Raw genomic sequence first — 56,723 nt, forward strand, 5'->3', positions numbered from 1 at the left:
ATTGTGACTTTCGAAGACGTGATGGCCAGCGATGCAGCGCTGTTCGGCCGCTTCTTCCACCTGATGCTCGAGGGTGGCGTGTACCTCGCTCCGAGCGCATTCGAAGCCGGTTTCACCTCGATCGCCCACGGCGAAGCGGAGCTGAAACTGACCCTCGATGCTGCCGAGCGCGCGTTCGCCAAACTGAAGTAATGGCTTGATCGCTGACGTTGGCCATTGCCAGCGTCAGCTTTAACCTACATTCCAGCGTTTTCTCCGACGCTTCTGCCAACAATCTCCCGCAAACCGGGTGATCTATGCCCCACACAGCAGAAAATCGAGTAAAGACTTTGTAAGGTGGCCCCTGCTTATTTCATAATGCGCGCTTATTGGATCCCTCGACGGGTCCGCGCGCCCTTCAGAGGTAAGTCGATTCCCATGAACCGCACCGGCCGCACCCTTGCCTTGGGCTGCCTGTTGCTCCTTCAGCCGCTGCTCGCACATGCACAGGCAGGCGGCAACTCGTTGTTGATCCCGGCGATGGGTCGCTGCACCCTCAATACTCAGCCGCAAGATGTCACGCAGGCCCTCGCCGCCTGCCAAAAGGCAGCGGATGAAGGGGATGCGCAAGCGCAATACGAGTTGGGTGAGTTTTACTACGACGGCAAGAATGCGCCGCGCGACCTCAATCAAGCCCTGAGCTATTTCGAAAAGGCCTCGCTGCAAGGCCACGCCCAGGCGCAATTCAAGCTCGGCACCATGTTCTTCCACGGTGAAGGCGTGCAGGCCAACAACATTCAGGCTTACATCGTGCTGAAGATGGCCGCGGTCAACGGCGCCGAAGATGCGCTCGACACTGCTGACGAAGTCTCTGAAAAGATGTCCCGCGAAGATCTCGAGACCGCAACCCAGGTCCTGGGGCAAATTTTCCGTAAATACCTGATGGAACTGCAGAGCGCCGACGGGCGTACGCCGTTCTCGCCCCTGCCTTAACGCCTTTCCCGCCCCGCTTACTTCTCGGGCATCGGTACCGGGAACGGCATCACATTGCCAACACCGCCGCGGGCTTCGCTGATTTTCGGCGTACCGAGACGCTCCACTTCGTCGATGCGCACGATCGAATGCATCGGCACAAAGCTGCGCACCACGCCTTCGAACTGAGCCTTGAGCTTCTCTTCGCTCGGGTCGACGACCACCTGAGTGCGCTCGCCAAAGACGAACTCTTCCACTTCCAGAAAGCCCCACAGATCACTCTGATAAATCTGCTTGGCGTACATTTCGAACACCTGGCCCTGGTTGAGGAAAATCACCTTGTAGATTGGAGCTTCGCGTTTGGTCATGGCGGGCGGACAACACATCGGGGTAAAAATGAGGGCGCGAACTATAGCATAGCCGCCGGACGCGCAACGGTAGGAACCTGGGGACATGTTCCCTATAATGCGCGGTTCTTTGAACCACGTGACGACCCTATTCCATGGCCAAGAAGCTTTATATCGAAACCCACGGTTGCCAGATGAACGAGTACGACAGCTCGCGCATGGTCGATCTGCTGGGCGAACACCAGGCCCTGGAAGTCACCGCGCGCGCCGAAGACGCCGACGTTATTCTGCTCAACACCTGTTCGATCCGCGAACGCGCCCAGGACCGGGTGTATTCCCAGCTCGGCCGCTGGCGCGAACTGAAACTGGCCAACCCGGAGATGGTGATCGCCGTCGGCGGTTGCGTGGCCAGCCAGGAAGGCGCGGCGATCCGTGATCGCGCCCCGTACGTCGACGTGGTGTTCGGCCCGCAGACCCTGCACCGTCTGCCGGAAATGATCGACGCTGCGCGCATCAGCAAGCTGCCGCAAGTCGACGTCTCGTTCCCGGAAATCGAAAAGTTCGACCACCTGCCCGAGCCTCGCATCGACGGCCCGAGCGCCTACGTGTCGGTGATGGAAGGCTGCAGCAAGTACTGCACGTTCTGCGTGGTGCCTTACACCCGCGGCGAAGAAGTCAGCCGGCCATTCGACGACGTGATTGCCGAAATCATCCACCTGGCCGAGAACGGCGTGCGTGAAGTGACCCTGCTGGGGCAGAACGTCAACGGCTATCGCGGCCTGACCCACGACGGGCGCCTGGCGGACCTGGCCGAACTGATCCGCGTCGTGGCCGCTGTCGACGGCATCGACCGCATCCGCTACACCACCTCGCACCCGCTGGAGTTCTCCGACAGTCTGATCCAGGCTCACGCCGAGGTTCCGGAGCTGGTCAAGCACCTGCACTTGCCGGTGCAATCCGGTTCGGACCGGATCCTGGCGGCGATGAAACGCAACCACACGGCACTGGAGTACAAGTCCAAACTGCGCAAACTGCGCGCCGCCGTACCGGGCATCTGCATCAGCTCGGACTTCATTGTCGGCTTCCCGGGGGAAACCGAGAAAGACTTCGAACAGACCATGAAGCTGATTGCGGACGTCGGTTTCGACTTTTCCTACTCGTTTGTCTACAGCCAGCGCCCTGGCACCCCGGCTGCCGACCTGGCCGACGACACCCCGGAAGAACTGAAGAAAGAACGCTTGAACGCCTTGCAGCACCGTTTGAATCAGCAAGGCTTCGAGATCAGCCGACAAATGGTCGGCTCGATTCAGCGGATTCTGGTAACCGACTATTCGAAGAAAGACCCCGGCGAGCTGCAAGGGCGTACCGAGAATAATCGTATCGTCAACTTCCGCTGCGACAATCCGACCCTGATCGGACAGTTCGCCGACGTGCACATCGATTCGGCACAACCACACTCGCTGCGCGGCTCGTTGATTCAGTGACACCGCAAGGAGACCGCGCCAGAGGGCTGAATCGGTGCCAGGCTTTTTAAGAGCTTTCGCACCCACGCCACTGGCGTTATCCTTGATTTCATCCCAATTGCCCCAGGGCGGCTAAATACGACCTTGAACGCACCCATAGAACCTCATCGTTTCATCCTCGAGCCTTTTGAGGCTCGCCGCTTCGCCAACCTGTGCGGGCAGTTCGACGAGCACCTGCGCCTTATCGAACAGCGCCTGGCCATCGAGATCCGCAATCGCGGCAATCAGTTCGAGCTGATCGGCGAACCCAAACACACCACTTCCGCGGAAAACCTGATTCGTCGCCTGTACCGGGAAACCAAGGGTTCAGAGCTGTCACCGGATACGGTTCACCTGTTCCTCCAGGAGTCGGCCGTCGAGCAACTGGACAACCACGCTCCCGCCGAAGCCTCCGTCGCCCTGCGCACCAAGAAAGGCATGATTCGCCCCCGCGGCCTGAATCAGCTGCGCTATGTGAAGGAAATCCTCGGCAACGACATCAACTTCGGCATCGGCCCGGCCGGTACCGGCAAGACCTATCTGGCCGTGGCCTGCGCCGTGGATGCTCTGGAGCGCGAGCAGATCCGTCGCATCCTGCTGGTGCGTCCGGCGGTCGAAGCGGGTGAGAAACTCGGCTTCCTGCCCGGCGACCTGTCGCAGAAGATCGACCCGTACCTGCGACCGCTCTACGACGCGCTCTACGAGATGCTCGGCTTCGAATACGTGGCCAAGCTGATCGAACGCCAGGTGATCGAAGTCGCGCCGCTGGCCTACATGCGCGGTCGCACACTGAACAACAGCTTCATCATTCTCGACGAGAGTCAGAACACCACCATCGAGCAGATGAAGATGTTCCTGACCCGGATCGGTTTCGGCTCCACGGCGGTAATCACGGGCGACATCACTCAGGTCGACTTGCCGCGCGGCACCAAGTCCGGCCTTCATCATGTGATCGAAGTCCTGAAGGATGTGCCGGGCATCAGCTTCACCCACTTCCAGCCCAAGGACGTGGTGCGCCATCCATTGGTGCAGCGCATCGTCGAAGCCTACGAGCGCTTCGAGACGCGTGCGGTTGATACAGCGCCAAAGGACACTCGCCACGATGCTTGAGCTTGACCTGCAAATCGCGACCGAAGCGTCTGCGCCGACCGAAGCCGAATTTCGCCGATGGTGCGAACTGGCCCTGCGCCAGCGCACCGCCGACTCGGAAATGACCATTCGCCTGGTCGACGAACAGGAAGGCCGGGAACTGAATCACACCTGGCGTCACAAGGATTACGCGACCAACGTCCTGTCCTTTCCCGCCGAGGTACCCGACGAGTTTCTCGACATCCCGTTGCTGGGCGATCTGGTGATCTGCGTGGCCGTGGTCGAACGCGAAGCGGCCGAACAGGGCAAGGCACTCGATGCCCATTGGGCACATCTGGTCATTCACGGCTGCTTGCATCTGCTTGGTTACGACCATATAGAGGACGAGGAAGCCGAGGAAATGGAAGCACTGGAACGCGAATTGCTGGCCGAACTGGGTTATCCCGATCCGTACGCGGACGACGAAACCGAAACATCTCCTATCGTTACAACAAAGGATTCAGAGTAATCGCTATGAGCGAAGATCGATCGAGCAACGGGCAGAAGTCCTGGCTGGGTAAACTGACCCAGGCTTTTGCCCACGAGCCGAAGAACCGCCAGGAGCTGCTGGAGCTGCTGCGCGATGCACATCAGAACAAACTGCTGGACAGCGAAGCGCTGGCCATCGTCGAAGGCGCCATCCAGGTGGCTGACCTGCAGGTGCGCGACATCATGGTGCCGCGCTCGCAGATGATCAGCATCAAGGCGACCCAGACACCCCGCGAATTCCTCCCCGCCGTGGTCGATTCGGCCCACTCGCGCTACCCGGTCATCGGCGAAAGCCATGACGACGTGATGGGCGTGCTGCTGGCCAAGGATCTGCTGCCGCTGATCCTCAAGGAGAACGGCGACAGCTTCAACATCAAGGACCTGCTGCGCCCGGCCACGTTCGTGCCGGAGTCCAAGCGTCTGAACGTGTTGCTGCGTGAATTCCGCGCCAACCATAACCACATGGCCATCGTCATCGACGAATACGGCGGCGTGGCCGGTCTGGTGACCATCGAAGACGTGCTCGAGCAAATCGTCGGCGACATCGAAGACGAGCACGACGTCGAAGAGGACAGTTACATCAAGCCGCTGCCCAGCGGTGATTTCCTGATCAAGGCCCTGACGCCGATCGAGAACTTCAACGAGTTCTTCGACAGCGAATTCTCAGACGACGAGTTCGACACCGTCGGCGGGCTGGTGATGAGCGCGTTCGGGCACTTGCCAAAACGCAACGAAATCACTGAAATCGGCGCCTATCGTTTCCGCATCCTGAACGCCGACAGCCGTCGGATTCACTTGCTGCGACTGACGCCAATCGCCCGGTAAACATTAAGGATTGGGGTATGTCATCAGCTATTTCCTGCATCGCGTTACGCCTGAAAGCGGGCCAGGCAAGGCGCAGTCCGTAGGGAATGGCATTCCCTTTCCAAGGACTGCAACGCAGCATGGCCCGCTTTCAGGCGTAACCCGCAGGGCCGGGCCTGCTGTTACGCAGGGCTGCGTTACTCGTCGTTCATTTGAAAAACCAAACTTCACTCCTCGCGCCTTGCCCTGCGTAACAGCAGACCCGGCGCGATACAGGAAATAGCTGATGACATACCCCCTGCGCTGGACAACCCGCCCCGGCTGGCCCGGTAACCTGCTGGCCGTGGCGGCCGGCGCAATCACCACCTTCGCGCTGGCGCCGTTCGATCTCTGGCCGCTTGCATTGCTGGCGGTCGGCCTGTTCTATGCCGGCCTGCGCGAACTGAGCCCGCGCCAGGCACTTGGCCGGGGCTGGTGCTTCGGTTTCGGCCTGTTCGGCGCCGGCACCAGCTGGATCTACTACAGCATCCACCATTTCGGCGGCGCTTCGGTGCTGCTGGCCGGGTTCCTGATGCTGATCTTCACGGCGGCCATTGCCTGGTTCTTCGCCCTGCCCGCGTGGCTGTGGGCGCGCTGGTTGCGTCGCAACGAGGCGCCGCTGGCCGATGCCCTGGCGTTCGCGGCGTTGTGGGTTGGCCAGGAAGCGTTTCGCGGCTGGTTCCTCACCGGTTTCCCGTGGCTATATTCCGGTTACAGCCAGCTCGATGGCCCGCTGGCCGGGCTCGCGCCGGTGGGCGGGATGTGGCTGGTGTCGTTCGTGCTGGCACTGACTGCTGCGCTGATCTACAACGCACCACGTCTGCTGCAGACCGGTCGCAAAGGCTTTATCGCCGCCGGGCTGGTGCTGCTGGTCGGCCCTTGGGCGGCGGGCATCGCCTTGAAGGGCCATGCCTGGACCAGCCCTTCCGGCGCACCACTGACTGTTGCCGCGATTCAGGGCAACGTCGAGCAAAGCATGAAATGGGACCCGGCACAGCTCAACGCGCAACTGGCACTGTACCGTGACCTGAGTTTCCGTTCGAAACCGGTGGATCTGCTGATCTGGCCGGAAACCGCCGTCCCGGTGCTCAAGGAGTCCGCCGAGGGCTACCTGAACATGATGGGCACCTTTGCCGCCGAGCGTAAGTCGGCACTGATCACCGGCGTACCGATCCGCCAGACCGTTCGCCACGAAAAACGCTTCTTCAACGGCATCACCGTGGTCGGCGAAGGTGATGGCACCTATCTGAAACAGAAACTGGTGCCGTTCGGCGAATACGTACCGCTGCAGGATCTGTTGCGCGGGCTGATCGCGTTCTTCGATCTGCCGATGTCCGATTTCGCCCGCGGACCGGCCGAACAGCCGCTGTTGCAGGCCAAGGGTTATCAGATTGCGCCGTTCATCTGCTATGAAGTGGTGTATCCGGAGTTCGCAGCAGGCCTGGCCGCACACAGCGATCTGCTGCTGACCATCAGCAACGACACCTGGTTCGGCACCTCCATCGGCCCGCTGCAACACCTGCAAATGGCGCAGATGCGTGCGCTTGAAGCCGGACGCTGGATGATTCGCGCCACCAACAACGGCGTGACCGGCCTGATCAACCCGTTCGGCCAGATCACCGAACGCATTCCGCAGTTCGAACAAGGCGTGCTGTATGGCGAGGTGGTGCCGATGCACGACCTGACGCCGTATCTGCAGTGGCGCTCGTGGCCGCTGATCATCCTGTGCGTGGTGCTGTTTGGCTGGGCGCTGATGACCAACCGGATGTCCAAGACCCTCTGAAGCAACAACGGTCGCCGTGGCGAGGGAGCTTGCTCCCGCTCGGCTGCGCAGCAGTCGTCAGAGCAGCGGGAGCAACCGCTCTCGCCACAAGTCTGTTCAACGGTAGAACAACGAGTAACCGACTTGCCCCACCGCCTCGTTCATCAATTGCCCGCTCTGCCAGATCGACTTGAACTCCGGCAGCCAGCCACCGAAAGGTCGCGCATTGTCGGTACCGAGAAAGCCGACCGGCGCCGGCACCACTTCGAATCCGGCCTGTTGATAACTCCACACGGCACGCGGCATGTGCCAGGCCTGGGTCACCAGCACGATACGTTTGACCCCTTCCGGCAACAGCACCCTGGCGCTGTACTCGGCGTTCTCCCACGTAGTACGGCTTTCACCCTCCTGCCATTTCACCGTCACGCCGAAATCATCGCGCAACGAATCGGCCATCAGTTTCGCTTCGGTCGGCGGCGTTCCGTAATGCAGGCCACCGCTGGTCAGAACCGGCAGGCCTGACGCCTTGGCCAGGCGTGCCGCATAACGCTGCCGTTCGAGCCCGACGCCGGTCGGTTGATCCTCACCCCAGGCCAGATCACCGCGCTCACGTCCGGAGCCCAGCACCACAATCGCGTCGGCACGTTGCGCCAGGCTTGTCCACGCTTCCCGGGCCAGTGGCGGCTCACGTTCCAGCGCCTTGGCGCCCCATTGCACGACCACCGGCAGGCTCATCAGCCAGAACCCGCCAAAACCCAAGGCAAAACACAATCCGGCCAGTCGCGGCCGTGAACGCCGCAACCACCAGGCGACGAGCAACAGCAGCAAGAGAACGCCGGGCGGCAACAACAGTTGTTTAATGAAATAGCGAAAAGGCATCGGGCATCTCCAAAGATGCCCGAAGCCTAAGTGGGTTGATACAGCGCGACAACCGGCAGGTGCGGATCTCGTTGAAAAAGATCCGTTTCTTGACCTGCCACGGGTTTACTTGGCCTGCAGGGTACGGACCTTGACGGGATCTTTGCCGGGCGCCTTGTCCTTGAGCCAGATGACCTTGGCCGAGTGGACTGCATCGAGTTGCTTCACTGCCTGTGACAGGTATCCGTGGGATTCACGCTCACTGCGATCCAGATAGGCCTTGACCAGATTGAACTCGGCGGGGCTCAAGCCACGCAATTCCAGCTCCAGGGGACGCTCGTCGCGCAGCCGTCCAGCGGTTTTCGCAGCGTCCAGGGCCATGCCCAGACGATCGATCAACCGCTCGTACAACTCGGGTTTGGTTATGTTTCTTTGCCGTGACTCCACCATCCCTCACCTCATTGAAGATAAGACTCACTCCCCAGTTAGAGCTTAGCTTCGCTGCACAAACCGGCTGCGCGCCGCGACCAACGGCCCTCGCCGCGATTTCAGCGGGTCAAACGGCTGCAATCAGGGTTTCCCTAGGCCAAGCGCGGTCATGTATGCTACGGCGCTTCCTGTAACTCCACTTCCAGCCCGTCCGGCCCGCTCCGGATGTCGCATTGAAGAGGATTAGGCCACCCCCTATCCAGTACAAAAGTAGCCATGCACGAACAATATCAGCCCCGTGAAATCGAAGCCGCCGCCCAGTCTTTCTGGGACGAGCAAAAGTCCTTTGAAGTCAGTGAACAGCCAGGCAAGGAGACTTACTACTGCCTGTCGATGTTCCCTTACCCCAGCGGCAAGCTACACATGGGGCACGTGCGCAACTACACCATCGGTGACGTGATCTCCCGCTACCAGCGCATGCTGGGCAAGAACGTACTGCAACCGATGGGTTGGGACGCCTTCGGCATGCCGGCGGAAAACGCCGCGATGAAGAACAATGTGGCCCCGGCCAAGTGGACCTACGAAAACATCGCCTACATGAAATCCCAGCTGCGCAGCCTGGGCCTGGCGGTGGACTGGACACGCGAAGTCACCACTTGCAAGCCGGAATACTACCGCTGGGAACAATGGCTGTTCACCCGCCTGTTCGAAAAAGGCGTGATCTACCGCAAGAACGGTACCGTGAACTGGGACCCGATCGACCAGACCGTTCTGGCCAACGAACAGGTGATCGACGGTCGCGGCTGGCGCTCCGGCGCGCTGATCGAAAAGCGCGAAATCCCGATGTACTACTTCAAGATCACCGCTTATGCGGATGAGCTGCTGGAGAGTCTCGATGAACTGGATGGCTGGCCGGAACAGGTCAAGACCATGCAGCGCAACTGGATCGGCAAGTCCCGCGGGATGGAAGTGCAGTTCCCGTACAACGTCGACTCGATCGGCGAAAGCGGCACCCTGAAAGTCTTCACCACCCGTCCGGACACCCTGATGGGCGCAACGTATGTTGCCGTGGCTGCCGAGCATCACCTGGCCGCCCTCGCCGCGAAGAACAACCCTGAGCTGCAAGCCTTCATCGCCGAATGCAAGGGCGGCAGCGTTGCCGAAGCCGACGTCGCCACTCAAGAGAAGAAAGGCCTGCCGACCGGCCTGTTCGTCGAGCACCCGCTGACCGGTGAAAAACTGCCGGTGTGGGTCGCCAACTATGTGCTGATGCACTACGGCGATGGCGCGGTCATGGCTGTGCCGGCTCACGACGAGCGCGATTTCGAGTTCGCCCACAAGTACAACCTGCCGGTCAAATCCGTGGTGCGCACCAGTTCCGGTGACACCAACCCTGCGCCATGGCAGGACGCCTACGGAGAACATGGCACGCTGATCAACTCCGGCGAGTTCGACGGCCTGGACTTCGCCGGCGCGTTCGACGCCATGGAAGTCGCCCTGATCAAGAAAAACCTCGGCGCCTCGCGCACCCAGTTCCGCCTGCGCGACTGGGGCATCAGCCGTCAGCGCTACTGGGGTTGCCCGATCCCGATCATCCACTGCGATGCCTGCGGTGACGTGCCGGTGCCGGAAGACCAGTTGCCGGTCGTGTTGCCGGAAGACGTGGTACCGGACGGTGCCGGTTCGCCGCTGGCGCGCATGCCCGAGTTCTACGAATGCAACTGTCCGAAATGCGGCCAGCCTGCCAAACGTGAAACCGACACCATGGACACTTTCGTCGAGTCGTCCTGGTACTACGCCCGTTACGCTTCTCCGCACTTCGAAGGCGGCCTGGTGGAAAAATCCGCAGCCGACCACTGGCTGCCGGTGGATCAGTACATCGGCGGTATCGAACACGCCATTCTCCACCTGCTTTATGCGCGCTTCTTCCACAAGCTGATGCGCGACGAAGGCCTGGTGAGCTCCAACGAGCCGTTCAAGAACCTGCTGACCCAGGGCATGGTGATCGCCGAGACCTATTATCGTCGCGAAGCCAACGGCGCCTACACCTGGTTCAACCCGGCGGACGTGGACCTGGAACGCGACAGCAAAGGCAACGTAACCAGTGCCAGACTGAAAACCGACGGCCTGCCGGTGGAAATCGGCGGCACCGAGAAGATGGCCAAATCGAAGAACAACGGCGTCGACCCGCAATCGATGATCGACCAGTTCGGCGCGGACACCTGCCGTCTGTTCATGATGTTTGCCTCGCCACCTGACATGAGCGCGGCGTGGTCCGACTCCGGCGTCGAAGGTGCGCACCGCTTCCTCAAGCGCGTCTGGCGCCTGGCTCAGGCGCACGTGATTCAGGGCCTCCCGGGCAAACTGGACATCGCCGGCCTGAGCGACGAGCAGAAAGCCGTTCGCCGCGCGACTCACCAGGCCATCAAGCAGGCCAGCCACGACGTCGGCCAGAACCACAAATTCAACACTGCCATCGCCCAGGTGATGACGCTGATGAACGTGCTTGAGAAAGCCGCCCAGGCCACCGAGCAGGATCGAGCACTGGTCCACGAGGGCCTCGAAGCCGTGACCCTGCTGCTGGCTCCGATCACGCCGCACATCAGCCATGAGCTGTGGAACCGCCTGGGCCACGCTGACCCGGTGATCGACGCCGGCTGGCCTGTGGTCGATGAAAGCGCACTGGTGCAGGACAGCCTGACCCTGGTCATCCAGGTCAACGGCAAACTGCGCGGCCAGATCGAAATGCCGGCCGCCGCCACCCGTGAAGAAATCGAAGCCGCCGCACGAGCCAATGAAAACGTGCTGCGCTTCGTCGATGGCCTGACTATCCGCAAAGTGATCGTAGTGCCCGGGAAACTGGTCAATATCGTCGCCAGCTAATTGGATCGGGCGCCGGGCTTGCCTGGCGCCCTGTAAAACCTTTCGGGCCGTAGAGCCGGCCCACATGGTTTCAAGGGGAGCAACACAATGATCAAACGCAACTTGCTGGTGATGGGCCTCGCGGTCCTGTTGAGCGCCTGCGGTTTCCAGCTGCGCGGTACCGGCACCACCGAACTGACGATCAAGGAACTCGATCTGAGCGCCCGCAACGCCTACGGCGAAACCGTGACGCAACTGCGTCAGCTGCTGGAGGCCAGCGGCGTCAGGATCGTCTCCGGTGCGCCATACAAGCTGTACCTGGCCAATGAGCAGGAAAACCAGCGCATCCTCAGCTACGCCGGTGCCGGCCGTACGGGCGAGTATCAGGTAAGCACCGTGCTCAATTACGACATCCGTGGCGAAAACAACCTGCTGCTCAAAAGCGACAAGCTTGAAGTGCAAAAAGTGTTCATCCATGACGGCAACAACCTGGTGGGCTCCGATCAGGAAGCCAACGATGCTCGCCGTGAAACCCGCCGCGAACTGGTACAGCGCATGATGCTGCGTCTGCAGCAACTGACGCCGGCTCAGCTGGATGCCTTGCAGCAAACCGCCAATGCACGGGCCAAGGCTGAAGCCGACGCTCTGGAAGCGGCGCAGAAGGCTGAAGCGGAAACGCCGCAGCAGTCTCCGCTCGAACTGCCGCAGCAATAAGAAGTCCGGGGCGCTCAGGCGCCCCGTTCGTCCTTTCTTATGAAGCTCGCTCCCGCCCAACTCGGCAAACACCTGCAAGGTGTTCTCGCGCCGGTCTATATCATCAGCGGCGATGACCCGCTGCTGTGCCAGGAAGCGGCCGACGCCATTCGGTCCGCTGCCCGTCAACAAGGTTTCGATGAACGCCAGGTGTTCGCCGCCGACGCCAATTTCGATTGGGGTACACTGCTGCTGGCCGGCGCCAGCATGTCGCTGTTCGCTGAAAAGCGCCTGTTGGAACTGCGCCTGCCTTCCGGCAAGCCTGGTGACAAGGGCGCAGCCGCACTGATCGAATATTGCTCGCGCCCCGCAGAGGACACGGTGCTGCTGATCAGCCTGCCCAAGCTGGACGGCAGCGCGCAGAAGACCAAGTGGGGCAAGGCACTGGTCGAGGGTCAGCAGACCCAGTTCATCCAGATCTGGCCGGTGGATGCCAATCAGCTGCCGAGCTGGATTCGTCAGCGCCTTTCCCAGGCCGGACTGTCGGCCACCCAGGATGCAGTGGAACTGATCGCCGCGCGGGTCGAAGGCAACCTGCTGGCTGCCGCGCAGGAAATCGAAAAGCTCAAGCTGATGGCCGAGGACGGGCAGATCACCCTCGAAACCGTGCAGGCGGCCGTGGCCGACAGTGCGCGCTTCGACGTGTTCGGCCTGACCGACGCGGTACTCAACGGCGAACCCGCTCACGCGCTGCGCATGCTCGAAGGGCTGCGCGGTGAAGGGGTCGAACCGCCGGTGATTCTCTGGGCCCTGGCCCGGGAGTTGCGCCTGCTGGCCAACATTTCCCTGCAATACAGCCAGGGCACGCCGCTGGACAAGTGTTTCAGCCAGGCAAAACCACCGGTCTGGGACAAGCGCAAGCCGCTGATGAGCAAGGCCCTGCAACGCTACTCGGCGCCACGCTGGGCGCAATTGTTGCTGGAAGCCCAGCGCATCGATGCCCAGATCAAGGGACAGGCGACCGGTTCGCCGTGGATGAGCCTGAGTCGACTGGCATTGTTGATGGCAGGTCAACGCCTGACATTACCCGCCGAATGAAATTCGGGATCGCCCTGTGTGCGATCCCGCATTTCCTACAGAACCTGCCGCCTTCGGTCCTATGGACAAACGCCCCGCATCGGCAGATCATTTGCCGCGCAAAACCCACCCACTCGCGAGAACCTCATGAGCAAGAAGCCATCGAAACATGGCCACAACAAGGCCAAGTCCATCATCGCCCAACCCCTGTTCCGCAGCCGCCAGGAACGCCCCTCCAAGGGTAAAGGCAGCTACCGCCGCGAAGCCTTCCAGTCTGACAGCTGGGAGGCTTCTTGTTTTCTGGCCGCCTGAAGCGCAGCACCCCCTCCTCATGGTAAGGTCTGCACCTGATTCGTATCCCCTGGACCTGTGCATGCCCCTCAGTCTTTCCCGTCGCTGGCCCGTTCGCCAGCTGATCGCTGCCACAAGTTTCATTCTGCTTGTCGCCTGCGCGGAAAAACCCACCGCCGCCGACGCGCAACCGCTTCAGGCCGCCCCCGCTGCCACGGCACCTGCCATCGTCCCGCCGGTAGTGCCATCGGGCGACGACCTCGACCTGCAACCGACCCAGACGTTCGCCGAGTGGCAGGCAGGTTTCCGCAAGGACGCCCTGGCCGCCGGTATCCGCCCCGACGTGTTCGATCGCGCCTTTGCCAATGTCAGCTTTGACGCAAGTGTGATTCGTGCCGATCGCAGCCAGCCGGAATTCGCCCGGCCGGTATGGGAATACCTCGATGGCGCCCTGTCGCCGCTGCGAGTGCGCAAAGGCCAGGCGCTGATCAACCAGTACGCCGATATCCTGCAACGCATCGAGCAACGCTATGGTGTCGATCGTCAGGCGCTGGTATCGGTATGGGGCATGGAAAGCAATTTCGGCCAGTTCCAGGGCACCAAGTCGGTGATCAATTCACTGGCGACCCTGGCCTACGAAGGTCGCCGCCCGGCTTTTGCCCATGCGCAACTGATCGCAGCCCTGCAGATCCTGCAACAGGGCGATATCACACCTGAGAAAATGCTCGGCTCCTGGGCCGGCGCCATGGGCCAGACCCAGTTCATCCCGACCACCTACAATACCCACGCGGTGGATTTCGACGGTGACGGTCGCCGCGATATCTGGGGTAGCCCGGCTGACGCACTGGCATCCACCGCGCACTACCTGCAAAGCTCCGGCTGGCAACGCGGCCAGCCATGGGGCTTCGAGGTGCAACTGCCGAGCGGTTTCAATTACACCCTGGCAGATGGCGCAATTCGCAAGAGCGTCGCCGAATGGCGACAGCTGGGTGTGATCCTGCCCAACGGTGGCCAGGCACCCGCCGGCTCCGAGCAATTGTCGGCGGCCCTGCTGCTGCCGGCCGGCTATCGTGGCCCGGCGTTCCTGATCCTCGACAACTTTCGCGCGATCCTCAAGTACAACAACTCGTCGTCCTATGCCCTGGCCGTCAGCCTGTTGTCCGAGCGCTTCAACGGCGCAGGCCTGATCAACGGCACCTGGCCGAAGGATGATCTGCCGCTGAGCCGTACCGAGCGCATCGAGCTGCAGAACCTGCTGACCGCGCGCAACTACGACGCGGGCACAGCTGACGGCATCATTGGCGCCAATACCCGCAAGGCGATCCGCAGTGCGCAGCAATCATTTGGCTGGCCGGCGGATGGTTATCCGACGCACAAGTTGCTGGAAAGCTTGCGTAACCAGTAAAAGCATCGCGGGCAAGCCCGCTCCCACAGGTTTAGAGGTGATCGCAATTCTGCGTACAACCTGAAAACTGTAGGAGCAAGCTTGCCCGCGATGACTGGCTATCGGGCGATCAGTTTCTATGCCTTGATCACCAGATCCTGTTCCAGCATCAACTCCTTCTTCCCCGCATCCAGCCGAACCAGCGCCCCCAGAGGCAGGGTCAGATTCGGATCGCAATGGCCGCTGCGCCAACCTGACAGCACCGGAATGCGCAGTGGCTCAAAGGTCTGTTTGAGCAGGCGATTCAGAGCGTCCACATCCACTCCCGCAATATCCCCGACGAGCACCCCGCGCAATCTGGACAGCTTGCCGGCCAGACGCATCTGGGTCAGCAAGCGGTCGATGCGATACAGCGGCTCGTTGACATCCTCGATGAGCAGAATCGCGCCCTCGACATCGATTTCGTAAGGCGTGCCCAAGGTCGATGCGATCATCGCCAGATTGCCACCCAGCAGACGCCCGTGAGCGACGCCGGGTTCGACCGTGGTCAGTGGATACGCCACCGGATGACTCAGTACGCTGCCAGCTTTCATTTGACCGCGCAGCATGGCGAAGAACGACGTCACCGTCGGAGGTTCCTTGTCCCCCAGCAGGTCGGCATTCAACAGTGGCCCGTGAAAGGTCACGAACCCGGCGTAGCGGCTGATGGCCAGGTGCAGTGCGGTGATGTCGCTGTAGCCGACGAAGGGCTTGGCATGGCGTGCCAGCAGATCGTAGTCGATCCGGTCCAGCAGCCTTGGCGTACCGTAACCGCCCCGCAGACAAATGATGGCATCGACCTCTTCGTCAGCGAACGCGGCATGCAGATCATTCAGACGCACCTCATCGCTGCCGGCCAGATAGCCATCCTTTTCGTAGACACCCGGAAACACCCGCAAACCGTAACCCCGGGTGCGCATCCACTGAATGGCCTTTTCAGTATCCAGCGCACCCGGACCTGCTGGCGCGATGACGCCTATCAGTCCTTCCGCCGGCAGCGCCGGCACAGGCTTGTGCGGAAGAAGGGTGTGGGTGGGTCGAACGGTCATCCATGGATCTCCCTGTGTGCGGTCATGCACACACAGTAGTCAGGAACGGCGACAAACTGAAGGGGCTCAGCTGCGCCGCAGATTGCGGGAAAAGTCACTGACGAGTGTAAGCCGGGCAAAAAAATGCCCGCCGGACGTTCAACCCGGCGGGCATTTTCGTATTCAGCGCTGAATCAGGAACCGAGCAGCTCGGCCTTGACCAGTTTCGCCTGCTCGTCGGCGTGGTACGAAGAGCGTACCAACGGGCCGGAAGCGACGTTCTTGAAGCCCATCCTGTAACCTTCCTCGGCGAACCAGGCGAAGGTGTCCGGGTGTACGAAACGCTGCACCGGCAAATGGCTGCGGGACGGTTGCAGGTACTGGCCCAGGGTCAGCATGTCGATGTCGTGTTCGCGCATGCGCTTCATCACTTCGATGACTTCGTCATCGGTCTCGCCCAGACCCAGCATCAGGCCGGACTTGGTCGGAATGTGCGGCATCATCTGCTTGAAGCGCTGCAGCAGGGTCAGCGACCACTGGTAGTCCGAACCCGGACGCGCGGCCTTGTACAGGCGCGGCACGGTTTCCAGGTTGTGGTTGAACACATCCGGCGGCTCGGCCGCGGTGATTTCCAGGGCGATGTCCATGCGGCCACGGTAGTCCGGAACCAGCGTCTCGAGCTGTACGTTCGGCGACAATTTGCGGATTTCACGGATGCAGTCGGCAAAGTGCTGGGCACCGCCGTCACGCAGGTCGTCGCGGTCCACCGAGGTGATCACCACGTACTTGAGTTTCAGGTCGGCGATGGCGATGGCCAGGCTTTCCGGCTCGTTGACGTCCAGCGGCTTCGGGCGACCATGGCCGACGTCGCAGAACGGGCAGCGACGAGTGCAGATGTCACCCATGATCATGAAGGTCGCGGTGCCACCGGAGAAACATTCGCCCAGGTTCGGGCAGGATGCTTCTTCGCAGACGCTGTGCAGCTTGTGCTTGCGCAGCAGGCTCTTGATGCGCTCGACTTCCGGCGAAACCGGGATGCGCACGCGGATCCAGTCGGGTTTCTTCGGCAGTTCGGTGGTCGGAATGATTTTCACCGGAATGCGTGCAACCTTCTCGGCGCCGCGCAGCTTGACGCCGGCTTCAACCTTGGGACGCGGGGCCGGGCGCTCGGTCACGTCGAGCGTCGGGTTCATGGTTTGCACTGCATCAGTAGTCATATCAGTCGATTCCGCCCGTCAGGGTCGTCTGCTCAGCATAGTCGAGGTGTTTGACGAGCTGCGCGCGCAGCCGGGCACTTACCTCGGCAAATTCAATCGATCCTGCGTGATCGCTCAGCTGGGTCATCGCCAGCCCGGCATAGCCGCAGGGATTAATCCGTCGAAACGGCTCCAGGTTCATATCCACGTTCAGGGCCAGGCCATGAAAGGAACAACCGTGGCGAATCCGCAAACCCAGAGAAGCGATTTTCGCTCCGTCGACATAGACGCCGGGAGCATCAGGTTTGGCCACGGCGGTGACGCCGTAGCTGGCCAGCAGTTCGATCAGGCACCGCTCCATGCGGCTGACCAGATCCCGCACACCGAAACCCAGCCGGCGCACATCCAGCAGCAGGTAGGCCACCAGCTGGCCCGGACCATGGTAAGTCACCTGCCCGCCGCGGTCGACCTGCACCACCGGGATATCTCCCGGCAGCAACAGATGTTCGGCCTTGCCGGCCTGGCCCTGAGTGAATACCGGCGGGTGTTCGACGAGCCAGATTTCGTCGGCGGCATCACTGCCGCGCTCGTTGGTAAAGCGTTGCATGGCATGCCAGACCGGCTCGTAAGCCATCTGGCCAAGTTCGCGAAAGCCCAGCGTGCCCGGCATCACAACACCATGTGTACGAAGCCGGTCGCCCGCAGTTCGCTGTTGATGTTGTACAGCTGATCCTGGTCGGTCGCGACAATGTGCAACTGGATGGTGGTGTACTTGCCGTTGCTGCTCTGACGCTCGTCCACACGCTCATCGTTGATCTTCGCGTGCTTCTTGACGATGTCGATGATCTTGTCTTTGTTGCCGACGCCCGTGTCGCTGATCACCTTAACCGGATAATCAACCTGCGGAAATTCGATCTTTGGCGCCTTTACTTCGGTATCGGTCATGGCGTAACGGCCTCTAAAGCGTAAGCCCGGTAACGAACAAGGCCCCGCTCCGGAGGGGAACGGGGCCCTGCAGGTCAACTCGTATCAGTTGAACAAGCCGTAGAAGAATAGACGGATGCTATCCCACATGCGGCGGAAGATACCACCCTCCTCGACAGCGTCGAGGGCGATCAGGTCGGCGCTGTGCACCACCTTGTCGTCCAGCTTCACTTCGACTTTACCGATCACGTCGCCCTTGGCGATTGGCGCGGTCAGTTGCGGGTTCATGGTCATGCTGGCAGCGAGCTTCTTCAGCTGGCCTTTCGGCAGGGTCATGGTCAGATCTTCAGCCAGACCGGCCTTGACCTGGCTGGTGGTGCCTTTCCACACCGGGGCCTGAGCCAGTTCGGTGCCCTTCTGATAGAAGGTCTGGGTTTCGAAGAAGCGGAAACCGTAGGTCAGCAGCTTCTGGGTCTCGGCGGCACGGGCCACTTCGCTGTTGGTGCCGAACACCACGGCGATCAGACGCATGCCGTCACGTACGGCCGAGGACACCATGCAGTAGCCGGCTTCGTCGGTGTGACCGGTTTTCAGACCGTCGACGGTCTTGTCGCGCCACAGCAGCAGGTTGCGGTTAGGCTGCTTGATGCCGTTCCAGAAGAACTCTTTCTGCGAGTAGATCGCGTAGTGAGCCGGATCTTCGTGAATGATCGCGCGCGCCAGGATCGCCATGTCGTGCGCCGACGAGTAGTGCTCGGGGTTCGGCAGACCGGTCGGGTTCATGAAGTGGGTATTGGTCATGCCCAGATCGGCGACCGTCTTGTTCATCAGGTCGGCGAAGGCGTCTTCGCTGCCGGCGATGTGCTCGGCCACCGCGACGCTGGCGTCGTTGCCGGACTGGATGATGATGCCGTGCAGCAGGTCGCTGACGGTCACTTGCGAGCCGACCTTGATGAACATCCGCGAACCGCCGGTGCGCCAGGCGTTTTCGCTGACGGTTACCGGATCGTTTTCACCGATCTGGCCACGACGGATTTCCAGCGTGGCGATGTACGCGGTCATCAGCTTGGTCAGGCTGGCCGGTGGCAGACGCTGGTCACCGTTGTTCTCCACCAGCACGTTGCCGCTGCTGGCGTCCATGAGCACATAGGCCTTTGCGGCCAGTTGAGGTGGCGACGGCATCATCTCGGCCGCGAAGGCGGCTGGCGAGAGGAGCAGCGGGACTAGCAGGCACAGGCGTTTGGCAAAGGTGGTGATGTTCATCCGTCTCTCGAAATCGCTAATGGAAACTGCCCGAAGGCAAAACTAATCAGATGACTTTCTAACGAGTCATCGCGTGTTCAGTTGCTCACTCCAGTCACCCTTTGCCGGGCTTTTGTTCTTCGACGAGCCAACAACCTGGTTCACCCCCCAATCGCTGGTGAACCGTCAATCAAGTCCTACGTTTACTCGGTGACCACACTTGGCGAACCAAGATTGGCCAGGCGCACGCTGTTCTGCACCTGGGCGATTTCACCCGGCGAACCGATCGGTCCCAGGCGTACCCGGTGCAGGGTCTGCTGATTGCGCACGATCGAGCTGATGAACACCGGAGCGCTCACCATCCCGCTGAGCTTCGACCTCAGGAGTTCTGCAGCGTCCGGGTTGGCGAACGCGCCCACCTGCAGATACTGGCCAGACGCTGGCGCAGAAGCGTTTTTTTTTGCGCCGATCTGTACAGGTACAGTGTCGGAGGCATGTTGCTGCGGCGGTGGCGTCCACTGCTCGATGGTGCCCGCCGAAGCCGTGATCACCGGCGCATTATTCTGCGCGACTTGTGGCTCGTTGAGCATCAAAGGCGCCGGACGGCCCCTGGCGGCCCACCATTGTTGCGGGTCGATACCCTCGACCTTGACGCGCGCGGTGCCGATTTCGGCATAGCCGAGTTTCTTCGCAGCCGCATAGGACAGGTCGATGATCCGGTCCGAATAGAACGGTCCACGGTCGTTGACCCGCAGGATCACGCTCTTGTTGTTGTCCAGGTTGGTCACACGAACGTAACTGGGCAGTGGCAAGGTCTTGTGGGCGGCACTCATGCCGTACAGGTCATAGACTTCGCCGTTGGCGGTGTTCTGCCCATGAAACTTGGTGCCATACCAGGACGCCGTGCCCGAGGCCACGTAGGTCTTGGAATCCTGCAACGGGAAGTAGGTCTTGCCCAGCACGGTGTAGGGGTTGGCCTTGTACGGACCGGTGTGCAGGGTCGGCGTGGCATCCGGGATGCGCGACACATCGACGTCCCACCATGGCGCACCGTCCTTGTGGGCCCGGTTGATGTCCAGACCCGGCTGGGCACGAACGGTGTTGGAGGCGTATTTCTGGGTGGGCGCACGACTGGTCGAGCAACTGGCGACCATGATCGCCAACGCGGCGAATGCCACCAGTTTCAGGGGTTTGTTGATAGGCCATGCCTGCATTACTTGACGCCCCGTGCTTTTACCAGCTCTTCAGACAGTTGATGCACGGCCATGGCGTACATCACGCTGCGGTTATAACGCGTGATCGCGTAGAAATTCTTCAGGCCCATCCAGTATTCCGGACCGTTGTCGCCTTCCAGGCGAAATGCAGTAACCGGCATATCATCGCGCAGCGCATCATGACTTGACCAGCCCAGCGCTCGCAACTCTCCGACGGTTTTCGTCGGTTCGATGCCGGCGGTCAGGCCTTCATCCACCTGTTCGCCGCGCACATCGGCACGACTGACCACCGGCTCGCCGGCCACCCAGCCGTGACGCTTGAAGTAGCTGGCGACGCTGCCGATCGCATCATCCGGGTTGTTCCAGATATTGATGTGTCCGTCACCGTCGAAATCCACCGCGTAGGCGCGGAAGCTGCTCGGCATGAATTGCGGCAGGCCCATCGCCCCGGCGTAGGAACCCTTGAGGGTCAACGGGTCGACCTGCTCTTCGCGGGCCAGCAGCAAAAACTCACGCAACTCCTTGCGGAAGAATTCGGCACGGGGAGGATAGTCGAATCCCAGCGTGGACAACGCATCGATCACCCGGTAATTGCCGGTATTACGTCCGAAAAAGGTCTCAACGCCGATAATCGACACGATCACCTGGGCCGGAACGCCGTATTCCTGCTCGGCGCGGGCCAGGACCGCTTCGTGTTGACGCCAGAAGTCCACACCGCGGGCAATCCGCGCGTCGGTAATGAACATCGGCCGGTATTCTTTCCACTGTTTGACCCGCTCGGCGGGTTTGGAAATGGCATCGAGAATCGCCTGCTTGCGCTGCGCCTCGCGAAACACCGCCATCAGTTGCTCGCCGGCGAAACCGTAATCGCGGGTCATTTCGCCGACGAATTCGGCCACCTGGGGCGAGCCTTCGTAATCGCCGGCCAGCGCTTCCTGCGCGCTGCCAAGGATGCCTACCAGGCCGAGCCACGGTGCGTATCGTGTCGCCCAGTCACGCATTACTTGCATTGAACTCTTCACCTTATTCAAACCTGTGCGATCCACTTGCGATGCGTATGAATCGACATCAAAACCCCAAACGCTGACAGCAGCGTCACCAGCGAAGTTCCGCCATAGCTAATGAACGGCAACGGCACCCCTACGACCGGCAACAGGCCACTGACCATACCGATGTTGACGAAAACATAAACAAAAAAAGTCATGGTCAAGGCACCGGCGAGCAACTTGCCGAACAGCGTCTGCGCCTGGGCGGTAATCACCAGACCGCGACCGATGAGCAGCAGATAGATCAGCAGAAGCGCGCAGATGCCCACCAGGCCGAATTCTTCGCCCAGCACCGCGATGATGAAGTCGGTGTGGCTTTCCGGCAGGAAGTCGAGGTGTGACTGGGTGCCCAGCAGCCAGCCTTTGCCAAACACGCCGCCGGAACCGATGGCGGCCTTCGACTGAATGATGTTCCAGCCGGTGCCCAACGGATCGCTTTCCGGGTCGAGGAAGGTCAGGATCCGTTGCTTCTGGTAGTCGTGCATGATGAAGAACCACATGGCGATCGCCACGGGTACGGCAGCCGCCAGTACGCTGAGGATCCAGCGCCAGCGCAGCCCGCCCATGAACAGCACGAACGCACCACCGGCCAGAATCAGCAGCGACGTCCCCAGATCCGGCTGACGCACGATCAGAATGAACGGCACGCCGATCAACATCAGGCTGATCCCCACATGCTTGAGCTGCGGCGGCAACGTGCGCTTGGACAGATACCAGGCAATGGTCGCCGGCATCAGGATCTTCATGAATTCCGATGGCTGGAAGCGGATCACCCCTGGAATGTTGATCCAGCGGGTCGCGCCCATGGCGTTGTGGCCCATGATGTCCACCACCATCAGCAGCACCACCCCGATCACATAGCCGAGCGGCACCCAGCGGGCCATGAAGCGTGGCTCGAATTGGGCGATGACGATCATCGACACCAGACCGATGCCGAACGACGTGGCCTGCTTGGCCAGCAGGTCCCAGCTCTTGCCACTGGCCGAATAGAGCACGAAAAGGCTGCCGGCGGCGAGGATCAGCAGCAGGACCAGCAAAGGGCCGTCGATATGCAGGCGTTGCAACAGCGTCGCGCGGCGACGCATCACATCCTCGCTGGAGAGCATGCGATCGAAATTATTCTTCACGGGCCGTAGCCTCCGCACTGATTGGGCTGGCGTATTCGGCCTTCAAGCGTCCGTCCTGATCCAGCAGCCAGGCGTCCATCACCTGACGCACCACGGGCGCGGCGACGCCGGAACCGGATTCACCGTTCTCGACCATCACCGACACCACGATTTTCGGGTTGTCGGCCGGGGCGAAACCGACGAACAGGGCGTGGTCGCGGTGGCGTTCCTGGACCTTGGAACGGTCGTATTTCTCGCCCTGCTTGATCGCGACCACCTGGGCCGTACCCGACTTGCCGGCGATCCGGTATTGCGCGCCGATCGATGCCTTGCGCGCCGTACCGCGAGCGCCGTGCATCACCTGCTGCATGCCATGGTTGACCTTGTTCCAGTCCGACGGGTCGCGCAGGACGATGTCCGGCATCGGGTTCTCGTCCTTGGGTTTTTCGCCCTCGATGGTCTTGGCCAGGTGCGGACGGTTCCACACACCCTTGTTGGCCACCAGCGCGGTGGCCTGGGCCAGTTGCAGCGGCGTCGATTGCATGTAGCCCTGGCCGATCCCCAGGATCAGGGTCTCGCCCGGGAACCACGCCTGCTTGCGGGTGGCGCGTTTCCACTCGCGGGACGGCATCAGGCCCGGAGACTCTTCGAACATGTCCAGCGAGACCTTCTGGCCGATACCGAACTTGTTCATGTACGACGACAACCGGTCGATGCCGAGCTTGTGGGCCAGGTCATAGAAGTAGGTGTCGTTGGAGCGCATGATCGCCGTGTCGAGGTCGACGAAACCGTCACCGGTACGGTTCCAGTTGCGGTACTTGTGATCGTAGTTGGGCAGCATGTAGTAACCCGGGTCGAACACCCGGCTCGACGCCGTCACCACGCCCGCGTCCAGACCGGCAATCGCCACCGCCGGTTTGATCGTCGAACCCGGCGGGTACAGGCCACGCAGGACACGGTTGAACAGTGGCCGGTCGATGGAGTCGCGCAGCTCGGCGTAAGCCTTGAAGCTGATACCGGTGACGAACAGGTTCGGGTCGAAGCTCGGCTGGCTGACCATCGCCAGCACTTCGCCGGTGCTCGGATCCAGCGCCACCACCGCGCCACGTCGCCCGCCGAGTGCCGCTTCGGCGGCTTCCTGCAGCTTGATGTCGAGGCTCAGGACAATGTCCTTGCCCGGCACCGGGTCGGTCCGCTTGAGTACCCGCAGCACACGCCCCCGGGCGTTGGTCTCGACCTCTTCGTAACCCACCTGACCGTGCAGTTCCGCTTCGTAGAAACGCTCGATACCGGTCTTGCCGATATGGTGGGTGCCGCTGTAGTTGACCGGATCGAGGGTCTTCAGCTCTTTTTCGTTGATCCGCCCCATGTAACCCACCGAGTGCGCAAAATGCGCGCCCTGCGGATAGTGACGAACCAGCTGCGCGACCACTTCCACGCCCGGCAGACGGAACTGGTTCACCGCGATGCGAGCGATCTGCTCTTCGGTCAGCTCGAACAGGATCGGCACCGGTTCGAACGGCCGGCGCCCCTGACGCATGCGTTTTTCGAAGATCACCCGGTCTTCCGGCGTCAACTGCAACACTTCGACGATCACGTCGAGCACCTGCTGCCAGTCGCCGGAACGTTCCCGGGTCATGCTCAGGCTGAAGCTCGGACGGTTGTCTGCCACCACCACGCCGTTGCGGTCATAGATCAGGCCGCGGGTCGGTGGAATCGGCTGGACATGGACGCGATTGTTTTCCGAAAGCGTCGAGTGGTACTCGTACTGGATGACCTGCAGGAAATACAGCCGGGCAATCAGCACACCGATCAGTGCAACGATCGCAATGGCCCCGAACACGACGCGACTACGCACCAGGCGTGCGTCTTTTTCGTGGTCCTTGATGCGGATCGGCTGGGACATGAGGGCAGGATTACTTGTGGTAAGGGTGGCCGGACAGCACGGTCCAGGCACGATACAACTGTTCGCCGATAAGGATGCGCACCAACGGGTGCGGCAGCGTCAACGGCGACAACGACCAGCGCTGGTCGGCGCGGGCACAGACTTCAGGCGCCAGCCCTTCCGGGCCGCCGACCATGAAATTGACCGTGCGCGAATCCAGCCGCCAACGGTCGAGTTCTACCGCCAGTTGCTCGGTGCTCCAGGGCTTGCCGTGCACTTCGAGGGTGACGACCCGCTCGTTGTGCCCGACCTTGGCCAACATGGCTTCACCTTCCTGACGGATGAAGCGCGCCACGTCGGCATTCTTGCCACGGGTATTGAGCGGAATTTCCACCAGTTCCAGTGCCAGCTCGGACGGAAGACGCTTGGCATATTCATGCCAGCCTTCTTCCACCCACTTGGGCATGCGTGAACCGACGGCGATCAGTCGCAGGCGCACAGCGATCCCTTACAGCTGGTCTTTGTTGAGCTTGGCGAAATGCTCGTGGGTGTTTTCCGGGCTGTGATGCTTGCCATCACTCGCACGGCTTTGCTCGGCACCGGCCCACAGGCGCTCCAGGTCGTAGAACTGACGGGCCGAGGCGGTCATCATGTGCACGATCACCAGATCCAGGTCCAGCAGTACCCAGTCGCTGTCACCCTTGCCCTCTTCGCCCAACGGACGAGCGCCGTTCTTCTTGACCTCTTCGCGAACCTTTTCCAGCATCGCGTTGATCTGGCGGTTGGACGTACCGGTGGCGATGATCATGTAGTCGGTGATGCTCTGCTTGTCGCGCACATCGATGATCTGGATGTCCTGGGCCTTGACGTCTTCCAGGGCTGCCACGGCCACCTTGACCAGTTCGTCGCCTTTCAGCGGCTCCTGGGTGCTGGCGACTTCCGGCAACGGGGCGCTCTTGAAAGTACCTTTGCGCTTAACTTTGCTTACATCTTTGTCAGTCATATAAAACTCGTTTTGCTCATGTATTCGGCGGCTTGGCGATACGTTGACCCGTATCAGTGAAGCACGCCTTGTTCAGTTCGACGCACGATACAGACCGTGCGCATCGATGTAGGCCAGGACCGCGTCGGGCACCAGGAAACGTACCGACTTACCGCTGGCCAGCAGTTGACGGATCTGGGTGGCGGAGACCGCGAGCGGTGTCTGCCAGACGAATGCAATCTGTCCGCCCGGCCCTTTCAGGGCCAGCGGGTCGCTCACCGAACGCGCTGCCAGCAGGTTGCGCAAGGCATCCGGCGGTTCGCTGTCGGCATCCGGGCGCTGTAGCACCAGGATGTGGCAATGCTGGAGCAACTCCTCCCAGCGATGCCAGGTGGGCAGGCCGCAAAATGCGTCCCAGCCCAAAAGCAGAAAAACCTGGGTCCCTGCGGCCATTTCGGCACGCAGCGACTCCAGGGTGTCGATGGTCCAGGACGGTTTGTCCCGCTGAAGCTCCCGGGCGTCCACCACCAGCGGCGGCACTCCGGCCACCGCGCATTCAACCATTGCCAGCCGATCCTGCGCCGATACCTGCGGGGTATCGCGATGCGGCGGGCGGGCGCTGGGCATCATGCGCAGCTCATCGAGCCCCAGCGCCTCGGCGACTTCCAGCGCGCCACGCAAATGGCCGACATGTACCGGATCGAAGGTTCCGCCCAATACGCCAATACGCCGGGGACGGGGCTTTCTGCCGGACTTCGGCACTTTCGGGTCGAGGTCGGACAAGTCAGACCGTCGCCTGGCCGCGCAACTGGCCATCACCGACCACAACGTACTTCTCGCAGGTCAGTCCTTCGAGGCCCACCGGGCCACGGGCGTGCAGCTTATCAGTAGAAATGCCGATCTCGGCACCCAATCCGTATTCGAATCCATCGGCGAAACAGGTCGGGGTGTTGATCATCACCGACGCCGAGTCGACTTCAGCCACGAACTGCCGGGTGTCGGCGAGGTTTTCGCTGACGATCGAATCGGTGTGGTGAGAGCCGTAACGGTTGATATGTTCGATGGCCTGGTCCAGGCCGTCGACCACGCGGATCGACAGAATCGGTGCCAGGTACTCGGTGCTCCAGTCCTCTTCGGTCGCCGCTACAGCCTCGATGATCGCCCGGGTGCGCTCGCAACCACGCAGCTCGACGCCTTTTTCGTGGAACTGTTCCGCCATCGACGGCAGGAAATCCTTCGCAACACGTTGATCGACCAGCAGGGTCTCCATCGCGCCGCAGATGCCATAACGATAGGTCTTGGCATTGAAGGCGATGCGCCGGGCTTTCGGCAGGTCGGCATGCTCGCCGACATAAACGTGGCAAATGCCGTCCAGGTGTTTGATCACCGGCACCCGGGCGTCACGACTGATGCGCTCGATCAGGCCACGGCCACCGCGCGGCACGATCACATCGACGTACTCGGGCAGGGTGATCAGGGCGCCAACGGCGGCGCGGTCGGTGGTTTCCACCACTTGCACCACGGCGGCCGGCAGTTCGGCTTCGGCCAGACCGCGCTGGATGCAGGCGGCAATCGCGCGGTTGGAGTGAATCGCCTCGGAACCGCCACGCAGGATGGTCGCGTTGCCGGACTTCAGGCACAGGCTGGCGGCGTCGATGGTCACGTTCGGACGGGATTCGTAGATGATCCCGATCACGCCCAGCGGCACGCGCATCTTGCCGACCTGAATGCCCGACGGACGGAAGCTCATGTCACGGATCGCACCGACCGGGTCCGGCAGGGCCGCCACCTGGCGCAGGCCGACGATCATGCCGTCGATGCGGGCCGGGGTCAGTTCCAGACGTTCCAGCAATGCAGGCTCCAGACCGTTGGCACGGCCGGCGGCCAGATCCTGTTCATTGGCTGCCGCCAGCTCGGTGCGGGCGGCGTCCAGAGCATTGGCGGCAGCCAGCAGGGCGCGGTTTTTCTGCGCGGTGCTGGCACGGCCGATGACCCGGGAAGCTTCGCGGGCGGCGCGACCCAATCGGGTCATGTAGTCAAGAACGGACTCAGTCATGGTCTGCTGGGGTCTTGGCAAAGAGGAAAGCGGCAGATTATAGCTGTCGCGTCTCGGGACTAACAGCGGTGACGGGCGGATGGTCGAAATGGACGGCGATTTGCCGATGTTCAGCCGTAATTAAGGCTCGGATTGTTATCATCACGACCTCTTTCGCCTGGATAAACACCGTTTGCCATGTCCAACCTGACCGTTCGCGCCCGCGCCGAGCGCCTGCCGCTGGGCCTTCCGGACGCTTTTTTCGACCGCGATGCCCAAGTGCTGGCCCAGGATCTGCTGGGCAAAGTCATCCGCCACCGGGTCGGTGACCTGTGGCTCAGCGCCCGAATCATTGAAACCGAAGCGTATTACTGCGAGGAAAAAGGCAGCCACGCCTCCCTCGGCTACACGGAAAAGCGTAAGGCTTTGTTTCTGGATGGCGGCCACATCTATATGTACTACGCCCGTGGCGGCGATTCGCTGAACTTCAGTGCCCAAGGGCCTGGCAATGCGGTGCTGATCAAATCGGCCTATCCGTGGGTGGACGAGATCAGCGGACCGGCCAGTCTGGCGCAGATGCTGCTGAACAATCCCGACGCTCAGGGTCGCCCGCGACCGCCGCAAAAGCTCTGCGCCGGGCAGACCCTGCTGTGCAAGGCATTGGGTTTGAAGGTCCCGGTCTGGGATGCCAAACGCTTCGATCACGAAATTTTGCTGGTGGAAGACACCGGCCCCGCGCCTGGCCACATTATCCAGACCACCCGCCTGGGCATTCCCCACGGGCGTGACGAGCATTTGATGTATCGCTTCGTCGACGCATCCTACGCCCAGTGGTGCACCCGGAACCCGCTGCGCCGGGGTCAGGTCGAAGGACGCGATTATTTTCTGCTGTGAATTTCCCCTCTGCGCTGCGCCGGCCAGGGACATCAATGAAATGGAGTGTGTTGTATGGGCCCATGGCTCGATAGCGTGACCGGGTGGCTGGCCGCCAATCCGCAGTGGCTGGCCGCCGCCGTGCTCATTGTGGCGTTCGTGGAATGTCTGGCGATTGCCGGATTGATCGTGCCCGGTACGGTGTTGCTGTTCGCCGTGGCAGTCATGGCGGGCAGCGGTGCGCTGTCGTTGAGCGAAACCCTGTTGCTGGGGTTTCTTGGCGGGATTCTCGGGGATGTGATTTCGTATTTCCTGGGTCGCCACTTCCACCAGAACATCCGACGCCTGCCGGGCCTGCGTCATCACCCGGAGTGGATGGCCGGCGCGGAGACCTATTTCCAGCGTTACGGTATCGCCAGCCTGCTGGTCGGACGCTTCATCGGCCCGCTGCGCCCGATGCTGCCGATGGTCGCCGGAATGTGCGACATGCCCTTCCCGCGCTTCGTTGCCGTCAGTCTGCTGGCTGCGGCGGGCTGGAGCATCGCCTACCTGCTGCCGGGCTGGGCCACCGGGGCGGCGATTCGTCTGCCATTGCCGGAAGGTTTCTGGCTGCAGGCCGGGATCGTCGCCGCCAGCATTGCGGTGATGGTCGGCCTGAGCGCCAACAGCAGCCTGCGCCGTCACCGCCGGGCGACGATCTGGATCAGCAGCATGAGCCTGTCGATCCTGATTGCGCTGTTCATCGGCTATCCCTATCTGACGGCACTCGACCAAGGCGTCATGACCCTCGTGCAGGAGCACCGCAGTGCAGCGCTCGACGAGGTCGCAGTGGTTTTCACCCTGATCGGCGAATTCCGCAACATGTTGCTGTTCAGTGCCCTGCTGACAGGGTTGTTGCTGCTGTGCCGCCAGTGGCGTCAGGCGATCTTCGCCGGCAGTACCCTGCTCGTCACCGCACTGGCCAACACCGGAACCAAGCTGTTTTTCGCCCGGGTGCGCCCGGAGGTGCTGACCGACCCGATCACCAGTTACAGCATGCCCAGCGGCCATGCGTCCGGGTCGTTCGCACTGTTCCTGACGCTCGCGGTGCTGGCCGGACGTGGACAACCGCCAAGACTGCGCCTGACCTGGCTGTTGATCGGCTGCATTCCGGCGCTGGCGATCGCGCTGTCACGGGTGTATCTGGGGGCACATTGGCCGACGGATGTCCTGGCCGGCGCCATGCTCGCCGCCTGCGTCTGCGCAGCGAGCCTGTGGCTGATCCAGCGCCAGTCCCCCCTTGAAGCGATGCCGCAAAAAGTCTGGTGGCTGGTGCTGCCGGCGCTGGTCGCCCTGTTCGGTTTCTTTGTATTGCGGCATCTGCCACATACCCTGTTGCGATATGCCTACTGAGCCCGCACTCAACGCTCATCGGCGCCCCCGGCGCCGGTGAACGTCATCAAACATTTGGCAAAGCAAATGCTCATGAACAAGTCCGTGCCCCATGCCACATTCCGGCAGCAGCACCACAAACGGACTTGTGAAAAGAGCAATGACTTTGAAGAATCAATCAAACGATCTATACCGGACTGACCGACCGCCAGCTCCGATCAAAATATCCGACCTGAACATCCACCCGGAACCGCCCCTTCAGCCCTCGGGCCAAAAACCCGGGCTTGCGGATCTCGACACCCTGTTCGGCCCTCTGCGCATCGGAGAATTCAGCGTCAGCCGCCAGACGCTCCAAGCCTTGGGCGGCCGAATCGATGGGGAAAACCTCTCGGCGACCAACACCTACTTTTCCGAACCTGACCAAGCGTTCATCGATGCACTGGAGTTCGATACGGCTCAGGTCGAACAACGCATGAGATCCGTCCCCTCACCGGAAAACGCTCAGATCCCGCCCCTGCTGTACGAAATCGTCACCCAGCGCTCTCCCGATGCCCCGCCGCTCATGCGAGAGAGGCCCACCGGTGAATTCGCTGACGCCATGAACAAGATCAACCACCTGCTGAACGCCACCCAACGCCTGGACATTCGCCGAGACCCGTTGCCCGAACACCTGCCGGACTGGGTCGATAAAACCAAAAGCCGCGGGATGGCCAGCATGGGCGTCGGGATGCAGGCGTACGGACTCTACAGCGCTTACATCGGCGCCATCGACGCACTGAAGAAAGGTGACACGGCTGAAGCGCTGATCAACGTCGGCGGTGGTCTCTCGGAAATCACTTCACTGGGGGTCGAGTACGCCCTGAGCAAAACCGGCGAACATATGATCCGCCAGGGCTCCATGGCCTTCGAACAATTCGGCAAGACTTCCATGGGCAAATGGCTGTGTCGCGGAGCCGGATTGATCGCCAGCGTGCTGACGCTGCCCTTCGATATCTACACCGCCATCAAATCCTTCAACGATGCGGCCAAGGCCCAGGGCAAGGAAGCGCAGGACCTGTATGTCACCGGTGGGCTGAGTGTATTCAGCGGCGTACTTTCACTGGCGCTCGGCTGTGCCGCTTTGGCGGGATTTCAGGCTGCAGGCCCGGTGGGTATCGCCGCTGCCGCAATCATGATCGTCGGGGCGAAGATCTATGGCGCCGTCCGGGCGGTCGACGACATTGACGACTACATCGAACTGACCGTGATCGAACGCTGGCGTGCCGGCTGGTTTGCATTCACCGGTCAGGACCAGGACAAGGCGCTGATGGATCGCTACCTGGTCGCCAAAACCACTGCGGACTACGCCAAAGCCCTGAAGACCCGCAGCCTTGGCTGGCTGGACAATGAATTCAAGGAGAGTATCGACGTAATCGTCAATGGCCGGTTCGAGGTGAAGATGCAGCCCACTCGCCTCTATCGCTTTCAGTGGGATGAATCCCGTGGCGAAACCCCGTACGTCACCGAGGATCGGCCAGCCATCAGTGACACCGATGACCGTTATGACGCAAGGGATGGCCTGCCGACCTCGGACGTCATCATTGCCAAAACAAAAACCGATCCGGCCAAAGGCGTTTTCTGGAGCCTCGGTGCAGGCAATGACACCGTGCAAGGCTTACGGAAAAAAACCAACTTCTTCAGCTATGGCACGGGCAGGAAAGTCCTCGAAGGCGGCGAGAAGGATGATTCGTTTCTCTTTCAGTCGGCTTGCGAATCGCTCTCGCTCGACCCGATCAAGGTCAGCGAGCTGTCAGGAGGGGACGGTATCGATCTGCTATGGCTGCAAGGCACGCACAGGCATCTCGATCACATTCCCGACCCACCGCGCCATCTCGGTTATGACATTGACCTGAAGAAAGGCACGCTGAAGTTGCGTCCCGCGAACCCGGCGCGGGGACCTGTGCTGCACTCGACGCTCAAGTCCATCGAAAAGGTCGAGACGCTCGCCGGTGCGGCCAATCGCGTGACGGGGTCCGATCAGGCGGACATCATTTCCGCCAACGGTGACGACCACGTTGACGCCGGTGCGGGCGATGACCGGATTTCCGTTCGCGGCATCCACGGGACCGTCGTCGGCGGGCCGGGTAACGACACCTATATTCTCGACCCGATGTGCCGTACCGTATCCATCACCGATGACGGTGCAGAGACGAGCACGGTCTATCTGGGCGTGACGCTTGAAGCCATCCAGCGCTGGTACTTGCGTGATGATGCGCTGGTGATCGAATCGCTGCGCGACGATTCGCCCGGAACTCCGCGACGGGAACTGGTGCTTGAAGCGGTCTACCGGACAGTCGGTCGCAAGCGCTCACTGCACAATGACAAATGGGTGTTCATTACCCAGGACGGCTTCCACCTGCAACCGATATGGCCTGCCAACATCGTGGGAACCGGCGAGCTGACGCTCAGCGTCACTGTCCTGACAGTCGGCATGAACAGGACTTCCCCGGCCCCGGTCAATGACTATCCCTGCAGGATTTCGAAAAACGCACATTCGTCCTACTTCATTTCCCGCCAGACACGTCATTCGACGCTGATAGCCACGCAAAACGATCAGGCCGCGTCCAGTACGATCTACGTTGAGCATGACAGCACCGAAATCAATGAAGTCAGGGCCATCTACACCGTTTCAAAAACCGAGACAGGTGCACTGACGTTTCTTGGCTACAGGGATGTCCACTTCACCATCACGTTCAATCACCCGTCAGGCCTGCTTTCCTTACATGGGATCGTGAAAGAAAGGCCAGACAAGAAAACCGACAAGGGTGGCGGCATCATGGCTTCGGGCTGGAAGATCAATCATCCGGTCATTCTGGTGATGCGCGACGGTGTTTCCTACCACCTCGACGTTCCGCGCAACTCGTATATCGATGATGCAAAAAAGACCGGTTATACCGTCATTCGAAGCCGGGCATCGCTGCGCGAACGTGCAGGACGATACACATTCCTCAAGCCCGGCATCACGAAGCGCACGCTGAAGAGGACTCCACAGCGGGTCGATTTTCAGGCTGACGAGCACAACACCAGCTATTGGCTGGAGGGGCGATCCGCAACCTATGAGCTGTATCCCGCCAGAGGTATTTCCGTGCGGCTGTCTACTGCTCAAGCGGACGCCTTCGTTTCGGGCTCCTCTACCTGGCTCATTCACACCGGTCATTTGCAGGAGCGGATCAGCCCCGGCGATCTCTCCATCAAGGACGATCTAATCAAAATCGGCAGCATTCATGTTCATCTGCCGGACAGCAACGATCCACAGTTGCCGCTGGAAACCGTTGAGGTGGTGGTTTCATCCGGGAACCGTTACCGGATCAATGCCCTGTTTGAAGTGATCGGACTCTGCGCCGTCGATGCACAGGGTTATCCAACGATTCAGGCGATGATTCTGGACATCGCCGCTCACCGGCAACGCGAAGAGCTGGAAACCCATGATCTGCCGGTGTTGAACCTTCGTCTTCATGATGGCGCTCCCGGGAGGATTTTCTACAACATCCTCAACAATCGCTGGAGGCTCGAAAGCGACACGACCCGTTCGATATCGATCGAACACCTGACCATCGTCAAGGAATGACTCCATGCGTCCCAAAAATCCTTCATTGCCAACCCTGCCACGTACCGGCACACCCGCCGATCTATCGTTAGAGGTTCCCCGATTGCGACCGCAGATACCGGATCAGCAGGCACATCCGTCGCTCCCCGCCCCGACGACACCGAACCCTGGACACCCGGGCCAAAACCAGACAGCCGCAGCGATACCCGGCACCTCGAGAATCAAAGTCTCGGACCTGCCCGACCTGCAGCGAGACCCGGCAACCGCGCTGAGCAGCTATCTGTTGAGCCCCGGATTGCTGCGCAATATGCAACCGGCCAACGAAGAAGGCTTGCGTTATGTGGTCGGACGCAAGTTCGTCGATGTGAAAGATGTCGGCACGGTGTACGTGGAGTTCGATATAAGCCTGGGTACCTATCGGGCAATGGATCTGTACAAAAAGCTTGCGCCGGGGCCTGCGCTTTTCAGGAATGCCGGTGAGTCGACCTGGAGCCCTGCTCGACAGAGCGGTACAGGCAATCCGCTCAAACGGCCGAATGCAGACAACTCTGGCGGGACATCGGCGGTGCCCACAAGACAGCCGCGAATCACATCGATGCCCGCACACTTGAAAGTGACCAAGTCGCAATTGCTGAGTACGTATTTCGCACAGCTGTATCCACAAATGACTCACGGTGAGCGAATCATGGAACTGCGCTCCTGCAACCTGTCACCCCTTCAACACATCCGATTGCGCGACGACCTGATCGTCAATCCTTCAGCACTTCCCGAATGGGTAACGCAACACAGGACCCGTTCCGTTGATGCCGACGATCCTTCACGCTTTGACGCTCTGCATGAGGAAATAGAACCTTTACTCCTGCCGCTGAGGAATGGCCGGCTGGGCCTCGGCGATCTGGGTGATTACCCCGACTTCAGCGAAAGTGTCAGCCGCGAATTCCTCGACGGATTCCTGGCAAAACTGGGTTATCTGCGCAACGCCAGCGACTGTTTGTTCCGGACAGACATCCCGGCCCTGTTCAGAGCCGATGAGCGCACGCCGTTCGAGTTCTACAACGATGGCCGGATGTTGCCGCGGTTAAAACATCCTCGCGGAGCAACGACCGAGAAACCGATCAGTGCCACCGTCAGCCTCAAATTGGTTCATCAATATGCCGGCAGAGGCATTGACTCGCCCGATCCTGAATACCTGCGCTACAACAGCCAGAAAAACAAATACCCTGGGCGCAAGCCTGGAGAGTCGGACAACGAATCAGGGGAGTCCGACAACGACTGGTCCGATGCCTCGGACGTGGAGCTGGATTCCGAACGAAATTACGAAACCATCCGACACAATCAGGTCGTCATATTCGCTTATGTCATCGACACGCGAAAAATGGAAATCGTCCTGAGAGAGGAAAATCATCTACTCAACGGCGCAGCTGGAGACAAGGGGGCGTGGTTTCCCGATGACGAGCTCGAAGCACTGATATCGACGTCCAAACGAGGCATAGAGCTGGGACGCTTGTGGATGCTCGACTCGACCCACACGCGCGCTGCGAAAGTCGAAGACATTGCTCATGAGGCGGGATACGAATCTCGAATGGATATAGAGGAGCGAACCCATCAAGGCGCCTACAACCGATATGAATATGACACTCTGATCGACAAGGTCGCCGAGGCCGGCAAACCGATACTGACGCTGGACAAAGGCAAGGAGTGGTTCGCCAACGATATCGTCTGGCCCGAATAAGCCGCTTCAGGCGAACAGTTCGCCCTGCAACTCGTCGAGCAGCGCCTGGATCGCATCCAGTCGCTGCTGTGGGTCATCGAGTTGCAGCAGGTCGATCTTGTCCTCTTCGGCGAACGGCAACAGGTACGCCAGTTGATTGGCCAGCGACTGCTGCCCTGCCGCCTCGATGCCCATGTTCAGCGCCTCGACCATCGGGTGCTCGGCGAGAGCCTTGAGCAGGGCCACCAGGTCGGCGTCTTCATCCTGCAAGGGTTGCTCGGGTTCTTCGTCCAGCCACTCGACCTCGGCGACGATCAGTTGATCACGCTGCACTTCGGTTCGCTGCACCAGAAAGCGGCGCCCGCCCTGCACCCGGATGCCCAGCAATCCATTGTCCTGCTGCTGGAAATCAGTGATTCGCGCTTCGCAACCGACCATGGCGAAACCTTCGGGGGCAGCGCCGACTTCATGGCCTTCGAGGATGCACACCACGCCAAAGCCGCCGCCCTGTTTCATGCAGCGACCGATCATGTCCAGGTAACGTGCCTCGAAGATCTGCAGATCCAGGTTGCAGCCGGGAAACAGCACCGTGTTCAGCGGGAAAAGCGGCAGACTCATAGACATTTCCTTACACCACCATTGTCACCGCCAACGGCAGGAAGACCGCCGTGGCCACGCCCATCAGACTCATCGCCAGTGCCGCGAAGGCGCCGCACTCGTCACTTTCCTGCAACGCCACCGACGTGCCGACCGCATGCGCGGTCATGCCCAGCGCCATGCCGCGCGCCTCAGGGCTGTGCACACCGAGGCGGGTCAACAACGCCGGGCCGAAGATCGCGCCGATCACCCCGGTGATCAACACGAACACAGCCGCCAGCGCCGCGACGCCACCGATCTGCTCGGCCACCAGCATGGCAATCGGCGATGTCACCGACTTCGGTGCCATGGTCATCAGGATCATGTGATCGGCACCGAACCACCAGCCCAGCGCCACGCCCATACCCGTGGCAACCACCCCGCCTATCACCAGCGTAGTAAAAATCGGCCAGAACAATTGGCGGATGCGCCGCAGGTTCAGATACAGCGGCACCGCCAGCGCGACGGTCGCCGGGCCCAGCAGAATGCTGAGGATCTCGGTGCTCTTGCGGTACTCGACGTAAGTCAGGCCGCAACCGACCAGCACACCGATCACCAGCAGCATGGAAACCAGCACTGGCTGCAGAAAGATCCAGCGGGTTTTCTCGAAGGCCGCCAGCACCAGTTGATAGGCGCCCAGGGTGATGCCGATGCCGAACAGCGGATGGTGAATCACCGAAGCCCAGGCACCTTGCCAGTCAAACAGCATCAGGATTCCTCCGAATGCGGCGCGTGATGCTTGACCAGTCGTTGCATCAGCACCCCGGCGAACGCCATGGACAGGATCAGCGAGAGCACCAACGCACCGACAATGGCCCAGAAATCCGCGGCAATCGCCGTGGCGTAAACCATCACGCCCACCGCCGGCGGCACCAGCAACAACGGCAAATAGCGCAACAGACTGCCGGCAGCGAGGTTCAGCGGCTCGCCCACTTCACCGCGCACGATCAGGAACGCCAGCAACAGCAAAAGGCCGATGATCGGCCCCGGCAGCACCGGCAACAGCAAATGATTGAGGGCCGTGCCGAGCAATTGAAACAGCACCAGCCACGTCAGGCCGCGTAGCAACATCCGTCATCTCCATCTTACTTTCCAACCCGCAAGTCGTCGGCATTATAAGCACGCCTGCGCTATGGACCGGCATTCGCCAAAAGCATGGTCGGTTGACCTGAGCAAATCGCCATGATGATCTACAGTGGTTCGCAGGGCGGGCAAATCCCCCACCTGAAAAACGATAAAACCGATGAACCCAAGGAGAGTCTCAATGCCCTATGTTCCAGTTGCAGAGCTCAAAGATTATGTCGGCAAGGAACTCGGACGTTCCGAATGGCTCACCATCGATCAGGAACGCATCAACCTGTTCGCCGAAGCCACCGGGGATTATCAGTTCATCCATGTCGATCCGGTCAAAGCCGCGCAAACGCCATTTGGCAGCACCATTGCACACGGTTTTCTGTCGTTGTCGCTGATCCCCAAACTGATGGAAGACATCCTGATCCTGCCGCAAGGTGTGAAGATGGTGGTCAACTACGGTCTGGACAGCGTGCGTTTCATCCAGCCGGTCAAGGTCAACTCCAAGGTCCGGCTCAAGGTCGACCTCGGTGAAGTGACCGAGAAGAAACCCGGCCAGTGGCTGCTCAAGGCCACCGCCACCCTGGAGATCGAAGGCTCGGACAAACCGGCCTACATCGCCGAACCGCTGTCACTCTGCTTCGTCTGAGTGCCGGGATGCGAAACGGCTCACGCGGTTTCGCATCCACTCCTCTCTGCCGGCTGTATAAGGTCACATAGCTGCGGCATACTCGGTCGCCTAATTGCCCGGATCCCGCTATGCGCCAACTTGCTGCTCTTGCACCGCTTGCCCTGACCCTGATGCTCACCGCTTGCGGCGACGGCGAATCGCTGCTGCCCCCGGACGCACGTCTGCCCGATGGCGGCCGCTATCGCGGCGAACTGGTCAACGGCCTGCTGCAAGGCCAGGGCCGGGTCGACTACCCCAACGGCAGCTGGTACGCCGGTACCTTCGACAAGGGGCAGTGGCACGGCCAGGGTGAATGGCACGGCAGCAATGGCGAGGTCTATCGCGGCAACTTCCAGCAGGGCCTGTTCGACGGCCAGGGCACGCTGACCACCCATGGCGGCAGCTACACCGGCGGTTTCAAGCAGGGCCGGCGCGAAGGCGAAGGCACCCTCAAGGAAAACGCGATGACCTATCGCGGCGAATTCAAGGACGACCAGTATTCCGGGCTCGGTCGCCTGGAGCTGGATGACGGCAGCTCCTATCAGGGCCAGTTCCTGCACGGCAAACCCAACGGCGAAGGTCAGCGCGGCGATGCCAGCGGCAATCAGTTCAGCGGCCACTTCATCAATGGCCAGCTCGAAGGCAACGGCACCTTCAACAGCGCCGACGGCGACATCTATGTCGGCGGCTTCAAGAACAATCAACTGCACGGCAAGGGCCGTTACGAAAACGCTGACGGCGACGTCTGGCTCGGCCAGTTCAAGGAAGGCGCGCTGACCGGCAAGGGCGAACTGATCGGTGCCGACGGCAGCCATTACATCGGCTACTTCAACGATTGGCGTTTCAGTGGCCAGGGCCGTCTGAATCTGTCCGATGGCAGTTTCTACATCGGCGGATTCGACAGCGACAGCTACTCGGGACGCGGCACCCTGGTGCTCACCGACGGCACCGTGCTCAGCGGCACCTGGATCAACGGCCAGCGCGTGCGCGACGCCGACGGCAAATTGTTGCCCGACACCCTCGAACTCGGCCTGCTGGCTCAGGGCCGTCTGCTCGACGAGGCGCTGGCCAATGTGCCGGCCTCGACCCCGGCAGTGGAGCTGTACACCCTGACCCTCGGCGGCGACGGCAAGCAAAGCGTGTTCCTGCGCGAATCCGACTACGTGGCCAACATGCTCACCAGCCGTTTCGGCGCCGTTGGCCAGATCCGCCTGGTCAACCATCGCGACCACCTCGGCGACCGACCGATGGCCACCCGCGAAAACCTGCGTCGCGCCGCCCAGACCCTGGCCGAACGCAGCGGTCCGGAAGACCTGATCTTCATCTACCTGACCAGCCATGGCACCGCCGAACACGAACTGGTCCTCGACCAGCCGCGCATGGAGCTGGCCGATCTGCCCGCCGACGAACTCGCCACCGTGCTCGCGCCGCTGAAGAACCGCGACAAGATCATCGTGATTTCGGCGTGCTATTCCGGCGGCTTCATTCCGGCACTCAAGGACGAACGCACACTGATCATGACCGCCTCGCGCGCCGACCGCGTATCGTTCGGCTGCTCCGAAGAGGCCAACTTCACCTATTTCGGCGATGCCCTGTTTGCCCAGGCGCTGAACCAGACTGACGATCTGGAGCAAGCCTTCAAACTGGCCAAAGCCACCGTTGCCGAGCGCGAACTGGCGGACAATTTCGAAGCGTCCGAACCGCAGATCTGGGCACCGAAAACCGTGCTTTCGCACTGGCAGCTACTGCGCAAGCAACAGGCGAGAAAAGCGTTGCAAAGTGCTGCGTTGAACGACGGAGCGACAAACAGCAACTAAGCTGAACAGTATCAAGGGAGAGACACTATGTACTTGACGCCTCAGCATGTCTTGCTTGCCGGCGCCACCGGGCTGACCGGTGAGCACCTGCTCGACCGTTTGCTCAACGAGCCCACGATCACCCGTGTCCTGGCCCCTTCACGCCGGCCGCTGGCCGAACATCCGCACCTGGAAAACCCCGTCGGCGATCCGCAGACCTTCCTGCCGCAACTGGCCGGCCGGGTCGACATCGCGTATTGCTGTCTCGGCACCACTATCAAGCAGGCCGGTTCCGAAGAGGCATTCCGCGCCGTGGATCTGGACATGGTGGTGGCGTTCGCCAAGCGTGCCCGGGAAATGGGGGCACGGCACCTGATCGTGATCAGCGCCCTCGGAGCCGATCGCCGGTCCTCGATTTTCTACAACCGGGTCAAGGGCGAGATGGAACATGCATTGCGCGCGCAGGATTGGCCGCAACTGACCATTTGCCGGCCATCCCTGCTGCTTGGGGAGCGCAGCGAGCCTCGCCTGGGCGAGCAACTGGCCGCCCCCTTTTCGAAACTGATTCCCGGCAAGTACCGCGGCATCGAAGCCTGCCAGCTGGCCCGAGCCATGTGGCGCCTGGCGCTGGAGGAACAGGACGGCGTGCGCATCGTCGAGTCGGATGAACTGAGGAAGCTGGGCAAATAAAAAGACCGCAGCCATGGGCTGCGGTCTTTTCTACAGGCCGCCGGTCGCCTGAAACCCTACACCGATCACCGTCAGTAACGACAACGGCAACAGCAGTGTGTCGAGCAATGCGCTGGCCGGCAGATCCACCGCGGGATATTGCGGGGCTTCGGCGCCGAACCGATCCATCGCGCAACACCCGCCATTCATCGCATACAGATCCAGTCGCGTGCCGGAATACACCACCGGCGCGCCGGGTTTCGCCGCATCGAGCGTGCGCGCCGTGGCACAGCCGGTCAGTTGCAACATCAGCAGGATCGCCAGCAGCTTATTCATCGCTGCTCAGATGGTGCTCGCCCCAGCGCGGCAGCATGTCCTGGGGGATGCCCAGCAGATTGAGAATCCGTGCCACCACGAAATCGATCAGGTCGTCGATGGTCTGCGGCTGGTGATAGAAGCCCGGCGAAGCAGGCAGGATGGTCACGCCCATGTTCGACAGCTTGAGCATGTGCTCCAGGTGAATGCTCGAATACGGCGCTTCGCGTGGCACCAGAATCAACTGGCGACGCTCCTTCAACGTCACGTCCGCCGCCCGTTCGATCAGGTTGTTGCAGGCGCCGGTGGCGATGGCCGACAGCGTACCCGTTGAGCACGGCACCACCACCATCGCCGCCGGCGCCCCGGAGCCCGAGGCCACCGGCGACATCCAGTCTTCCTTGCCATACACCCGAATCTGCCCGGCGGCGGCACCGGTGTATTCGGTCAGGAACGCCTGCATCGATTGCGGCTTGGCCGGCAGCGTCACATCCGTCTCGGTGGCCATCACCAGTTGCGCAGCCTTGGAGATCAGGAAATGCACCTCCCGATCCTCGCGCACCAGACAATCCAGCAGGCGCAAGCCGTATTGGGCGCCGGATGCGCCGGTCATCGCCAGCGTGATGCGTTCCGGGCCGCCGTCCTGAAAGCGAGTGTTCATTTCAGCGCCTCGGCGAGTTTGCCGTGCAGGCCGCCGAAGCCGCCGTTGCTCATGATCACCACGTGGGTGCCGGGCTGGGCCTGGCTCTTCACGCGTTCGATGATGCCTTCCAGCGAATCGCTGACGATCGACGGCACGGTGCACAGCGCGGCAGTGCCAGCCAGATCCCAGCCGAGGTTGGCCGGTGCGTACCAGATCACCTGATCGGCATCCACCACGCTGTCCGGCAGACCGTCACGGTGGGCGCCGAGCTTCATGGAGTTGGAGCGCGGCTCGATGATCGCGATCAGCGGTGCATCACCGATGCGTTTGCGCAAGCCATCGAGGGTGGTAGCGATCGCGGTCGGGTGGTGGGCGAAGTCATCATAGATGGTGATGCCGCGCACTTGCGCGACTTTCTCCATCCGGCGCTTGACGCTCTTGAAGCTGCTCAACCCGGCAATGCCCATGGATGGCACGACACCGACGTGACGTGCGGCGGCCAGCGTGGCCAGGGCGTTGGCAACGTTGTGCTGACCGGTCAATTCCCACTCGACCACGCCCTGAGACTCGCCTTCGAACATCACTTCGAACGCCGAGCCGTCATCCTTCAGCAACTTGACCTGCCACTGACCGCCGGCACCGGTGGTTTGCACCGGGGTCCAGCAGCCCATTTCGATCACCCGCTGCAAAGCCGGTTCGGTGGTCGGATGGATCACCAGTCCTTCGCTCGGAATGGTGCGCACCAGGTGGTGGAACTGCCGCTCGATGGCCGCCAGATCGGGGAAAATGTCCGCGTGATCGAACTCAAGGTTATTGAGGATCGCGGTGCGCGGACGGTAGTGGACGAACTTCGAACGCTTGTCGAAGAACGCGCTGTCGTACTCGTCGGCCTCGATCACGAAGAACGGCGTGCCACCCAGACGCGCCGACACCGAGAAGTTCTGCGGAACACCACCGATCAGAAAACCCGGACTCATGCCGGCGTGTTCCAGCACCCAGGCGAGCATGCTGCTGGTGGTGGTCTTGCCGTGCGTACCGGCAACCGCCAGCACCCAGCGACCTTGCAGCACATGGTCGGCCAGCCACTGCGGGCCGGAGACGTACGGCAGGCCTTTGTTCAGCACATATTCCACCGCCGGATTGCCCCGAGACATGGCGTTGCCGATCACCACCAGATCCGGTGCCGGCTCGAGCTGCGCCGGGTCGTAACCCTGGGTCAGCTGAATGCCCTGGGCTTCGAGCTGAGTGCTCATCGGCGGATAGACGTTGGCATCGGAGCCGGTCACGTGATGGCCCAGCTCTTTGGCCAGAACCGCCATCGAGCCCATGAAAGTCCCGCAGATACCCAGAATATGAATGTGCATAGTCGACCTCGTAAAACATGGCCGCAGGTTAGCGCAGGGAGGGGGAAATCGCACTCTTTAGCTGATCACCCGACATGATCGTTCCCACGCTCCGGACTGACCCCAACAAAGGACGCTCTGCGTCCCGGAGCAGATGCGGAGCGTCCGGGGAGGCATTCCCACGCGGACGGTTCGACGCCTCGACGTGGGAATGATCAGGAGGGGGACTCAGGCGCTGCGGGCAATCCCGTGTTTGCGCAGCTTTCTATAAAGGGTGTTGCGACTGACGCCAAGTTGCTCGGCCGTATGGGTCATGTGCCAGCGCGTGTGCTCCAGCGCATTAAGCAATGCCAGCCGTTCGGCATCCTCCAGTGGTTGTCCGGACGACACTTCATCGACTTTGACCAACAACGGTTGTACCTGCCGGAACATCGCCGGCAGATCCTCCAGTCCGATCCGCCCTTCATCGCACAACGCCGCCAGCGTGCGCAGCACATTGCGCATCTGCCGCACATTGCCCGGCCAGTTGAACCCGAGCAAGGCCCGGCGCGCCGGTTCTTCGACCAGGATCGTTTCACCACTCGCCTCTTGCGCCAGCAGGAAATCCAGCAATTGGGATTTGTCACTGCGCTCGCGCAATGGCGGCAGCGCCACTTCCAGCCCATTGAGGCGGTAATACAGATCCTCGCGGAAACTGCCGTCCGCCACTCGCTCCAGCAGATTGCGGTGAGTGGCACTGATGATCCGCACGTTGACCGCTTCCGGCTCGCCACCGATCGGCACCACCTGCCGGTCCTCCAGTACTCGCAGCAAACGGGTCTGCAAGGCCAGCGGCATGTCGCCGATTTCGTCGAGGAAAAGCGTGCCGCCATCGGCCTGTTGCAATTTGCCGCGCATGCCGTCCTTGCGTGCGCCGGTAAAACTGCCGCCGCGATAGCCGAACAGTTCGCTCTCGATCAGGCTCTCGGGAATCGCTGCGCAGTTGAGGGCGACGAACGCTTTGCCTGCGCGTTGACTGGCGTTGTGCACAGCCTTGGCGAACGCCTCCTTGCCAGAGCCGGTTTCGCCATTGATCAACAGCGGCACGTCGCGCTCGAATACCCGCAAAGCCTTGCGAAAGTCCGTCTGCAGCCCGGCATCACCCAGGCAAATGCCGGCCATGCGCGGTGATTCGGGAACTGTCGGTTTCGGCAGGACGGTAGACGGCTTGCGCGCCTCTCCACGCAATACGGCAAACAGATGCCGTCCGTCACGAGTGCGCAACGGCCAGCTGGCGCAGGCCTGGGCACTGGCGCGACCCAGCAGCTCATCCAGCGAACAATCGAAAAACGCTTCTACCGGTTTGCCGAGCAAACCACCACGAATGTGCCCCAGCAGGTTCAATGCGCTCTGGTTGACCGCACTGATCCGCCCTTCCCCGTCAAACGCCAGCAACCCTTCGCTGAACAGCCCGACGGACTCGGCCTGGAGATGGAAACGCAGCAACCATTGATTATCGAAACAACGCAGGAAGTAACAGCTCTCGATCATCTTCGCCGACAGATTGACCAGCGCCATGGTGTGAAACTGGCTCTGGCGCGAAACGTCCGGCCGCGCCGAGGACACGTCGAGCACCGCCAGCAGTTCGCCGTGGGGATCGAACACCGGGCTCGCCGAGCAGGTCAGGCCGGTGTGGCGCCCGCGAAAGTGTTCGTCCTGATGAATGGTCAGGGCCTGACGTTCAACCAGGCAGGTGCCGATGCCGTTGGTGCCTTCACAGGCCTCGCTCCAGTCTGAACCCAGCCAGAGGCCGGCGCGCTCGAAGATCTTGCGTTCGGCAGGAGCGGTGACGCAGTTGAGGATCACCCCGCGCGCGTCGGTCAGCAGCACCGCGTTTCCGGCGCCGGAGAGTTGTTGATGCAGGCTGCTCATTTCATTGCCGGCGATCTGCAACACCTGTTGCAGCCGTTCGCGGCTTTCGAGGATTCGACCGTGTTCGAGCACGGTCGGCGCCATGGTCAGGGCCGGATCGAGGTGATAGTCCTCAAGACAACGCAGCCACGAACGGGCAATCGACGGATCGGCACCGGGGCCATGCAGATGCGGCTTGCCCTGGGTGACGGTGAGAACCTGTCGGGCATGGCGACTCAAATGGTTGTCGTGCATTTCTTATTATTCTCCCCGAGGCTCATCGGCCCATGCGTGAAGTGGTGCTCAGCATCCTCCAGCCAACCGGTCTTTGCAATGCTGGCAAGACCGCCCGGTCACGGGTTGTGCCAGAAGCGGTACAAACTGTCACCCGGGCTGTACCGATACCGTCACAGCCGCTTGCCACTTGTCCGATAGAAATCACGCAAAACCTTGATTTTCCTGACCTGCACGGCAGTGGCCCGGCCTTTGCTCTACGCTTATGGCAAGCGCACATGCGCCTCCCGACAAATACAAAAGCCAAGGAGAAATCGTCATGCGTTACGCTCACCCCGGTACTGAAGGCGCCAAGGTCTCGTTCAAGAGCAAGTACGGTAACTACATCGGCGGCGAGTTCGTCGCGCCTGTCAAAGGTCAGTACTTCACCAACACCTCGCCTGTGAATGGCCAGCCGATTGCCGAATTCCCGCGTTCCACCGCCGAAGACATCGAAAAGGCTCTGGACGCCGCCCACGCCGCTGCCGATGCCTGGGGCGCGACGTCTGCCCAGGCCCGCTCGCTGATCCTGCTGAAAATCGCCGATCGCATCGAACAGAACCTCGAAACCCTGGCAATCACCGAAACCTGGGACAACGGCAAAGCCATCCGTGAAACCCTCAATGCCGACATCCCGCTGGCCGCCGACCACTTCCGTTATTTCGCCGGCTGCCTGCGCGCCCAGGAAGGCAGCGCCGCCGAAATCGACGGCAACACCGTGGCCTATCACATCCATGAACCACTGGGCGTGGTGGGCCAGATCATCCCGTGGAACTTCCCGATCCTGATGGCCGCGTGGAAACTCGCCCCGGCGCTGGCTGCCGGCAACTGCGTGGTGCTCAAACCTGCCGAACAAACCCCGCTGGGCATCAGCGTGCTGCTGGAACTGATCGGCGACTTGCTGCCACCCGGCGTGCTCAACGTGGTGCAAGGGTTCGGCAAAGAAGCCGGCGAAGCCCTGGCCACCAGCAAGCGCATCGCCAAGATCGCCTTCACCGGCTCGACCCCGGTCGGTTCGCACATCATGAAATGCGCTGCCGAGAACATCATCCCGTCCACCGTGGAACTGGGCGGCAAGTCGCCGAACATCTTCTTCGAAGACATCATGCAGGCCGAGCCAAGCTTCATTGAAAAGGCCGCCGAAGGTCTGGTGCTGGCGTTCTTCAACCAGGGCGAAGTCTGCACCTGCCCGTCCCGTGCCCTGGTTCAGGAGTCGATCTATCCGCAATTCATGGAAGCGGTGATGAAGAAAGTCAGCCAGATCAAACGCGGCGACCCACTCGACACCGACACCATGGTCGGCGCCCAGGCGTCCGAGCAGCAATTCGACAAGATCCTGTCGTACCTGGAAATCGCCAAGGGCGAAGGTGCCGAGCTGCTGACCGGCGGCAAGGTGGAAAAACTCGAAGGCAACCTGGCTTCCGGTTATTACATCCAGCCGACCCTGCTCAAGGGCAACAACAAGATGCGCGTGTTCCAGGAAGAAATCTTCGGCCCGGTGGTGAGCATCACCACCTTCAAGGACGAAGCCGAAGCCCTGGCGATTGCCAACGACACCGAGTTCGGCCTCGGCGCCGGCCTCTGGACCCGCGACATCAACCGCGCCTATCGCGTGGGCCGGGCCATCAAGGCCGGTCGTGTGTGGACCAACTGCTACCACCTGTACCCGGCGCACGCCGCGTTCGGCGGGTACAAGAAGTCCGGTGTCGGCCGTGAAACCCACAAGATGATGCTCGACCACTACCAACAGACCAAAAACCTGCTGGTGAGCTACGACATCAACCCGCTGGGCTTCTTCTGAAAAACCGGGCGACACCGAACTATCGGTGTCGCCCTCCAAATTGCTATCGCTGGCAAGCCAGCTCCCACAGGGAGCTGCGCAAGTCCGAACACCACAGAAAACTGTGGGAGCTGGCTTGCCAGCGATGGCGTCCTCGGTGACACAACACAAAGCCTGGCCGCTCTGGCACGGGCCTTGCGTACCCGTCATTCAGGATTTGTGTGAACACCGCCGCTGCGTGAACAGCATCCACCCACTCAACCGCTGCACCCGAAAGTCCAACAGATCGAACAATAAAAAAGACAGAGAGGACTTATGACTTCCACCACACAGCTCAAACCCACACTCGGCACCCTGCACCTGTGGGGCATTGCCGTCGGCCTGGTGATTTCCGGCGAATACTTCGGCTGGAGTTACGGCTGGGGCACCGCAGGAACCCTGGGTTTTCTGGTCACGGCCCTGATGGTCGCGACCATGTACACCTGTTTCATCTTCAGTTTTACCGAACTGACCACCGCCATTCCCCATGCGGGCGGGCCGTTTGCCTACAGCCGTCGGGCTTTCGGTGAGAAAGGCGGGTTGATCGCCGGCATCGCCACCCTGATCGAATTCGTCTTCGCCCCACCGGCCATTGCCATGGCCATCGGCGCTTACCTCAACGTGCAATATCCGGAGCTCGATCCGAAAGTCGCGGCGGTCGGTGCATATTTCGTGTTCATGACCCTGAACATTCTCGGCGTGAGTATTGCCGCGACCTTCGAACTGGTGGTCACCGTGCTCGCCGTCGCCGAACTGCTGGTGTTCATGGGCGTGGTCGCACCGGGCTTCAGCTTCAGCAACTTCGTGCTCAATGGCTGGTCGGGCTCCAGTGAATTCAGTCTCGGCTCGATTCCCGGGATCTTCGCCGCCATTCCTTTCGCGATCTGGTTTTTCCTTGCCATCGAGGGTGCGGCCATGGCGGCCGAGGAAGCCAAGGACCCGAAACGCACGATTCCCAAGGCTTATGTCAGCGGCATCCTGACCCTGGTGTTCCTGGCCATCGGCGTCATGGTGATGGCCGGCGGCGTCGGCGACTGGCGACAACTGGCGAACATCAATGACCCGCTGCCTCAGGCGATGAAAGCGGTGGTCGGCAACAACTCGACCTGGATGCACATGCTGGTGTGGATCGGCCTGTTCGGTCTGGTGGCGAGTTTCCACGGGATCATTCTGGGCTATTCGCGGCAGTTCTTCGCCCTCGCCCGGGCCGGTTATCTGCCGAAAAGCCTGGCCAGACTCTCGCGTTTCCAGACCCCGCACCGAGCGATTCTGGCCGGCGGTGTGATCGGCATTGCCGCAATCTACAGCGACGGCCTGGTCAATCTGCAAGGAATGAGCCTCACCGCTGCGATGATCACCATGTCGGTGTTCGGCGCCATCGTGATGTACATCATCAGCATGCTCAGCCTGTTCAAACTGCGTAAAACCGAGCCGAACCTTGAGCGCACCTTCCGCGCTCCGGGCTATCCGATCGTGCCGGGGATCGCGCTGTTTCTGGCGCTGGTGTGCCTGGTGGCGATGGCCTGGTTCAACACCCTGATCGGTGGCGTGTTCCTCGGGTTCATGGCTGCCGGTTACCTGTACTTCCAACTGACCGCCAAGCAACGCTCCGAAGCACCGGCAGACGCTATGCTCGAAGGTATCTAGAAGTTGCACCGGCACCGGGCCTCAGGTTCGGTGCCTGCACTAAAAGCATTCATTCAGGAGGACCGCGCCCCATGGCCGCATTTGCCCATACCGTCGGCGCCCAGACCTACCGCTTCGACAGCCTCAAGGACGTGATGGCCAAGGCCAGCCCGGCGCGCTCCGGGGATTTTCTGGCCGGTGTCGCCGCGCTCAACGATGGCGAGCGGGTCGCCGCGCAAATGGCGCTGGCCGACATCCCGCTTACGCAATTTCTGCAGGAAGCGCTGATTCCCTACGAAGCCGATGAAGTCACCCGACTGATCATCGACAGCCATGACAAGCAGGCCTTTGCAGTTGTCAGCCATCTCACGGTGGGCGGCTTTCGCGACTGGTTGCTGAGCGAAGCGGCCGACGAGTCCAGCCTCCGTGCCCTCGCCCCCGGCCTGACGCCGGAAATGGTCGCCGCCGTGTCGAAGATCATGCGCGTGCAGGATCTGGTGCTGGTGGCGCAGAAGATCCGCGTCGTGACGAAGTTTCGCGGCACCCTCGGCCTGCGCGGACGGTTATCCACAAGGCTGCAACCCAATCACCCGACCGACGAGCCGTCCGGCATTGCCGCGAGCATTCTCGACGGTCTGCTGTACGGCAACGGCGACGCGATGATCGGCATCAACCCGGCCACCGACAGCATCGCCTCGATCTGCGCGATGCTGGAAATGCTCGACGCGATCATCCAGCGTTACGACATTCCGACCCAGGCCTGTGTGCTGACCCACGTCACCACCTCAATAGAAGCCATAAACCGGGGAGTGCCGCTGGATCTGGTGTTCCAGTCGATTGCCGGCACCGAAGCGGCGAACGCCAGTTTCGGTATCAATCTGAACGTGTTGCAGGAAGGTTACGAGGCGGGCCTGAGCCTCAATCGTGGCACGCTCGGGCAAAACCTGATGTATTTCGAGACCGGTCAGGGCAGCGCGTTGTCGGCCAACGCCCACCACGGCGTCGATCAACAGACCTGCGAAACCCGGGCCTACGCCGTGGCGCGGCATTTCAAGCCGTTTCTGGTGAACACCGTCGTGGGCTTCATCGGCCCGGAATACCTCTACAACGGCAAGCAGATCATCCGCGCCGGCCTCGAAGACCACTTCTGCGGCAAGCTGCTCGGCGTGCCGATGGGCTGCGACATCTGCTACACCAACCACGCCGAGGCCGACCAGGATGACATGGACACCCTGTTGACCTTGCTGGGCGTGGCCGGGATCAATTTCATCATGGGTATCCCCGGCTCCGACGACATCATGCTCAACTACCAGACCACCTCGTTCCACGACGCGCTCTATGCGCGCCAGACTCTGGGCCTGAAACCGGCGCCGGAGTTCGAGCAGTGGCTGGCAAACATGGGCATCTTCACCCAGGCGGACGGCAAGGTCCGCTTCGGCAACAACCTGCCGCCGGCGTTCCGCCAGGCGTTGGCGCAACTGGGATGAGTCAGATGGAAAAACCGCCAGTCGATCCACAAAACCCCTGGCTTGAGCTGCGTCGCCTGACCCCGGCGCGGATCGCCCTCGGCCGCACCGGCACCAGCCTGCCGACCCGGGCGCAGCTGGATTTCCAGTTCGCCCACGCACAGGCCCGGGATGCGGTGCATCTGCCCTTCGATCACGCCGGGATCAGCGCTCAACTGGCCGAGCGCCAGCGCGACAGCCTGCTGTTGCACAGCGCTGCGACGGATCGCAACAGTTACCTGCAACGCCCGGATCTGGGACGCAAGTTGAGCGATCAATCGGCGCAAACCCTGCGCGAATACGCCCTGGCGCATCCGGGCGGGGTGGATCTGGTCGTTGTCGTGGCTGATGGCCTCTCGGCGCTGGCGGTGCATCGCCACACCTTGCCGTTCATCTCCCGACTGGAAGAACAGATGACCGCCGACGAATGGTCAATCGCACCCGTGGTGCTGGTTGAGCAAGGCCGAGTGGCGATTGGCGACGAAATCGGCCAGTTGCTGGGTGCAAAAATGGTCGTGATGCTGATCGGAGAGCGCCCGGGTCTCAGCTCGCCGGACAGCCTCGGTTTATATTTCACCTACAATCCAAAGGTCGGCCTCACCGATGCCTACCGCAATTGCATCTCCAATGTGCGGCTGGAAGGCTTGAGCTACGGCATGGCGGCCCATCGCCTGCTGTATCTGATGCGCGAAGCCTGTAGACGGCAGCTGTCGGGGGTCAATCTGAAGGACGAAGCGCAGGTTCAGACGCTGGAATCGGAAGCCGGTGCAGATATGAAGAGTAATTTCCTACTCGATCCGCCCCCCGCCTGAACCGTTTCCGCATTGCCTTGGTGCGCCGGTTTCAGGCAGGATCGACGCACGGCCGCCCGGGTTTCCCATCGCCGTCAGAGCAGTTGAAGACAGCCACTTGAAGACGAGACCTATCATGCGGATTATTCAAGCGACCCTCGAACACCTGGACCTGCTGGCCCCGCTGTTCGTCAAATATCGTGAATTCTACGGCTCCCTGCCCTATCCGGACTCGTCCCGGGCATTCCTCGAAAAACGCCTGCGGCGCAAGGAATCGGTCATTTATCTGGCCCTGGCCGATGACGACGACAAAAAGCTCTTGGGTTTCTGCCAGCTCTATCCGAGCTTCTCCTCGCTGTCGCTCAAGCGCGTGTGGATCCTCAACGACATCTATGTCGCCGAAGATGCCCGCCGCCAACTGGTCGCCGACAACCTGATCCGCACCGCCAAGCGCATGGCCAAGGAAACCCAGGCCGTGCGGATGCGCGTTTCCACCAGCAGCGACAACGAAGTGGCGCAGAAAACCTACGAATCCATCGGATTCAAGGAAGACACCGAGTTCAAGAACTACATTCTGCCGATCAGCGACGAACTCTGATTTTTTCTAACAGGCCATCGTGGCGAAGGAACAGTCCGCCTCGCCACAGGGGCTTGCGCCTCGTTTCCCCTCGAAACGCCCCGCTACAAAACCAACGCGCTTTTCACCTGTCAGATCGTATAATCCTGTGCTTTCCGGCCTGTAAGAAAAACTACACCCGCTTGTAGGCTTACACCGAATCATCCGCACAGGCCTGCCGAGTCGGGCCATCACCACAGGTGCCCACATGGATTTCAACCCGATCGACATCATTCTGCATCTCGACGTCTACCTCGACATGCTGGTGAACAACTATGGGACCTGGATCTACGCCATCCTGTTTCTGGTCATCTTTTGCGAAACCGGTCTGGTGGTCACGCCGTTCCTGCCGGGCGATTCGTTGCTGTTCATCGCCGGCGCAGTGGCCGCAGGCGGCGGCATGGACCCGGTGCTGCTGGCGGGCCTGCTGATGTTGGCGGCGATTCTCGGCGACAGCACCAACTACGTGATCGGACGGACCGCAGGGGAAAAACTGTTCAGCAATCCGGATTCGAAAATTTTCCGTCGGGATTATCTGCAACAGACTCACGACTTCTATGACAAGCACGGCGGCAAAACCGTGACCCTGGCGCGCTTCCTGCCGATCATCCGTACGTTTGCGCCGTTCGTCGCCGGCGTCGCAAAAATGCCTTATCCGCGTTTCTTCGGCTTCAGTGTGTTCGGCACGATCCTGTGGGTTGGCGGCCTGGTGACCCTGGGCTACTTCTTCGGCAACGTACCGTTCATCAAGAAGAATCTGTCGCTGCTGGTGGTCGGTATCATCCTGCTGTCGCTGGTGCCGATGATCATCGGCATGCTGCGCAGCCGCCTCGGCGGCGCCGGTTCCAAAGCCGAATCGCGCTGATCCGATGTGGTCACTGAGCGCCTGGCGACGCCGGCGCATTCTGGCCAGGCACCCGATTGCCGATGACATGTGGCAACGGGTGCGCCACCAACTGAGCTTTCTTGACGGCATCAGCCCGGCAGAGGACCAATGGTTGCGCGAAGCCTGCGTACTGTTCCTCGAAGACAAACACCTGACCGCCCTGCCCGGTGTCGAACTGCATCAGGAACAGCGTCTGCTGCTCGCAGCCCAGGCGCAGTTGCCGCTTTTGTACCTCGGCGATCTGAACTGGTATCAGGGCTTCCACGAAATCATTCTGTACCCCGACGACTTCCTCAGCCCGCAGCGCCATCGCGATGCCAGTGGCGTCGAGCACGAGTGGGATGGCGAGCACAGCGGCGAAGCCTGGCAGCAGGGGCCGGTCATTCTCGCCTGGCCCGGAGTGATGGCCAGTGGTGGCTGGGAAGGCTATAACCTGGTGATCCACGAACTGGCGCACAAACTCGACATGCTCAACGGCAACGCCAATGGCCTGCCGCCGCTGCACGCCGACATGCGGGTCAGCGACTGGGCCGAGGTCATGCAGGCGGCCTACGATGATCTCAACCGCCAGCTCGACCGCCATCCCGACGCCGAAACGGTCATCGACCCGTATGCCGCCGAGAACCCGGCCGAGTTCTTTGCCGTCACCAGCGAATACTTTTTCAGCGCCCCGGACCTGCTGCACGAGGCTTATCCACAGGTGTATGCGCAGCTGCGACTTTTCTACCGCCAGGATCCATTGGCCCGACTGAAGCAACTTCAGGCCACGGACCCGGTCTATCAGGCACACGAGTAAGGCCCGGACGACTTTCGGTGCATGGCATCGCGGGTCGAATATGCCTATAATCGCCGCCACTTTTTGGTCAATCCGGCCAAGTGTTTTGGTCTACTAACGGGGGCAACGCCCAATGAGCTACAGCAAGATTCCGGCTGGCAAAGACCTGCCGAACGACATCTACGTCGCGATCGAGATCCCGGCCAACCACGCGCCGATCAAGTACGAAATCGACAAAGACAGCGATTGCCTGTTCGTTGACCGTTTCATGGCCACCCCGATGTTCTATCCGGCCAACTACGGTTTCATCCCGAACACCCTGGCTGACGACGGTGATCCCCTGGACGTGCTGGTCGTGACCCCTTACCCGGTTGCGCCAGGTTCGGTGATCCGCGCACGTCCGGTCGGCGTCCTGAACATGACCGACGACGGCGGCGGCGATGCCAAAGTCATCGCAGTCCCGCACGACAAGCTGTCCCAGCTGTACGTGGACGTGAAGGAATACACCGACCTGCCAGCCCTGCTGATCCAGCAGATCGAGCACTTCTTCGCGAACTACAAGGATCTCGAGAAAGGCAAATGGGTCAAAATCGAAGGCTGGGACGGCGCTGACGCTGCCCGCGCCGCGATCACCAAGTCGGTTGCTGCCTACAAAGGCTAAGTCTCTCGACCTGCGACACGCTTGAAGAAAACCCCGGTTGATCCGGGGTTTTTTGTGCCTGACGGGCAGGGACTTAAACGCTTTGTTTATGGCTGCCTACAGAAAAGTTTTAGTGTGTGTAATTTCCCACAAGTACGTCTTACATCCCGTCGCAAAATTTGCCTCGATTTGAACGCCAGGTTTATTCAAAGCGCTCTGGGCCGGCCTTAGACTCGTGTTTATGAGAAAGAACACTAGCGGTCCAAGATTCAAGGCACTCCTGGAAGCTGCGAACATCACCACCACGGGATTCGCAAAGTTCTGGGGCACGGAAGCCCAAAACGTTCATAACTGGTACACCCGGGGCGTCCCCGCGTACCGCATGGAAGAGGTGGCGCGCCTGTTATCGGTCAACAGTCTCTGGCTGAGGACCGGCGAAGGCCCGAAAGACGCCCCGCGTCTGCAGGCGGGTCCGGGCGATACGTTCGATGCCCAGTCCATCAGTGGCGTTTACACGGTGCTCGAATCCACCGACATCGAACTGCCGCTCTACAAGGAAGCGCCCACGGCAGCCGGCTCCGGCAAGACCCATGTCATCAAGGACCCGGAGCAGACCGTCCGCCTGCCCCGCAGCCATCTTGAATCCCTGGACATCCACCCCACCGACGCCATCTGTACCCACATGATCGGCAACAGCATGGCCGAGAAGATCGAAGACGGCTCCACCCTCGCCATCGATCGCAGCCTGACCCAAGTGGTGGACGGCGAAATCTACGCCATCGAACACGACGGCATGTTGCGCATCAAATACCTGCACCGCATGCCCGGCAACGCCCTGCGCCTGCGCAGCCACAACAGCGCCGAATACCCGGACGAAATCTTCCGCGCCGCGCAGATCGAGGAGCAAAGGATTCATGTGCTGGGGTGGGTGTTCTGGTGGTCGACACTGGGCAAGCGGCGGCCGGTGGTGCCGTTTCTCTGAAGCGGGAGCCAGCCTGCTGGCGATGAGGCCCTGAAACTCGGTACAAATCCTCGATTTTCTGCAGTTTGATCGCTCTAAACCGCACTTCAAGCTGGGAATCAGGAGCAAAACTCAGTATCCTGCGCCCCACATTCGCGCATCGACCCGCCCAGCGGCCCAGATGACGCCTGACGCGGCAGATCACTGTCTGACCAAGTCCCACAGCCGGACGCAAGATCCGGATGTACGTTTTGAAGGCTGGCGCGGTTTACCAAAAATAAACCAAGCCAGTCCCCGAGAAGCCGGCCACAAGCCGGCTTTTTAATGCCTGCTGAAAAATTGACCGGGGGTCGGTTTTATCTTGCACAACAGAGCCTCTACTGCTGGAAGCGATGGCGACTCTGATGGCTCAAGCCACCCCACAAGGACGTTTATTATCGATGCCCCAATTCATCAGCTCACACCTGAAGTCAACTGGCATGGCAGCCACGTTATGCCTTTGTCTTACAGGATGTGTTGGAGCAATCGTATCGCTCCCGGAAAAAACGACGCTCAAGACCGACGCTTACAAATCGCAATACCATGGCGCAATCACGCCGCGGATCAGCAGAACGGTCACGTCGACACCCACACGGGAATGGTGCGGGATTACCCTGTGGGCGCTGGTAATTCCCGTGCCATTGAAGCTGCCGGTGTGTACATCCTTTTCCGAGCAGTCCATTGGTCACGACGAGCTTGGAAAAGAAGTCGTAATGCTCGACTCACAACAAAAAGTGCCATCCCCGTTCTACGCGTGCGGTCCGTTCATGGTGCTGGGGCCAATCGTCCATGGCTACCAAGGCAATGCTCTTTGCGGTGTTTTTCCGGACTGAGGATGGAATTGACATAGCGACTTACACGTTCACTTGCCAACGCTTTCGTCGAGAAACCCTCCCAATTCACCGTTGATTTACAATCGTCATCCGATCAGCACGAAAACACCATCAGCACAGGGATGCGCCATGTCCGTTCCAACCTACGATCAGTTCATTGAGCCGATCCTGCGTTTTCTCGCGACAAAACCCGAGGGAGCAATCGCTCGGGATGCCCATGAAGCAGCAGCAAAAATGCTGCAACTGACTGAAGCTCAGCGCGAAGAACTGATTGCAAGTGGTCAGGCTATCTACAAGAACCGATCAGGCTGGGCGCACGACCGACTCAAGCGTGCCGGTCTTTCGAGCAGTGCCAAGCGCGGTTATTGGAAGTTGACCGATGCAGGTGTGCAGTACGCCAAAGAGCATGCATTTCCACTGTCAGCCAAGGATGTGGAGCATTTAGCAATCGGCTACATGAACGTGAAGCTGAAAGTCGCACCGGACGCTGAGCCGCTGGATGACCAGCCAAGTGTCGAGCCCGATCTGGCCTCCGCCACCGAAAGCCCCGACGACCGACTGGAGCGAGCGCTGAAGGAAATGCGCGATGCCACCGCGGCAGACCTTCTTGATAACTTGCTCCAGGTCAGCCCCAACCGCTTTGAGGTGATCGTGCTGGATGTGCTTCATCGCTTGGGTTACGGCGCCAGTCGCAACGACTTGCAACGTGTCGGAGGTTCCGGTGATGCCGGCATCGACGGCATTATCTCGCTCGATAAATTGGGGCTGGAAAAGGTTTACGTACAGGCCAAGCGTTGGCAGAACACGGTTGGCCGACCTGAGTTACAGGCGTTCTATGGCGCGCTCGCAGGACAAAAAGCCAAGCGCGGTGTGTTCATCACCACCTCTGGTTTTACGGCACACGCCGTTGACTTCGCCAAATCGGTGGACGGTATTGTGCTGGTAGACGGGACGCGACTGGTGCACCTCATGATGGATCATGAAGTGGGTGTGACATCTCGCTTGTTACGCCTGCCGACGCTGGATCGCGATTATTTTGATGAGGAGTAAGTATTAAAAGCACTGTGAGTTGGCCTTTACCCATGCGCGTCCCAAATGGTATTTCCAATGATCAGATTTACCCAAGGCAACCTGCTGGAAGCCAAGACCGAAGCCCTCGTCAACACAGTGAACACCGTGGCCGTGATGGGCAAAGGCATCGCATTGATGTTCAAAGAGCGCTTTGCGCAGAACTATCGTCTTTACGCAGCGGCGTGCAAAGCCAATGAAGTAGAAACCGGCAAGATGCACGTGACCGCCACCAACGAACTTGATGGGCCTCGCTGGATCGTCAACTTCCCGACCAAACGTCACTGGCGTTTACCTTCGCAGATGGGCTGTTGGCGACGGTTGACTGGCTGTTGAGCCGGGAGGGAGTATCGGCGACCGTTCCTGCGGTGCGCGAAGCATTGCAGCACTGGGACGGTGGCGCCGGTGCAGCGGCGCGCAAGAGCAAACTGTTCGATGATCAGTCTCTTGATATTGCGCTCAAGCGTCTGACCACCAGCAGCTTCCGACCTGAATTAGCGGCCTGAGTGATTGAATGGAATTGGGCAGCAACCTGCTGCCCAATGGCCCTCACGGATAACTGAACGACTTCACCAACGTCAACTCCCCCACCGCCCGCATCGGCACCACGAACGTCTCCATCTTCTCGCTCGGCGTCCCTTCCTCGGTAATCACCGTCACCTGCGCGGTGGTCAGCGGCTGCACCGCCTCTTCCCCGCCCTCGTCATCCCCGCGATAGCCACCGCCGAAGTAGTTCACATACACCAGATACTGCCCCTTGATCGGCGCCGGCATGGCGAAGATTTCCGGGCCGAAGCCGGTAGTCACGTCGACATCCAGCGCCGCTCCGTTGGGGGCGACGCGATCGCCGTACCAGATGTGCGCGCCGTCGGGTGTGATCAGGTGCAGGTCGAGGTCGGTGCCGTCGCTGTCCCAGGACAGCAGCACGCGCAGTTTGGCCGGGGTCGCACCGCCGCTGGCGTTGAGGAATTGGGTGCGGTGATGTTGCTGGCCGTCGGGGCTGC

Annotated in this window: 54 protein-coding genes and 1 pseudogene (2 of these 55 cut by a window edge); 31 read left to right on the plus strand and 24 right to left on the minus strand. The window is 61.0% G+C overall.

What is annotated here, in order from left to right; translation table 11 throughout:
- Nucleotides 1-192, plus strand: the 3' portion of a protein-coding gene (hemL, locus tag NWV16_RS24830; protein WP_260521128.1) for a glutamate-1-semialdehyde 2,1-aminomutase. Its footprint begins 1,092 nt before the window's first position; 192 of the gene's 1,284 nt are visible here — the last part of the coding sequence; its start codon lies beyond the left edge, outside the window; it ends in the stop codon at nt 190-192.
- A gap of 225 nt (nt 193-417) precedes the next feature.
- Complete coding sequence (locus tag NWV16_RS24835) at nt 418-972, plus strand: tetratricopeptide repeat protein (RefSeq protein WP_003228518.1); 555 nt, start codon at nt 418-420, stop codon at nt 970-972.
- A 17-nt stretch (nt 973-989) separates the two neighbouring features.
- On the opposite strand, the gene NWV16_RS24840 is transcribed toward NWV16_RS24835, so the two are convergent.
- A complete protein-coding gene (locus tag NWV16_RS24840; RefSeq protein WP_007958692.1) occupies nt 990-1,319 on the minus strand; it encodes a DUF1820 family protein in 330 nt (109 codons plus the stop codon).
- Nucleotides 1,320-1,453: 134 nt separating this feature from the next.
- Between NWV16_RS24840 and miaB the strand changes: the two genes are divergently transcribed.
- From miaB to lnt, 5 genes are all read left to right on the plus strand, one after another.
- Nucleotides 1,454-2,782 carry a tRNA (N6-isopentenyl adenosine(37)-C2)-methylthiotransferase MiaB gene (gene miaB, locus NWV16_RS24845; protein ID WP_065259604.1) on the plus strand — a complete coding sequence of 443 codons (1,329 nt, stop codon included), beginning with the start codon at nt 1,454-1,456 and terminating at the stop codon, nt 2,780-2,782.
- 123 nt (nt 2,783-2,905) lie between these two features.
- Complete coding sequence (locus NWV16_RS24850; protein ID WP_065259603.1) at nt 2,906-3,910, plus strand: PhoH family protein; 1,005 nt, start codon at nt 2,906-2,908, stop codon at nt 3,908-3,910.
- The gene (gene ybeY, locus NWV16_RS24855; RefSeq protein ID WP_260521129.1) at nt 3,903-4,397 is read left to right on the plus strand and encodes an rRNA maturation RNase YbeY; all 495 of its coding nucleotides are present in this window, start codon (nt 3,903-3,905) and stop codon (nt 4,395-4,397) included. The genes NWV16_RS24850 and ybeY overlap by 8 nt, the downstream gene beginning before the upstream one ends.
- Before the next feature lie 5 nt (nt 4,398-4,402).
- Complete coding sequence (locus NWV16_RS24860) at nt 4,403-5,242, plus strand: HlyC/CorC family transporter (protein ID WP_007909641.1); 840 nt, start codon at nt 4,403-4,405, stop codon at nt 5,240-5,242.
- A 277-nt stretch (nt 5,243-5,519) separates the two neighbouring features.
- Nucleotides 5,520-7,043 (plus strand): apolipoprotein N-acyltransferase, encoded by a 1,524-nt coding sequence (gene lnt / locus NWV16_RS24865; protein ID WP_260523584.1) that lies wholly within the window; start codon nt 5,520-5,522, stop codon nt 7,041-7,043.
- Nucleotides 7,044-7,139: 96 nt separating this feature from the next.
- Here the strand turns inward: lnt and NWV16_RS24870 are convergent, their stop codons facing one another.
- The gene (locus tag NWV16_RS24870) at nt 7,140-7,901 is read right to left on the minus strand and encodes a YdcF family protein (RefSeq protein ID WP_065259601.1); all 762 of its coding nucleotides are present in this window, start codon (nt 7,899-7,901) and stop codon (nt 7,140-7,142) included.
- A 105-nt stretch (nt 7,902-8,006) separates the two neighbouring features.
- Nucleotides 8,007-8,330 carry a hypothetical protein gene (locus NWV16_RS24875; RefSeq protein ID WP_260521130.1) on the minus strand — a complete coding sequence of 108 codons (324 nt, stop codon included), beginning with the start codon at nt 8,328-8,330 and terminating at the stop codon, nt 8,007-8,009.
- A 255-nt stretch (nt 8,331-8,585) separates the two neighbouring features.
- Between NWV16_RS24875 and leuS the strand changes: the two genes are divergently transcribed.
- The 5 genes from leuS to NWV16_RS24900 all read left to right on the plus strand — a co-directional run bounded on the left by leuS (nt 8,586) and on the right by NWV16_RS24900 (nt 14,637).
- A complete protein-coding gene (gene leuS, locus NWV16_RS24880; protein WP_260521131.1) occupies nt 8,586-11,192 on the plus strand; it encodes a leucine--tRNA ligase in 2,607 nt (868 codons plus the stop codon).
- 87 nt (nt 11,193-11,279) lie between these two features.
- Complete coding sequence (lptE, locus tag NWV16_RS24885) at nt 11,280-11,885, plus strand: LPS assembly lipoprotein LptE (protein ID WP_260521132.1); 606 nt, start codon at nt 11,280-11,282, stop codon at nt 11,883-11,885.
- A gap of 39 nt (nt 11,886-11,924) precedes the next feature.
- Nucleotides 11,925-12,962: a DNA polymerase III subunit delta gene (gene holA / locus NWV16_RS24890; RefSeq protein ID WP_260521133.1), complete on the plus strand. Its 1,038-nt coding sequence runs from the start codon at nt 11,925-11,927 to the stop codon at nt 12,960-12,962.
- 126 nt (nt 12,963-13,088) lie between these two features.
- A complete protein-coding gene (gene arfA, locus NWV16_RS24895; RefSeq protein ID WP_065259596.1) occupies nt 13,089-13,253 on the plus strand; it encodes an alternative ribosome rescue factor ArfA in 165 nt (54 codons plus the stop codon).
- A gap of 61 nt (nt 13,254-13,314) precedes the next feature.
- On the plus strand, nt 13,315-14,637 hold the full coding sequence (locus NWV16_RS24900; RefSeq protein WP_260521134.1) for a lytic murein transglycosylase: 1,323 nt from the start codon (nt 13,315-13,317) through the stop codon (nt 14,635-14,637).
- A gap of 116 nt (nt 14,638-14,753) precedes the next feature.
- Here NWV16_RS24900 and NWV16_RS24905 read toward each other — a convergent pair whose 3' ends face one another.
- From NWV16_RS24905 to NWV16_RS24965, 13 genes are all read right to left on the minus strand, one after another.
- A complete protein-coding gene (locus tag NWV16_RS24905) occupies nt 14,754-15,704 on the minus strand; it encodes an LD-carboxypeptidase (protein ID WP_260521135.1) in 951 nt (316 codons plus the stop codon).
- Nucleotides 15,705-15,877: 173 nt separating this feature from the next.
- Nucleotides 15,878-16,876: a lipoyl synthase gene (gene lipA, locus NWV16_RS24910; RefSeq protein ID WP_260523585.1), complete on the minus strand. Its 999-nt coding sequence runs from the start codon at nt 16,874-16,876 to the stop codon at nt 15,878-15,880.
- Between the two features lie 25 nt (nt 16,877-16,901).
- A complete protein-coding gene (gene lipB / locus NWV16_RS24915) occupies nt 16,902-17,549 on the minus strand; it encodes a lipoyl(octanoyl) transferase LipB (protein ID WP_260521136.1) in 648 nt (215 codons plus the stop codon).
- Entirely contained in the window at nt 17,549-17,824 is a 276-nt protein-coding gene (locus NWV16_RS24920; RefSeq protein ID WP_007958664.1) for a DUF493 domain-containing protein, read from the minus strand. The genes lipB and NWV16_RS24920 overlap by 1 nt, the downstream gene beginning before the upstream one ends.
- 84 nt (nt 17,825-17,908) lie before the next feature.
- Nucleotides 17,909-19,066: a D-alanyl-D-alanine carboxypeptidase family protein gene (locus NWV16_RS24925; RefSeq protein WP_065259591.1), complete on the minus strand. Its 1,158-nt coding sequence runs from the start codon at nt 19,064-19,066 to the stop codon at nt 17,909-17,911.
- Nucleotides 19,067-19,248: 182 nt separating this feature from the next.
- The gene (locus tag NWV16_RS24930; protein ID WP_260521137.1) at nt 19,249-20,259 is read right to left on the minus strand and encodes a septal ring lytic transglycosylase RlpA family protein; all 1,011 of its coding nucleotides are present in this window, start codon (nt 20,257-20,259) and stop codon (nt 19,249-19,251) included.
- Complete coding sequence (mltB, locus tag NWV16_RS24935; RefSeq protein WP_260521138.1) at nt 20,259-21,269, minus strand: lytic murein transglycosylase B; 1,011 nt, start codon at nt 21,267-21,269, stop codon at nt 20,259-20,261. The genes NWV16_RS24930 and mltB overlap by 1 nt, the downstream gene beginning before the upstream one ends.
- Nucleotides 21,270-21,286: 17 nt before the next feature.
- Complete coding sequence (rodA, locus tag NWV16_RS24940; RefSeq protein ID WP_065259627.1) at nt 21,287-22,390, minus strand: rod shape-determining protein RodA; 1,104 nt, start codon at nt 22,388-22,390, stop codon at nt 21,287-21,289.
- A 31-nt stretch (nt 22,391-22,421) separates the two neighbouring features.
- Nucleotides 22,422-24,317, minus strand: a complete 1,896-nt coding sequence (gene mrdA, locus NWV16_RS24945; protein WP_065259589.1) for a penicillin-binding protein 2 — start codon at nt 24,315-24,317, stop codon at nt 22,422-22,424.
- A gap of 10 nt (nt 24,318-24,327) precedes the next feature.
- On the minus strand, nt 24,328-24,795 hold the full coding sequence (gene rlmH / locus NWV16_RS24950) for a 23S rRNA (pseudouridine(1915)-N(3))-methyltransferase RlmH (RefSeq protein WP_095181903.1): 468 nt from the start codon (nt 24,793-24,795) through the stop codon (nt 24,328-24,330).
- A 9-nt stretch (nt 24,796-24,804) separates the two neighbouring features.
- Complete coding sequence (gene rsfS, locus NWV16_RS24955; protein ID WP_260521139.1) at nt 24,805-25,299, minus strand: ribosome silencing factor; 495 nt, start codon at nt 25,297-25,299, stop codon at nt 24,805-24,807.
- Between the two features lie 72 nt (nt 25,300-25,371).
- On the minus strand, nt 25,372-26,094 hold the full coding sequence (gene nadD, locus NWV16_RS24960) for a nicotinate-nucleotide adenylyltransferase (RefSeq protein WP_065259587.1): 723 nt from the start codon (nt 26,092-26,094) through the stop codon (nt 25,372-25,374).
- Nucleotides 26,063-27,334, minus strand: coding sequence for a glutamate-5-semialdehyde dehydrogenase (locus NWV16_RS24965; RefSeq protein WP_260521140.1), 1,272 nt, complete (start codon nt 27,332-27,334; stop codon nt 26,063-26,065). The genes nadD and NWV16_RS24965 overlap by 32 nt, the downstream gene beginning before the upstream one ends.
- A gap of 177 nt (nt 27,335-27,511) precedes the next feature.
- On the opposite strand from NWV16_RS24965, the gene NWV16_RS24970 reads away from it, so the two are divergent.
- The 4 genes from NWV16_RS24970 (at nt 27,512) to NWV16_RS24985 (ending at nt 34,875) form a co-directional block, all read left to right on the plus strand.
- Nucleotides 27,512-28,207, plus strand: coding sequence for a DNA-3-methyladenine glycosylase (locus NWV16_RS24970; protein WP_260521141.1), 696 nt, complete (start codon nt 27,512-27,514; stop codon nt 28,205-28,207).
- A gap of 54 nt (nt 28,208-28,261) precedes the next feature.
- Complete coding sequence (locus NWV16_RS24975; protein ID WP_260521142.1) at nt 28,262-29,578, plus strand: bifunctional DedA family/phosphatase PAP2 family protein; 1,317 nt, start codon at nt 28,262-28,264, stop codon at nt 29,576-29,578.
- 139 nt (nt 29,579-29,717) lie between these two features.
- Complete coding sequence (locus NWV16_RS24980; RefSeq protein WP_260521143.1) at nt 29,718-33,164, plus strand: calcium-binding protein; 3,447 nt, start codon at nt 29,718-29,720, stop codon at nt 33,162-33,164.
- 4 nt (nt 33,165-33,168) lie between these two features.
- Nucleotides 33,169-34,875 carry a hypothetical protein gene (locus tag NWV16_RS24985; protein WP_260521144.1) on the plus strand — a complete coding sequence of 569 codons (1,707 nt, stop codon included), beginning with the start codon at nt 33,169-33,171 and terminating at the stop codon, nt 34,873-34,875.
- Nucleotides 34,876-34,881: 6 nt separating this feature from the next.
- On the opposite strand, the gene NWV16_RS24990 is transcribed toward NWV16_RS24985, so the two are convergent.
- Genes NWV16_RS24990 through NWV16_RS25000 form a run of 3 tightly spaced genes read right to left on the minus strand, consistent with a single transcriptional unit; the run spans nt 34,882 to nt 36,561 of the window.
- Nucleotides 34,882-35,472: an LON peptidase substrate-binding domain-containing protein gene (locus tag NWV16_RS24990; protein WP_260521145.1), complete on the minus strand. Its 591-nt coding sequence runs from the start codon at nt 35,470-35,472 to the stop codon at nt 34,882-34,884.
- A 10-nt stretch (nt 35,473-35,482) separates the two neighbouring features.
- Complete coding sequence (locus NWV16_RS24995; RefSeq protein WP_260521146.1) at nt 35,483-36,199, minus strand: LrgB family protein; 717 nt, start codon at nt 36,197-36,199, stop codon at nt 35,483-35,485.
- Nucleotides 36,199-36,561: a CidA/LrgA family protein gene (locus NWV16_RS25000; RefSeq protein WP_260521147.1), complete on the minus strand. Its 363-nt coding sequence runs from the start codon at nt 36,559-36,561 to the stop codon at nt 36,199-36,201. Before NWV16_RS25000 ends, NWV16_RS24995 begins: the two co-directional genes overlap by 1 nt.
- Nucleotides 36,562-36,754: 193 nt before the next feature.
- Between NWV16_RS25000 and NWV16_RS25005 the strand changes: the two genes are divergently transcribed.
- From NWV16_RS25005 to NWV16_RS25015, 3 genes are all read left to right on the plus strand, one after another.
- Nucleotides 36,755-37,210 carry a MaoC family dehydratase gene (locus NWV16_RS25005; RefSeq protein WP_007909575.1) on the plus strand — a complete coding sequence of 152 codons (456 nt, stop codon included), beginning with the start codon at nt 36,755-36,757 and terminating at the stop codon, nt 37,208-37,210.
- Nucleotides 37,211-37,320: 110 nt separating this feature from the next.
- A complete protein-coding gene (locus NWV16_RS25010) occupies nt 37,321-39,048 on the plus strand; it encodes a C13 family peptidase (RefSeq protein ID WP_260521148.1) in 1,728 nt (575 codons plus the stop codon).
- A gap of 27 nt (nt 39,049-39,075) precedes the next feature.
- Nucleotides 39,076-39,717, plus strand: a complete 642-nt coding sequence (locus NWV16_RS25015; protein ID WP_065259578.1) for an oxidoreductase — start codon at nt 39,076-39,078, stop codon at nt 39,715-39,717.
- Nucleotides 39,718-39,747: 30 nt separating this feature from the next.
- Here the strand turns inward: NWV16_RS25015 and NWV16_RS25020 are convergent, their stop codons facing one another.
- The 4 genes from NWV16_RS25020 to NWV16_RS25035 all read right to left on the minus strand — a co-directional run bounded on the left by NWV16_RS25020 (nt 39,748) and on the right by NWV16_RS25035 (nt 44,142).
- Complete coding sequence (locus NWV16_RS25020; protein WP_260521149.1) at nt 39,748-40,032, minus strand: YceK/YidQ family lipoprotein; 285 nt, start codon at nt 40,030-40,032, stop codon at nt 39,748-39,750.
- On the minus strand, nt 40,025-40,672 hold the full coding sequence (gene ubiX / locus NWV16_RS25025) for a flavin prenyltransferase UbiX (RefSeq protein ID WP_065259575.1): 648 nt from the start codon (nt 40,670-40,672) through the stop codon (nt 40,025-40,027). Before ubiX ends, NWV16_RS25020 begins: the two co-directional genes overlap by 8 nt.
- Complete coding sequence (mpl, locus tag NWV16_RS25030; protein WP_260521150.1) at nt 40,669-42,018, minus strand: UDP-N-acetylmuramate:L-alanyl-gamma-D-glutamyl-meso-diaminopimelate ligase; 1,350 nt, start codon at nt 42,016-42,018, stop codon at nt 40,669-40,671. Before mpl ends, ubiX begins: the two co-directional genes overlap by 4 nt.
- A 207-nt stretch (nt 42,019-42,225) precedes the next feature.
- Nucleotides 42,226-44,142, minus strand: a complete 1,917-nt coding sequence (locus NWV16_RS25035; RefSeq protein ID WP_260521151.1) for a sigma-54-dependent Fis family transcriptional regulator — start codon at nt 44,140-44,142, stop codon at nt 42,226-42,228.
- Between the two features lie 298 nt (nt 44,143-44,440).
- On the opposite strand from NWV16_RS25035, the gene NWV16_RS25040 reads away from it, so the two are divergent.
- The 12 genes and pseudogenes from NWV16_RS25040 to NWV16_RS25095 all read left to right on the plus strand — a co-directional run bounded on the left by NWV16_RS25040 (nt 44,441) and on the right by NWV16_RS25095 (nt 56,225).
- Nucleotides 44,441-45,961 (plus strand): aldehyde dehydrogenase family protein, encoded by a 1,521-nt coding sequence (locus tag NWV16_RS25040; RefSeq protein ID WP_260521152.1) that lies wholly within the window; start codon nt 44,441-44,443, stop codon nt 45,959-45,961.
- A gap of 294 nt (nt 45,962-46,255) precedes the next feature.
- Complete coding sequence (gene eat / locus NWV16_RS25045; RefSeq protein WP_260521153.1) at nt 46,256-47,626, plus strand: ethanolamine permease; 1,371 nt, start codon at nt 46,256-46,258, stop codon at nt 47,624-47,626.
- Between the two features lie 71 nt (nt 47,627-47,697).
- Nucleotides 47,698-49,092 (plus strand): ethanolamine ammonia-lyase subunit EutB, encoded by a 1,395-nt coding sequence (locus tag NWV16_RS25050; RefSeq protein ID WP_260521154.1) that lies wholly within the window; start codon nt 47,698-47,700, stop codon nt 49,090-49,092.
- Nucleotides 49,089-49,922: an ethanolamine ammonia-lyase subunit EutC gene (eutC, locus tag NWV16_RS25055; RefSeq protein ID WP_409519312.1), complete on the plus strand. Its 834-nt coding sequence runs from the start codon at nt 49,089-49,091 to the stop codon at nt 49,920-49,922. Before NWV16_RS25050 ends, eutC begins: the two co-directional genes overlap by 4 nt.
- Before the next feature lie 115 nt (nt 49,923-50,037).
- Nucleotides 50,038-50,499, plus strand: a complete 462-nt coding sequence (locus NWV16_RS25060) for an N-acetyltransferase (protein ID WP_260521156.1) — start codon at nt 50,038-50,040, stop codon at nt 50,497-50,499.
- 226 nt (nt 50,500-50,725) lie between these two features.
- The gene (locus tag NWV16_RS25065; protein ID WP_065259568.1) at nt 50,726-51,382 is read left to right on the plus strand and encodes a DedA family protein; all 657 of its coding nucleotides are present in this window, start codon (nt 50,726-50,728) and stop codon (nt 51,380-51,382) included.
- A gap of 4 nt (nt 51,383-51,386) precedes the next feature.
- Nucleotides 51,387-52,199 carry a zinc-dependent peptidase gene (locus NWV16_RS25070; protein ID WP_260521157.1) on the plus strand — a complete coding sequence of 271 codons (813 nt, stop codon included), beginning with the start codon at nt 51,387-51,389 and terminating at the stop codon, nt 52,197-52,199.
- Nucleotides 52,200-52,311: 112 nt separating this feature from the next.
- Nucleotides 52,312-52,839 (plus strand): inorganic diphosphatase, encoded by a 528-nt coding sequence (ppa, locus tag NWV16_RS25075; protein WP_065259566.1) that lies wholly within the window; start codon nt 52,312-52,314, stop codon nt 52,837-52,839.
- Nucleotides 52,840-53,059: 220 nt separating this feature from the next.
- The gene (locus NWV16_RS25080; protein WP_065259565.1) at nt 53,060-53,800 is read left to right on the plus strand and encodes a helix-turn-helix transcriptional regulator; all 741 of its coding nucleotides are present in this window, start codon (nt 53,060-53,062) and stop codon (nt 53,798-53,800) included.
- Nucleotides 53,801-54,183: 383 nt separating this feature from the next.
- On the plus strand, nt 54,184-54,651 hold the full coding sequence (locus NWV16_RS25085; RefSeq protein WP_260521158.1) for a hypothetical protein: 468 nt from the start codon (nt 54,184-54,186) through the stop codon (nt 54,649-54,651).
- 129 nt (nt 54,652-54,780) lie between these two features.
- Entirely contained in the window at nt 54,781-55,701 is a 921-nt protein-coding gene (locus tag NWV16_RS25090; RefSeq protein ID WP_260521159.1) for a restriction endonuclease, read from the plus strand.
- 57 nt (nt 55,702-55,758) lie between these two features.
- Nucleotides 55,759-56,225: pseudogene (locus tag NWV16_RS25095) on the plus strand (macro domain-containing protein).
- 43 nt (nt 56,226-56,268) lie between these two features.
- Here the strand turns inward: NWV16_RS25095 and NWV16_RS25100 are convergent.
- Nucleotides 56,269-56,723, minus strand: partial view of a YfaP family protein gene (locus tag NWV16_RS25100; protein ID WP_260521160.1) — the 3' portion only. 358 nt of this gene lie beyond the right edge of the window; the window shows 455 of its 813 coding nt (coding positions 359-813); the start codon falls outside the window, past its right edge; the stop codon is at nt 56,269-56,271.

It is taken from the genome of Pseudomonas sp. BW7P1, from assembly GCF_024981055.1.
Classification (GTDB): Bacteria; Pseudomonadota; Gammaproteobacteria; order Pseudomonadales; family Pseudomonadaceae; genus Aquipseudomonas; species Aquipseudomonas bananamidigenes.

What these genes read in the sequence shown, in the direction of transcription:
- NWV16_RS24835 (WP_003228518.1), top strand. Translation starts at nt 418, where the DNA reads ATGAACCGCACCGGCCGCACCCTTGCCTTGGGCTGCCTGTTGCTCCTT.
- NWV16_RS24840 (WP_007958692.1), bottom strand. Translation starts at nt 1,319, where the DNA reads ATGACCAAACGCGAAGCTCCAATCTACAAGGTGATTTTCCTCAACCAG.
- miaB (WP_065259604.1), top strand. Translation starts at nt 1,454, where the DNA reads ATGGCCAAGAAGCTTTATATCGAAACCCACGGTTGCCAGATGAACGAG.
- ybeY (WP_260521129.1), top strand. Translation starts at nt 3,903, where the DNA reads ATGCTTGAGCTTGACCTGCAAATCGCGACCGAAGCGTCTGCGCCGACC.
- NWV16_RS24860 (WP_007909641.1), top strand. Translation starts at nt 4,403, where the DNA reads ATGAGCGAAGATCGATCGAGCAACGGGCAGAAGTCCTGGCTGGGTAAA.
- NWV16_RS24870 (WP_065259601.1), bottom strand. Translation starts at nt 7,901, where the DNA reads ATGCCTTTTCGCTATTTCATTAAACAACTGTTGTTGCCGCCCGGCGTT.
- NWV16_RS24875 (WP_260521130.1), bottom strand. Translation starts at nt 8,330, where the DNA reads ATGGTGGAGTCACGGCAAAGAAACATAACCAAACCCGAGTTGTACGAG.
- leuS (WP_260521131.1), top strand. Translation starts at nt 8,586, where the DNA reads ATGCACGAACAATATCAGCCCCGTGAAATCGAAGCCGCCGCCCAGTCT.
- lptE (WP_260521132.1), top strand. Translation starts at nt 11,280, where the DNA reads ATGATCAAACGCAACTTGCTGGTGATGGGCCTCGCGGTCCTGTTGAGC.
- holA (WP_260521133.1), top strand. Translation starts at nt 11,925, where the DNA reads ATGAAGCTCGCTCCCGCCCAACTCGGCAAACACCTGCAAGGTGTTCTC.
- arfA (WP_065259596.1), top strand. Translation starts at nt 13,089, where the DNA reads ATGAGCAAGAAGCCATCGAAACATGGCCACAACAAGGCCAAGTCCATC.
- NWV16_RS24900 (WP_260521134.1), top strand. Translation starts at nt 13,315, where the DNA reads ATGCCCCTCAGTCTTTCCCGTCGCTGGCCCGTTCGCCAGCTGATCGCT.
- NWV16_RS24905 (WP_260521135.1), bottom strand. Translation starts at nt 15,704, where the DNA reads ATGACCGTTCGACCCACCCACACCCTTCTTCCGCACAAGCCTGTGCCG.
- lipA (WP_260523585.1), bottom strand. Translation starts at nt 16,876, where the DNA reads ATGAACCCGACGCTCGACGTGACCGAGCGCCCGGCCCCGCGTCCCAAG.
- lipB (WP_260521136.1), bottom strand. Translation starts at nt 17,549, where the DNA reads ATGCCGGGCACGCTGGGCTTTCGCGAACTTGGCCAGATGGCTTACGAG.
- NWV16_RS24920 (WP_007958664.1), bottom strand. Translation starts at nt 17,824, where the DNA reads ATGACCGATACCGAAGTAAAGGCGCCAAAGATCGAATTTCCGCAGGTT.
- NWV16_RS24925 (WP_065259591.1), bottom strand. Translation starts at nt 19,066, where the DNA reads ATGAACATCACCACCTTTGCCAAACGCCTGTGCCTGCTAGTCCCGCTG.
- NWV16_RS24930 (WP_260521137.1), bottom strand. Translation starts at nt 20,259, where the DNA reads ATGCAGGCATGGCCTATCAACAAACCCCTGAAACTGGTGGCATTCGCC.
- mltB (WP_260521138.1), bottom strand. Translation starts at nt 21,269, where the DNA reads ATGCAAGTAATGCGTGACTGGGCGACACGATACGCACCGTGGCTCGGC.
- rodA (WP_065259627.1), bottom strand. Translation starts at nt 22,390, where the DNA reads ATGCGTCGCCGCGCGACGCTGTTGCAACGCCTGCATATCGACGGCCCT.
- mrdA (WP_065259589.1), bottom strand. Translation starts at nt 24,317, where the DNA reads ATGTCCCAGCCGATCCGCATCAAGGACCACGAAAAAGACGCACGCCTG.
- rsfS (WP_260521139.1), bottom strand. Translation starts at nt 25,299, where the DNA reads ATGACTGACAAAGATGTAAGCAAAGTTAAGCGCAAAGGTACTTTCAAG.
- nadD (WP_065259587.1), bottom strand. Translation starts at nt 26,094, where the DNA reads ATGGCCAGTTGCGCGGCCAGGCGACGGTCTGACTTGTCCGACCTCGAC.
- NWV16_RS24965 (WP_260521140.1), bottom strand. Translation starts at nt 27,334, where the DNA reads ATGACTGAGTCCGTTCTTGACTACATGACCCGATTGGGTCGCGCCGCC.
- NWV16_RS24970 (WP_260521141.1), top strand. Translation starts at nt 27,512, where the DNA reads ATGTCCAACCTGACCGTTCGCGCCCGCGCCGAGCGCCTGCCGCTGGGC.
- NWV16_RS24975 (WP_260521142.1), top strand. Translation starts at nt 28,262, where the DNA reads ATGGGCCCATGGCTCGATAGCGTGACCGGGTGGCTGGCCGCCAATCCG.
- NWV16_RS24980 (WP_260521143.1), top strand. Translation starts at nt 29,718, where the DNA reads ATGACTTTGAAGAATCAATCAAACGATCTATACCGGACTGACCGACCG.
- NWV16_RS24985 (WP_260521144.1), top strand. Translation starts at nt 33,169, where the DNA reads ATGCGTCCCAAAAATCCTTCATTGCCAACCCTGCCACGTACCGGCACA.
- NWV16_RS24990 (WP_260521145.1), bottom strand. Translation starts at nt 35,472, where the DNA reads ATGAGTCTGCCGCTTTTCCCGCTGAACACGGTGCTGTTTCCCGGCTGC.
- NWV16_RS24995 (WP_260521146.1), bottom strand. Translation starts at nt 36,199, where the DNA reads ATGCTGTTTGACTGGCAAGGTGCCTGGGCTTCGGTGATTCACCATCCG.
- NWV16_RS25000 (WP_260521147.1), bottom strand. Translation starts at nt 36,561, where the DNA reads ATGTTGCTACGCGGCCTGACGTGGCTGGTGCTGTTTCAATTGCTCGGC.
- NWV16_RS25005 (WP_007909575.1), top strand. Translation starts at nt 36,755, where the DNA reads ATGCCCTATGTTCCAGTTGCAGAGCTCAAAGATTATGTCGGCAAGGAA.
- NWV16_RS25010 (WP_260521148.1), top strand. Translation starts at nt 37,321, where the DNA reads ATGCGCCAACTTGCTGCTCTTGCACCGCTTGCCCTGACCCTGATGCTC.
- NWV16_RS25015 (WP_065259578.1), top strand. Translation starts at nt 39,076, where the DNA reads ATGTACTTGACGCCTCAGCATGTCTTGCTTGCCGGCGCCACCGGGCTG.
- NWV16_RS25020 (WP_260521149.1), bottom strand. Translation starts at nt 40,032, where the DNA reads ATGAATAAGCTGCTGGCGATCCTGCTGATGTTGCAACTGACCGGCTGT.
- ubiX (WP_065259575.1), bottom strand. Translation starts at nt 40,672, where the DNA reads ATGAACACTCGCTTTCAGGACGGCGGCCCGGAACGCATCACGCTGGCG.
- mpl (WP_260521150.1), bottom strand. Translation starts at nt 42,018, where the DNA reads ATGCACATTCATATTCTGGGTATCTGCGGGACTTTCATGGGCTCGATG.
- NWV16_RS25035 (WP_260521151.1), bottom strand. Translation starts at nt 44,142, where the DNA reads ATGCACGACAACCATTTGAGTCGCCATGCCCGACAGGTTCTCACCGTC.
- NWV16_RS25040 (WP_260521152.1), top strand. Translation starts at nt 44,441, where the DNA reads ATGCGTTACGCTCACCCCGGTACTGAAGGCGCCAAGGTCTCGTTCAAG.
- eat (WP_260521153.1), top strand. Translation starts at nt 46,256, where the DNA reads ATGACTTCCACCACACAGCTCAAACCCACACTCGGCACCCTGCACCTG.
- NWV16_RS25050 (WP_260521154.1), top strand. Translation starts at nt 47,698, where the DNA reads ATGGCCGCATTTGCCCATACCGTCGGCGCCCAGACCTACCGCTTCGAC.
- eutC (WP_409519312.1), top strand. Translation starts at nt 49,089, where the DNA reads ATGAGTCAGATGGAAAAACCGCCAGTCGATCCACAAAACCCCTGGCTT.
- NWV16_RS25060 (WP_260521156.1), top strand. Translation starts at nt 50,038, where the DNA reads ATGCGGATTATTCAAGCGACCCTCGAACACCTGGACCTGCTGGCCCCG.
- NWV16_RS25065 (WP_065259568.1), top strand. Translation starts at nt 50,726, where the DNA reads ATGGATTTCAACCCGATCGACATCATTCTGCATCTCGACGTCTACCTC.
- NWV16_RS25070 (WP_260521157.1), top strand. Translation starts at nt 51,387, where the DNA reads ATGTGGTCACTGAGCGCCTGGCGACGCCGGCGCATTCTGGCCAGGCAC.
- ppa (WP_065259566.1), top strand. Translation starts at nt 52,312, where the DNA reads ATGAGCTACAGCAAGATTCCGGCTGGCAAAGACCTGCCGAACGACATC.
- NWV16_RS25080 (WP_065259565.1), top strand. Translation starts at nt 53,060, where the DNA reads ATGAGAAAGAACACTAGCGGTCCAAGATTCAAGGCACTCCTGGAAGCT.
- NWV16_RS25085 (WP_260521158.1), top strand. Translation starts at nt 54,184, where the DNA reads ATGGCTCAAGCCACCCCACAAGGACGTTTATTATCGATGCCCCAATTC.
- NWV16_RS25090 (WP_260521159.1), top strand. Translation starts at nt 54,781, where the DNA reads ATGTCCGTTCCAACCTACGATCAGTTCATTGAGCCGATCCTGCGTTTT.